Source organism: Candidatus Omnitrophota bacterium, assembly GCA_028707125.1.
In the GTDB taxonomy this organism is placed as follows: Bacteria; Omnitrophota; Gorgyraeia; order Gygaellales; family JAQTUX01; genus JAQTUX01.
Genome location: JAQTUX010000001.1, coordinates 368,807 through 426,477 on the forward strand (window position 1 = coordinate 368,807; position 57,671 = coordinate 426,477).

42 protein-coding genes (1 of these 42 cut by a window edge) are annotated in these 57,671 nt (G+C 48.5%); all 42 read left to right on the plus strand.

Features of this window, described 5'->3' with window-relative positions:
* Positions 1 to 5,296: glycosyltransferase (locus tag PHR44_01745; protein ID MDD4909393.1), on the plus strand; the 5,296-nt coding region annotated here is incomplete at its 5' end.
* A complete protein-coding gene (locus PHR44_01750) occupies positions 5,293 to 8,016 on the plus strand; it encodes a radical SAM protein (protein ID MDD4909394.1) in 2,724 nt (907 codons plus the stop codon). The genes PHR44_01745 and PHR44_01750, both read left to right, overlap by 4 nt.
* Positions 8,013 to 9,587, plus strand: coding sequence for a radical SAM protein (locus PHR44_01755; protein ID MDD4909395.1), 1,575 nt, complete (start codon positions 8,013 to 8,015; stop codon positions 9,585 to 9,587). Before PHR44_01750 ends, PHR44_01755 begins: the two co-directional genes overlap by 4 nt.
* On the plus strand, positions 9,568 to 10,401 hold the full coding sequence (locus PHR44_01760) for a hypothetical protein (GenBank protein MDD4909396.1): 834 nt from the start codon (positions 9,568 to 9,570) through the stop codon (positions 10,399 to 10,401). The genes PHR44_01755 and PHR44_01760 overlap by 20 nt, the downstream gene beginning before the upstream one ends.
* Before the next feature lie 2 nt (positions 10,402 to 10,403).
* The gene (locus tag PHR44_01765; GenBank protein ID MDD4909397.1) at positions 10,404 to 12,335 is read left to right on the plus strand and encodes a radical SAM protein; all 1,932 of its coding nucleotides are present in this window, start codon (positions 10,404 to 10,406) and stop codon (positions 12,333 to 12,335) included.
* Positions 12,335 to 13,144 carry a radical SAM protein gene (locus PHR44_01770; protein MDD4909398.1) on the plus strand — a complete coding sequence of 270 codons (810 nt, stop codon included), beginning with the start codon at positions 12,335 to 12,337 and terminating at the stop codon, positions 13,142 to 13,144. Before PHR44_01765 ends, PHR44_01770 begins: the two co-directional genes overlap by 1 nt.
* Entirely contained in the window at positions 13,138 to 14,913 is a 1,776-nt protein-coding gene (locus tag PHR44_01775) for a radical SAM protein (GenBank protein ID MDD4909399.1), read from the plus strand. The genes PHR44_01770 and PHR44_01775 overlap by 7 nt, the downstream gene beginning before the upstream one ends.
* Positions 14,913 to 15,755 carry a radical SAM protein gene (locus PHR44_01780; protein MDD4909400.1) on the plus strand — a complete coding sequence of 281 codons (843 nt, stop codon included), beginning with the start codon at positions 14,913 to 14,915 and terminating at the stop codon, positions 15,753 to 15,755. The genes PHR44_01775 and PHR44_01780 overlap by 1 nt, the downstream gene beginning before the upstream one ends.
* A 2-nt stretch (positions 15,756 to 15,757) precedes the next feature.
* Positions 15,758 to 17,122: a radical SAM protein gene (locus tag PHR44_01785; protein ID MDD4909401.1), complete on the plus strand. Its 1,365-nt coding sequence runs from the start codon at positions 15,758 to 15,760 to the stop codon at positions 17,120 to 17,122.
* The gene (locus PHR44_01790) at positions 17,106 to 17,957 is read left to right on the plus strand and encodes a radical SAM protein (protein MDD4909402.1); all 852 of its coding nucleotides are present in this window, start codon (positions 17,106 to 17,108) and stop codon (positions 17,955 to 17,957) included. Before PHR44_01785 ends, PHR44_01790 begins: the two co-directional genes overlap by 17 nt.
* Before the next feature lie 2 nt (positions 17,958 to 17,959).
* Entirely contained in the window at positions 17,960 to 19,669 is a 1,710-nt protein-coding gene (locus tag PHR44_01795) for a hypothetical protein (GenBank protein MDD4909403.1), read from the plus strand.
* Positions 19,666 to 21,141: a radical SAM protein gene (locus tag PHR44_01800; GenBank protein MDD4909404.1), complete on the plus strand. Its 1,476-nt coding sequence runs from the start codon at positions 19,666 to 19,668 to the stop codon at positions 21,139 to 21,141. The genes PHR44_01795 and PHR44_01800 overlap by 4 nt, the downstream gene beginning before the upstream one ends.
* Complete coding sequence (locus tag PHR44_01805) at positions 21,138 to 22,010, plus strand: radical SAM protein (protein ID MDD4909405.1); 873 nt, start codon at positions 21,138 to 21,140, stop codon at positions 22,008 to 22,010. Before PHR44_01800 ends, PHR44_01805 begins: the two co-directional genes overlap by 4 nt.
* A 7-nt stretch (positions 22,011 to 22,017) precedes the next feature.
* Entirely contained in the window at positions 22,018 to 23,634 is a 1,617-nt protein-coding gene (locus PHR44_01810) for a glycosyltransferase family 39 protein (GenBank protein ID MDD4909406.1), read from the plus strand.
* Between the two features lie 7 nt (positions 23,635 to 23,641).
* Positions 23,642 to 25,270 (plus strand): glycosyltransferase family 39 protein, encoded by a 1,629-nt coding sequence (locus PHR44_01815; protein ID MDD4909407.1) that lies wholly within the window; start codon positions 23,642 to 23,644, stop codon positions 25,268 to 25,270.
* Positions 25,267 to 26,394 carry a hypothetical protein gene (locus PHR44_01820; protein MDD4909408.1) on the plus strand — a complete coding sequence of 376 codons (1,128 nt, stop codon included), beginning with the start codon at positions 25,267 to 25,269 and terminating at the stop codon, positions 26,392 to 26,394. The genes PHR44_01815 and PHR44_01820 overlap by 4 nt, the downstream gene beginning before the upstream one ends.
* Positions 26,384 to 27,418, plus strand: a complete 1,035-nt coding sequence (locus tag PHR44_01825; GenBank protein ID MDD4909409.1) for an SGNH/GDSL hydrolase family protein — start codon at positions 26,384 to 26,386, stop codon at positions 27,416 to 27,418. The genes PHR44_01820 and PHR44_01825 overlap by 11 nt, the downstream gene beginning before the upstream one ends.
* A complete protein-coding gene (locus tag PHR44_01830; GenBank protein ID MDD4909410.1) occupies positions 27,415 to 28,005 on the plus strand; it encodes a hypothetical protein in 591 nt (196 codons plus the stop codon). The genes PHR44_01825 and PHR44_01830 overlap by 4 nt, the downstream gene beginning before the upstream one ends.
* On the plus strand, positions 27,986 to 29,047 hold the full coding sequence (locus PHR44_01835) for a radical SAM protein (protein MDD4909411.1): 1,062 nt from the start codon (positions 27,986 to 27,988) through the stop codon (positions 29,045 to 29,047). The genes PHR44_01830 and PHR44_01835 overlap by 20 nt, the downstream gene beginning before the upstream one ends.
* 23 nt (positions 29,048 to 29,070) lie before the next feature.
* Positions 29,071 to 30,459 (plus strand): glycosyltransferase family 4 protein, encoded by a 1,389-nt coding sequence (locus PHR44_01840; GenBank protein ID MDD4909412.1) that lies wholly within the window; start codon positions 29,071 to 29,073, stop codon positions 30,457 to 30,459.
* Positions 30,449 to 31,558, plus strand: coding sequence for a glycosyltransferase family 9 protein (locus tag PHR44_01845; protein ID MDD4909413.1), 1,110 nt, complete (start codon positions 30,449 to 30,451; stop codon positions 31,556 to 31,558). The genes PHR44_01840 and PHR44_01845 overlap by 11 nt, the downstream gene beginning before the upstream one ends.
* Before the next feature lie 71 nt (positions 31,559 to 31,629).
* The gene (locus tag PHR44_01850; GenBank protein ID MDD4909414.1) at positions 31,630 to 32,238 is read left to right on the plus strand and encodes a tetratricopeptide repeat protein; all 609 of its coding nucleotides are present in this window, start codon (positions 31,630 to 31,632) and stop codon (positions 32,236 to 32,238) included.
* A 7-nt stretch (positions 32,239 to 32,245) separates the two neighbouring features.
* Complete coding sequence (locus tag PHR44_01855) at positions 32,246 to 33,169, plus strand: glycosyltransferase (GenBank protein MDD4909415.1); 924 nt, start codon at positions 32,246 to 32,248, stop codon at positions 33,167 to 33,169.
* Positions 33,170 to 33,190: 21 nt separating this feature from the next.
* The gene (locus tag PHR44_01860) at positions 33,191 to 34,561 is read left to right on the plus strand and encodes a glycosyltransferase (protein MDD4909416.1); all 1,371 of its coding nucleotides are present in this window, start codon (positions 33,191 to 33,193) and stop codon (positions 34,559 to 34,561) included.
* Positions 34,558 to 36,780 (plus strand): ChbG/HpnK family deacetylase, encoded by a 2,223-nt coding sequence (locus PHR44_01865; GenBank protein MDD4909417.1) that lies wholly within the window; start codon positions 34,558 to 34,560, stop codon positions 36,778 to 36,780. Before PHR44_01860 ends, PHR44_01865 begins: the two co-directional genes overlap by 4 nt.
* Positions 36,770 to 38,407 carry a glycosyltransferase family 39 protein gene (locus tag PHR44_01870; GenBank protein ID MDD4909418.1) on the plus strand — a complete coding sequence of 546 codons (1,638 nt, stop codon included), beginning with the start codon at positions 36,770 to 36,772 and terminating at the stop codon, positions 38,405 to 38,407. Before PHR44_01865 ends, PHR44_01870 begins: the two co-directional genes overlap by 11 nt.
* A gap of 29 nt (positions 38,408 to 38,436) precedes the next feature.
* Complete coding sequence (locus tag PHR44_01875; GenBank protein MDD4909419.1) at positions 38,437 to 39,450, plus strand: hypothetical protein; 1,014 nt, start codon at positions 38,437 to 38,439, stop codon at positions 39,448 to 39,450.
* Entirely contained in the window at positions 39,419 to 41,059 is a 1,641-nt protein-coding gene (locus PHR44_01880; GenBank protein MDD4909420.1) for a glycosyltransferase family 39 protein, read from the plus strand. The genes PHR44_01875 and PHR44_01880 overlap by 32 nt, the downstream gene beginning before the upstream one ends.
* 16 nt (positions 41,060 to 41,075) lie before the next feature.
* Positions 41,076 to 42,287, plus strand: coding sequence for a hypothetical protein (locus PHR44_01885; GenBank protein ID MDD4909421.1), 1,212 nt, complete (start codon positions 41,076 to 41,078; stop codon positions 42,285 to 42,287).
* A gap of 17 nt (positions 42,288 to 42,304) precedes the next feature.
* Entirely contained in the window at positions 42,305 to 44,029 is a 1,725-nt protein-coding gene (locus PHR44_01890) for a glycosyltransferase family 39 protein (GenBank protein MDD4909422.1), read from the plus strand.
* On the plus strand, positions 44,026 to 44,988 hold the full coding sequence (locus PHR44_01895) for a glycosyltransferase family 2 protein (GenBank protein ID MDD4909423.1): 963 nt from the start codon (positions 44,026 to 44,028) through the stop codon (positions 44,986 to 44,988). The genes PHR44_01890 and PHR44_01895 overlap by 4 nt, the downstream gene beginning before the upstream one ends.
* A 3-nt stretch (positions 44,989 to 44,991) precedes the next feature.
* Complete coding sequence (locus tag PHR44_01900) at positions 44,992 to 46,038, plus strand: GDSL-type esterase/lipase family protein (GenBank protein ID MDD4909424.1); 1,047 nt, start codon at positions 44,992 to 44,994, stop codon at positions 46,036 to 46,038.
* Positions 46,039 to 46,053: 15 nt separating this feature from the next.
* Positions 46,054 to 47,616, plus strand: coding sequence for a tetratricopeptide repeat protein (locus PHR44_01905; protein ID MDD4909425.1), 1,563 nt, complete (start codon positions 46,054 to 46,056; stop codon positions 47,614 to 47,616).
* A 61-nt stretch (positions 47,617 to 47,677) separates the two neighbouring features.
* Positions 47,678 to 49,012 carry a DUF2142 domain-containing protein gene (locus PHR44_01910; GenBank protein ID MDD4909426.1) on the plus strand — a complete coding sequence of 445 codons (1,335 nt, stop codon included), beginning with the start codon at positions 47,678 to 47,680 and terminating at the stop codon, positions 49,010 to 49,012.
* A 33-nt stretch (positions 49,013 to 49,045) separates the two neighbouring features.
* Positions 49,046 to 51,109 (plus strand): alkaline phosphatase family protein, encoded by a 2,064-nt coding sequence (locus PHR44_01915; GenBank protein ID MDD4909427.1) that lies wholly within the window; start codon positions 49,046 to 49,048, stop codon positions 51,107 to 51,109.
* 5 nt (positions 51,110 to 51,114) lie between these two features.
* The gene (locus PHR44_01920; protein MDD4909428.1) at positions 51,115 to 51,915 is read left to right on the plus strand and encodes a sulfate adenylyltransferase subunit 2; all 801 of its coding nucleotides are present in this window, start codon (positions 51,115 to 51,117) and stop codon (positions 51,913 to 51,915) included.
* Positions 51,916 to 51,922: 7 nt separating this feature from the next.
* Positions 51,923 to 52,762, plus strand: coding sequence for a sulfite exporter TauE/SafE family protein (locus PHR44_01925; GenBank protein ID MDD4909429.1), 840 nt, complete (start codon positions 51,923 to 51,925; stop codon positions 52,760 to 52,762).
* A complete protein-coding gene (locus PHR44_01930; GenBank protein MDD4909430.1) occupies positions 52,743 to 53,993 on the plus strand; it encodes a GTP-binding protein in 1,251 nt (416 codons plus the stop codon). Before PHR44_01925 ends, PHR44_01930 begins: the two co-directional genes overlap by 20 nt.
* Before the next feature lie 33 nt (positions 53,994 to 54,026).
* Complete coding sequence (locus tag PHR44_01935) at positions 54,027 to 55,055, plus strand: type II secretion system F family protein (protein MDD4909431.1); 1,029 nt, start codon at positions 54,027 to 54,029, stop codon at positions 55,053 to 55,055.
* Between the two features lie 40 nt (positions 55,056 to 55,095).
* On the plus strand, positions 55,096 to 56,589 hold the full coding sequence (locus PHR44_01940) for a tetratricopeptide repeat protein (GenBank protein MDD4909432.1): 1,494 nt from the start codon (positions 55,096 to 55,098) through the stop codon (positions 56,587 to 56,589).
* A 52-nt stretch (positions 56,590 to 56,641) separates the two neighbouring features.
* Positions 56,642 to 57,010 (plus strand): prepilin-type N-terminal cleavage/methylation domain-containing protein, encoded by a 369-nt coding sequence (locus PHR44_01945; protein ID MDD4909433.1) that lies wholly within the window; start codon positions 56,642 to 56,644, stop codon positions 57,008 to 57,010.
* A gap of 4 nt (positions 57,011 to 57,014) precedes the next feature.
* A protein-coding gene (locus PHR44_01950; protein ID MDD4909434.1) for a type II secretion system protein GspK crosses the window boundary here: on the plus strand, positions 57,015 to 57,671 show its 5' portion. It continues 2,388 nt past the right edge of the window; only the first 657 of its 3,045 coding nucleotides appear in the window; it begins with the start codon at positions 57,015 to 57,017; the stop codon falls past the right edge of the window.

A 57,671-nucleotide genomic window follows, 5' to 3' on the forward strand; every position in this document is an offset into this window, starting at 1 on the left:
AAAGGCGCAGCTTGATAAATTCCAGGAAGAGGTCAACCGCCTGGACTCCCAGCTTAAGGAGCGCATGGATGAGCTCAGGCGCGCCTACGAGGACAGGGACTCGCAGCTTGCCGAGCGAGACGCGCAGATGGACGGCCTTCGGCGAGAACTTGAGGAGCTATCTAGCCAGATGCAGGTAAATCTGAAGGAGCTTTCTGCCAGGGAAGAGAACATTCTTATTATCAGGCAGCAGTCAGAAGAGCTGCAGAATAAACTCAATGAGTTCGCGGATGAGCTCAGGCGCGCCTACGAGGACAGGGACTCAAAGCTTGCCGAGCGAGACGCGCAGATGGACGGCCTTCGGCAACACATAGAGGATTCGGAGCTCAAGCCGTTAAAGAACGAGATCGAGAGGCTGACCGCTGAACTTGCCGGGCGGATGGACGAGGTGCTTATTAAGGACGGTCAGCTCATAGAGAAGGAGGTTATCATTGATTCGCTCAAGAAGGACGCGGGCGATATTGATGATAATAATAAAAGTTTATCGGGAGAGAACGTGATCTTGCGTTCTCAGTTAGACAAGGTCCGAGAAGAGATCGCGGAAAAAGACAACCGGCTATCACGGGACAAGCAGGAGATCGATTCTTTGCGCGGCCAGCTGGACGCGCGTCCACCGCAACGCCGGGAGCATATGGCTGTCACCGATCTTATCTGGCTGGCCGTTGTCCTTGTTATGATGCCGTTATATTTTATAGCGAGCGCAGCTATTCTGCTGGAAGGGCTTGTTTCCTTCCTGGCGGCGCCGGTTTCAGGGCTGTTCAGGATAAAGAGGAGGATCGTCTCTTTTGAGGACCTGAAGACCAGCATGGTCATCCCTAATTACAATGGCGTTGAGTTCCTGAAGGAATGCCTGCCTTCCGTGTTTGCCGCAGAAGGGTTCAGAAACGGTGAAAATGAAGTTATTGTGGTGGATGACGGCTCAAAAGACGGAAGCGCCGCCTATATAAAGTCCAATTTCCCCCAGGTGCGCCTTATCCGTAACCGCAGAAACAGGGGTTTTGGCTTTACCTGCAACAGAGGCGTAAGATACGCGAAGAACGAGTTAATCGTGCTGATCAATAATGATATTATTGTGACGGAGAATTTTCTCGGGTCGTTAAGGGAGCATTTCCGGGATAAAGATGTGTTTGCCGTAACGCCTAAAATGTACGGCTGGGATAAACAGAGCTTTACCTGGGGCATGCATATGGGGCATTTTGAGGACGGCTACATACGGCTGTGGAATGAGTCGGAGACAAAAAACCCCGTGCATATAAGCGAGCCAGGCCCTTCGCTGTTTGCCATCGGCGGCGCCATGGTATTCAGGAAAAACGACTGGGACTGGCTGGGCGGCTTTGACAGGATCTACCGCCCCAATTGCTGGGAGGACATAGACATAGGATACCGCGCCTGGAAAAGGGGCCTGAAGATAATATATGAGCCGTCGAGCGTGCTTTATCATAAGGGCAGGGCGACCCTGAGCTACGAAAGGCATAAGGAGATAAAGAACGAACTGGCATTCACCTGGAAAAACATCACCGACTGGGAGATCGTAAAAGAGCATTTGAGGCTGCTGCCGAAAAATCTATATAAATACAGGATGCCGTTTTTAAGGGGTTCGCTCTGGGCGTTGCGCTACCTGCCTTTAATCATGCTTCATAAATTCCAGGACAGGAAATACCTGCGCGTGCCGGATAAGAAGATATTCAACGGCTGCATGCTGTATTACAGGAATTTTATGCGCAGGGGCTTCAAACACAGGGATGCCTCCGGGCGCGGGACCATTCTTCTGGTCACGCCGTTTATGCCTTATCCGTTGACCGTCGGCGGCAAGATCAGGATGCATACTCTGGCGCGGGTCTGCGCGGAAAAATACGATATTATCCTGCTTACCATGATAGACAATAAGGATGAAGCCCGCTTCATACCGGAGCTCAAACAGGTATTTAAGGAGGTCTATACGGTCTTCCCCAAGACGGAAATGAAGAGCCTTTTTTACCCCCAAAGGTATAAATATGTGCATAGCCACGACCTGATCGACAAGCTCCGGGAAATACAGCGCAGCCATCCCATAGACATAGTGCAGATAGAGTCAAATGAGCTGCTATATCTGGCTAGATATATCAAATTCATCCCCATTGTCTATACGGAGCACGACGCCAGCATTATCTCCTTCGGCAAATCGCTTTATCAGAAGAAAGATAGTTCATTCTTCTACAATTATTTTGATTACCTGAAAAAGGTGCGTTATCACCATTATATCTATCGTTTTCTTGACAGGGTTATAACCTTATCCAGGCAGGACAGCCGCAAAATGAAGGCGTTCTTCCCGCGGGCCAGGATCTCTTATATACCCAGCGGGGTTGAAGTAGGGCATTTTACTTTCAAGGAGCGCCGAGACAATAGTTACGACCTGGTCTTTATCGGCCACTACCCCCACTATCCCAATGAGCACACGGTAGTTTACTTTGCCGAACAGATACTGCCTCTTATCAGGGAGATAAATCCAAAGGCGAGGATCTTAATAGTCGGCTCTCACCCCACGGAGCGCGTCAGGCAGCTTGCCTGGCAGGCGGGAGTGGAGCTTATCGGTGATGTCGCCGATGTGCGGCCATATCTTGAGAAGGCGTCCATATTTGTCAATGCCGTAAAGATCGGGGCCGGGATCAAGGGCAAGGTGCTTGAGGCGATGGCTATGGGCAGGCCTGTAGTGGCCACGAGATTGGGCAGTTACGGCATAGAGGCGAGGCCGGGAGAGGATATCTTAATAGCGGGCACGCCTAAACAGTTCGCGTCTCTGGTCTTGCGGCTGATGAATGATGATGAGCTGTATTCAAGGGTTGCCCGCAACGCCAGAAGATTGGTGGAAGAAAAGTATGACTGGTATAAGATCAGGAATAAGCTGGACCGGCTGTATGAAGAAGTAATATCGGAATACGAGCTTATAAGCGGCGCGGCTGCGCAAGACCAGCCATACTTCGTTTCCAATCCCGTCAGTGCCCCGGCTGCCGCCGGCCTGCCGCCGGCAGCAAAAAATGACCCCCTGATCGGCATTATAGATAAAACCAGGGCTGTGGTGGAGCGCGCCATTGAGAATAGCCGCGGAGGGAATAAATGCGGTGAGCCGGAAGAGCTGCATATTGAATTGACGCATAACTGCAATAGTAAATGTATCATGTGCGATTTATGGGATTTTAGAAAGAGGTCTCCCAGGGCGCCCCAGGACCTGTCTTTAGATGAGATCAGGCATTCTGTGGAAGGGTCACAGCTTCTTAAGGGCATAAAAACCGTAGTCCTTTCCGGGGGAGAGCCGTTTTTAAGGAAGGATATAGCCGACATCGTCTCTTTCTTTAACAGTTATTATCCCCGCGCGTCGATCGGCATACTGACCAACGCGAAAGACAGCGATCTGGTCATGAAGAATGTCGATAAGATCGTAAGCGGCGGCAAGGCGCCCGGCCTCTGGCTGGGTTCTTCCCTGGACGGTATCGGCGGCTGGCATGATAAGATACGCGGCGTTCCGGGCGCCTTTGACGGATTGCTTAAGACGGCGCGGGCTTTAAAGCGCGATTTTCCGCAGATAGATTTCTCGGTAACTATGACTCTGACGCCCCATAATGCCGGCCAGCTCCTGCCGGCCAAGGAGTTCGCGGACAGGGAGGGGCTGAATTTCTTCGCGCAGTTTGTTGTGCCTAAGGCGGCCCGGGAGAAGTTCCGCTGGGACGCTCAGACCCTCGGCCTCATCGGTTCCCAGGTGCGCAGGATAATAGAGGATATCATCGGCAGCCGCGATTACACGGAGCTGTCGGGATCAATAGAGAATATCCCCGATGTCGACCTGCTTACAAAGATTTATTATTGGGGGCATTTAGTTGAGCATCAAGTCAACCCCCGGAGGTTCTTTAAGGAATGCGTTGCCGGCTACAAGTTCGCCATGCTTAACCCTTATGGAGACCTGTTCTTCTGCCCCGTGTTCAAGGAGAAGACAGCCGGAAACATAAGAATGGGTAAGTTTGATGAGCTCTGGCTGTCTGAAGAAGCCGAAGATATCAGGCGGTTTGTTTCCTGCCGCGCGTGTTCCTGCTGGCTGGTATGCATAGTGTTTCCCATTGTCAGCAACGCGCTGGCTACGATGAAGTCCGATACCGGCAGTTCCCTTTCCGCGCCCTCCCCGCAGGGCAGAGGATCAGCGTCTTGCCGCGGCAGCTTAAGCAGAGAAGAGAATATCAATCTTAACGATGAGGAGTTTCGCAGCGGCAAGATCATTCTGGAGTCGCATCCCAGGGGCATCGGCATAGGCGCGCATTTCAAATGCAATTCTCAATGTTCCTTCTGCCGTACGGATGAGCACGCGGTATTCTCTCTTGATATCTACCGCAATTTTTTTGAGAAGAAGATAGGCGATATCCTTCCCAGGGCCGATTATCTGAATTTATGCGGTTTTGGGGAATTATTGCTTATGCCGGACGCGGATGTCCTGCTGGATGACCTGAACGTTAAGCTCCCCGAGGTAAATAAGGTGATCACCACCAACGGCTCTACACTGTCAGACGGCATTGTCAGGCGCCTGGTTGAAAGCAGGTACGCCATTCAGGTATCATTGCATGCCGCAAACCCGCAGATCCATAAAATATTGACCAGGACGCTGGATTTCCATCAAATTATCAGCCGGATCAAACACCTTGTTTCTTTGCGCGAAAACAGGGCCAATCCCCACATTACTTTGGTTTCCGTGCTGAACGCGCTTAACATAGAAGACCTGCCGAACCTGGTGCGGCTTGCCGCGGAACTGGGCGTGGACGGCATAAATTGTAATTATATGCTTGCCTTTAACACGGCGCATCTCAAGATGTCATGTTTTTTCAAGCAGGAGGTAACAAATAAGAAATTAGACGAGGCGGAAAAGGCCGCGCAGCATTATGGAATGCCGATCTCCCTGCCGCCGCGTTTCGGCGCCGCAGGCGCCATTCAGCCGTCAAACGGGGGGATCGTATGCAGCGACCCCTGGCAATACATATATATAGAAACAGAGGGTTCGGTCCTGCCCTGCTGCGTTGCCGGCGGCCATATAGGGTATTTAAATAAGCAGGATTTTTCCGCCATCTGGAATGGCCCGGGATATCAAAGATTAAGAAGATCCCTGATCGAGAGGCGCGACCTGGGCGAATGGTGCAAACACTGCTATAAATGCAGCGGACAGAATGTAAATGACCTTCGGACTCATATAACGCTTATACCGGAACTGCATAATAAGATCTTAAATGAGATAAAGATATGAAGATAGCGCTCATACAGTGCCCTGCCTGGGGCCGCGACTGCCCTCCTTACACGATGGCCCTGCTTTCGGCTCTCTATAAGAATGCCGGCCATGAGGTATTCTGTTTTGACCTGAACAACGCCCTTTATATAAGCGGGTCAGAAGATTACAGAAAATGGTGGGATGACAAGGACTTCTATTCATTCTGGAATAACCCGGACCTGGTTGACAAATTCCTGCGGGATAATTCCCGGATGGTGGACTTTACGGTTGATAAGATACTGGCCAGCGACGCGAAACTCATCGGCTTTACAACGCATTTCAGTTCATATCTGGCGAGCATTGCCGTCGCGGAGATGATAAAGCAGCGCGATAGAAGCCGTTTCATTGTTTTCGGCGGGCCTGAGGCGGCCAGGGAGTTCAGGGGCCGGGAATTGATCGCTAAGGCCGCGGTGGACGCGGTAGCGATAGGCGAGGGCGACGAGACGGCCCTGGAACTGGCAGGCGCTTTAGACAGGAAGGGCTATGTTGACTCCTGCAAAGGGACCCTGCTTAAATATGAGAACGGCAGGGTTGTGGACTGCGGCGACAGAGAAGTTGTCGAGGATCTGGACTCCCTGCCGTTTCCGGATTATTCATATTTCAGCGATGAGATCCATTCGCGCCTTTACAGAGAACCTGACCGGCTGGACATATTTGACAGCAGGGGATGCATTACACAGTGCCACTTTTGCAGCGAATGGCAGTTTTGGAAAAGGTTCCGTTCCATGAGCGGGGAACGTATGTTCGCGGAGATCACGCATCAGATGTCATATTTTAAAGGGATAAATTATTTCTATTTCATCGGCTCTCTCTTGAACGGCAGCCCCAAGGAGCTCGGGAAATTATGCGATCTCATAATACAGAATAAATTGGGGGTAAGGTGGGCCGGCCAGGCAGTGGTTTCTCCCGCCATGACCGGAGATATGCTTAATAAGATGCGCAGGGCAGGGTGCCAATGGTTGGGGATAGGCGTTGAGAGCGGCTCCCCCAAGGTCGTGCATGGCGTCAACAAGAAATACTCGCATGAGAATGCCGAGCAGATGCTGCGTGACGCGCGCGAGGCAGGGATCAGCACCCAGATCAATATCATGTTCGGCATACCGGGCGAGACAGAAAGCGATTTTCAGATGACGCTTGAGTTCTTAAAAAGGGTCAGGCCGTACGTGGATTCGGTATTGGCCAGCCAGTCATTCTGCGTAATAGACAAAGGCACCTATCTGCACACGCATCCGGAAGAATTCGGCATCCGGGACCAGGACCATCATTTATACTGGGAGGCGGAGGGGGGCAATACCTACCCCCGCAGACAGGCAAGATACGAAGAATTCTGCGGGCTGGCATTGTCACTTGGCCTGCCCGAGACATCCGGCGTATTGAGCGTTAAGCCGGACAAGTGGCTTTTGTTGGGAGATTACCATCACTTTAAGAGCGATTACAGGCAGGCATTGGATTGTTATCTTAGGTCTCAGCAGTCAGAATCAAGCAATGATTACGTCGCCGATAAGATCAGGGCCTGCCGCGATAAATGCGGCGAGGGAGGGAATTCCCTGCTGGCCACTTCACTTTCGCTTAAGGTTGACTTTGAGGCCGGCCTGGAGCAGATATTTCACGACCAGAATTTCAACGAGAAGCAAAGAAATATAGCAAACGCCCTGTACGCGCACAAGCTGTGGGATAAGCTGTATAATTTTATTCTGATAGAGAATGAGAAGGCCCGGAGAAAAGAGGTCGTGAGCGGCTATCCCTACTGGCTGGTCATCGACCCCAGCAATATTTGTAATCTAAAATGCCCGTTCTGCCCGACAGGGCAGGGCAGGGGCTCAAGGGAGAAAGGGGTCTTTCCTATTGAGCGGTTTGAGGGAATAATAGATAAGTTAGGCAAGTATCTTATACACATAGATTTTGTCAACTGGGGCGAACCGCTTTTGAATAAACAAGTTTTTGAAATGATAAAGACCGCCAAAAAGTATCGCGTTGATACCAAAATGGATTCAAATTTTACTTTCTTTAACGAAGAGACGGCAGGACGGATGATCGAGTCCGGGCTGGACAAGGTCATAGTTTCCCTGGATGGCTTAAGCCAGGAGACATATTCCAAATACAGGGTGGGCGGAGATTTTGAGGCGGTAATGGCGGGGCTCAAGGCGCTCTTGAGAAAGAAAAAAGAGATGAACAGCCATACACCCTACGTTTCCTGGCAGTTCCTGGTCTTCCGGCATAATGAGCATGAGATCGAACGGGCGCGGGCGCTTGCCGAAGAGCTGGGCGTGGACCACATAGGCATTTCCAAGGCGTTCATCGGAGATAAAGATTGGTTCCCCACCCGTAAAGAATACAGTAATTACATTGTTGATCCCGAAGACGGCGTATCGGGAAGCGGGAAAACGCAGGAGTATTTTGTAAGCCCTCAGGACAAGCTTTGCAACTGGCCGTGGGAGACATTTGTCGTAAATGTTAACGGCTCTGTGTCGCCGTGCTGTTCGGTAGAGGATGAGAAGGATGATTTCGGCAATATATTCCTGCAGCCGTTTGAAGAGATATGGAATAACGAGCATTACCGTTTAAGCCGGGCCTTTATAAGGGACAAAGTAAATACAAACGGTGCCAATATCTGTGTGGGGTGCAGGCATCTGGGCCTGATAAACCTGGACATCATGTCCTGCCACTCGTTTTTTGGCAACGGGAATAAAAAAACATGAGAGTTGTATTGATACAAAGCCCTGTCTGGGGGACTTATGATCCGCCCCTGGCGCTTGCCCAATTGGCCGCCTGCCTGAGGGATGCGGGGCACAGCGTATTTGTCCTGGATATCAATATAAAATTATATAAAAATAGAAAACCCGAATACAGGGATATGTGGGCGTGGGAGCATTGCGAGTTCTGGCATAAGAAAGAGTATGTGGACAGGTTCTTTGAGGACAACAGGGAGGCGGTGGAGAGGTTTATCAATATGATCCGCCTGTTCAATGCCGACGCCGTGTGTTTTTCGGTGGCATCATCTTCCAGGTTAGCCAGCATAAGGATAGCATCCCTTATTAAAGAGAGGATGAATAAGGCCAGCGTGATATTCGGAGGCCCGCTGTTTTATGAACCGGATAGATCCATGGATATATTAGATAATGATTTCCTGGATTTTGTCGTATACGGCGAAGGAGAGAAGACCATAATACATCTTCTTGATATATTGAGCGGCAGCGGCGACCCTTCTCTCTGCAGGGGGCTTTTGTTCAAGAAGGGCGCCGAGATAATCAACACCGGCGCCCGCGAGTTGATCAAGGACCTGGATGAACTCCCGTTCCTTGACTTTACAGGCATGCCGCTTGGCGATTACGACGACGCGGCCCACATAATCCTTATGGCCTCGCGCGGCTGCGTGTTCCGCTGCGCATTCTGCAGTTCGCGCTCATTCTGGCCGGGATATCGCGCGATGAGCGGCGAGAGGATATATAATGAGATCGCCTATCGCCTGTGCAGGATCCACACGGCAAGCCATTTTAATTTCATGGATTTATTGATCAACGGCAATATGAAGACGCTTTTTGATTTCTGCGACTGCGTATCCAGAAGGCCGTTCTCCAGGGAGATTTACTGGACCGCCAACGCCATCATCCGCCCGGAGATGACACTGGAATTAATGAAAGGATTGAGAAGGACCGGCTGCGTGCATCTTATATTCGGCATAGAGTCCGGCTCTCAAAGAGTGCTCAACCTGATGCGGAAAAACTATAATGTGGAGGCGGCGCACAGGGTCTTAAAGGCGGCCCATGACGCCGGCATAATGACTACAGGGAATTTTATGTTCGGCTTTCCCGGAGAAACAGAGGAGGATTTTGAGCTTACGCTGGGATTCCTGAAGAAGAACGCGCCGTATCTTGACCGGGCATACCCCAGCAGGACATATTGCGCCATAGAGGAAAACAGCTATTTTCATTCGCATCCGGAAGAGTTCGGAGTGGAGGTCCCATATCCCAATCATTTGTATTGGCGGCTGAAGGACGGCACTAATACCTACCCTGAACGGCTGATGCGCTGCGAAAGGTTTTCTCTGCTTGCCGCCTCGTTAGGCATTGAGGTGGGCTGCGGCGTTCAGACATCTGTAGAGCTGGAAAGGTGGTTCAGCCTGGCCTGCTATTATGATTATATTAAAGACCGCGATAAGGCGTTGGACTGCCTTCTTAAATACAAAAAGATAAATCCCGATAATGAAATGGTTGCGTCAATGCTGGACTCCTACGACAGGGATATGGCTGGTGATAGTGGTAAACGATAAGTATAATTTGAGGATTTTCTGGAAACTGACGTCTGAGTGCCGTTTTATGTGCCCTTACTGTCCTGATGCCCACAAGCGGCAGACCAGCAGAGAGGTTACTACCCGGCTTTCCTGCGATGAGTGGATGGTGTATTGGAGAGAGTTCCACGCCAGATACGGCAGGTGCGAGATAATCATTAATGAAGAGCCGTTGTCCTACCCCGGTATAGGGAATATCGTGAGCGCCTTGCAGGAGATCTATTATCCCATACATATCGCTACCGCGTTATCCTGCGAGGTGGATTTTATGATTGGACAGCTTGATCCGGCCAAGATAATTATCAACAGCCAGTTTCACCCTTTATTCATTAAGACGGATGACTTTTTGAAGAGGTTGTTTCTGCTGAAAAAGTCCGATTTTACCGTACATGCAAATATGGTAGCGTATCCCGCTTATGTGGATAATGTGCCGTTATATATTGAGGATTTTCGCAGGGCGCCTTTAGACATACCTCTAAAAATTAATCCGTATATAGGGGATTACAGGGGGGATAGATACCCCGATGCCTACAGCGATGAATTTAAAAGGATGCTTAATATATCGGACGCGCCTGAGGCAGATGCGGGAGGCGCGCAGCCCGCGACAGGCGGCTCAGCCCAGGATTGCAGATGGGGAGTTAAGGATATTTATATATCTGAAACAGGGAGGATCTGGCGCTGCCCGCTATTAGGGCCGCAGGAACTTATAGGTAATTTCTTTGACATAGATTTCACCCCCGCGCGGCAGCCCTGCAGCAGGGCTGTGTGTTGCGCTGAAAAAAAGACGGAATACTGATAATGGATTATGCTGATACCGTAAGGTTTACCTGGAACATCCACTATAAATGCAATTTCCGCTGCCCTTATTGTTTTTTTGAGGGCAAATGGGAGGAGTATGGGAAGAGAAGCGTGTATTTACCGGTTGACGGCTGGATGCGGCATTGGAACAGAATACACAAGCTTTACGGCCCGCCGGTGATCATCATTACCGGGGGAGAGCCGTTTCTCTATCCTGATTTCATAGAGTTGATCAAGCGGCTCTCTGAAATCAGCGCTCACATAAACATCTCCACCAATGCCTCCGGAGACCTGGAAGGATTTATCAGGCATATTGACCCCGGCAAGGTATCGCTTTCCTTAAGTTTTCAGCCGGAATTTGAACACCTTGATCATTTTCTGAAGAAGGTCTTGTTTGTGCGCGGCAGCGGCTTTGACGGCTGCATAAATTTTGTCGCCTATCCGCCCTATATAAAGGACATACCGGCCCATATAGAAAGGTTCAATTCCATAGGGCAGCAGTTAAAAATAATCCCGTTCTGGGGGGTATATGAGGGCAGAGAATACCCTCATTCATATTCCGAAGATGAAAAAAGGATAGTCGGAGCTGATGAGCAGTGGCTCCAGAAGGTGCGCAGGAAGGGCAGTATTTGCCCGGCAGGCAGGAAGGCCGCCCTTATTTTTCCCGACGGCAAGGTCGCCAGATGCGGCCAGATAGGCGAGAGAGACCTTATAGGCAGCTTTTTTGACGATGATTTTACGCTTCATGACAGGCCCCTGCCTTGCGATGCCGAATATTGCCCATGCGACGAAGGGGCGGTCATGCCGGAGGAAGAGGAACGCAAAATAGAGATAAAAAGTGGAGGGGCTTCTGAGATGAGCGCTGAACAGAATACAAGGTTAAACGACGAGGAATACAACGGAAGGAAGACGCGCCTGCAGTCATCGCCTACGGCAATATTTGTGCAGGCGGCAAATACCTGTAACTCAAGCTGCGTCTTCTGCTCCCGCGGCCACGGCTATGACATGTTTGACCTGGAGGCGCATAAGGCGAGGTTCAATCATTCATTTTATCCCTTCCTCAGGCGGGCCCAGCGTATTATTATGACCGGCTCCGGAGAGTTCCTGCAGCTGCCCAACTCCCTGGATATACTTGATTATTTTGATAACGCCTTCCCGGACTGCGAAAAGATGTTCTCCACCAACGGCTCTTCGCTGGTCCAGCCGGTGTGCGATAAGATCATTGCCAGTAAGAGCCCTTATACGATCCACGTCTCTTTGCACAGTTCTAATAAGAAGCTGCATTCCGCGCTTACCCGGATGGATAATTTTTACAGGATAGTGAGCCAGGTAAATTATATCCTTAGACAGCGGCAGGAAAGGCATAAGGATAACCTGAGGGTTAAGCTTATTTTTGTCGCCACCACCTTGAACATTGAGGACCTGCCGGATTTTGTCCGGCTGGCAAAGCAGGTCGGGGCGGACGAGGTGGTCTGTTATTACAACTATATATATGTCCACGCCCAGAAGTATCTTTCCTGTTTTTTCAAACAAGAGTTTACCAACAGGATGCTGGATGAGGCAGGGGCGTTGGCAGCCAAGTTAGGGGTAGCGATCTCTCTGCCGCCTAAATTCAACCAGAGCTCATACCCTGATACAGGGGTCTGCCGTGAACCTTGGAGCCAGCTTATGCTGGACGCGGCCGGGCACGTGCTTCCTTGCGATGCCTCTGAGGATTGCGGTCTGGTATTGGAAGAAGGCAGGTCTTTTATGGATGACATATGGAACAGCCCCTATTACATCGGATTAAGAGAGAAATTGATAGACGGCCGGGCAAGCTGCGCCAAACATTGTTTTCGGGCAAACCCCGCGGCGGTAAACGATTTTAAATCCCATGTTATACACCGCGGCGTGAAGGAGAATATAGATATATGCTGGGGGGATAATTTTTAATGGTTAAATTCACCTGGGATATACATTACAGCTGCAACTATCGTTGCCCATATTGTTGGTACTATAAAAGATGGGCGGATGCCGCGAGGCAGAATGTTTACCTTAAGCCGCGGGAATGGAGGGCCCATTGGCAGAGGATATATGATAAGTACGGGGAAGCGAAGATTGAGATAGTCGGCGGCGAGCCGTTCACCTATCCCGACTTTATTGAGCTTGTCAAGGAGCTGTCGCAGGTCCATCTGATCAAGATCACGACTAATCTTTCCGGTAATGTTGAGCAGTTCGTCAGAGAGATCACTCCGGAGAGGGTAAGTTTAGACCTGAATTATCACGCCCTGTTTATCGGCCTGGACACGGTATTTAAAAAGGCGCACATATTGAACAACGCCGGGTTTGATTGCGGCGTATGTTACCTTGCCTATCCCCCCCAGATGAAACAGATACCATATTTGAGCGGGCGTTTTAAAGAGGAGGGGGTAAGGTTCGCGCTTGCCGCTTTCTGGGGTGAATACGGCGGAGTTCAATATCCTCGGGGGTATACGGAAGAAGATAAGGAGCTCATGAGGCCGTTCATAGGCGATATCGACAGGATGACTTATCATATGGAAGGCAAGAGCCCGAAGGGCAGGCCCTGCAATGCCGGATATAAATACGCGGTCATACATGCCAACGGAGACGTTGTGAGGTGCGGTCAGTTGTTCGACCGGACCGTAGGCAACATACTGAATGACGGCTTTTCGCTGCTTGAGGGGCCGCTGCCCTGCGAGGCAGATGTCTGCCCTTGTAATGAATACGATAATATATGTTAGATAACCGATATCATATAATATGGCATCTGGGCTACAGATGCGGCTATTATTGTCCGTATTGCCGTCTTGGCGAGCTCAGGCTGATGGATGGCGCCATTAAGTCGCGGGCCGATATCGCAAGATGGCTGGATGCCTGGCAGGGCTTACACAGGCGCCATGGAGAATTGGATATAAGGATTGACGGCGGAGAGCCGTTTTTAGAGCCGTTTTTTATTGAGCTGGCCGCGTCATTATCCGGTAACCATAGATTGACGATAAAGACCAACCTTTTTTTGTCTAAGGACGCCCTTGCCGCGTTCATCGCCGCTTGCGATAAGGACCGCGTTAAGCTGGAGCCGTTTTTCCATCCCGCCTTTAGCGAGCTAAACGGTTTTATTTATAAGGCCAGGATGCTGCGATCGGCCGGCTTCGGGGTTAACGTGCGCTATGTCGCTTACCCGGCGCAACTGGAGCAGATGAGCAGTGTCAGGAAAAGATGCCTCTCAGAAGGATTGGTATTCACGCCGGCGGCCTACGCGGGTAAGTACGGCAAAGAGGAATATCCCCGCTCTTATACTTATGAAGAGATGCGCGCTCTCGGTATCGCGGATACCGCGGTCAGCGGCCCGCGGCAGGAGATGAAGGATATGCCCGCGCAGAAATGCGCGCTGTGCGATGCCGGATACTGCCGCGCCCTGGTAAAGCCGGACGGAGAAGTGGTGAGGTGCGGCTTTGAATATGACGCAGCCGCCCTGGGCAATATACTTGAAGGGGATTTCGCGTTTTCGGATAAGACGGAAACTCCTACGGAACAGGCGTCCGGAGCAGGAGTGAAAGAACAGAGGGATATAATATCTCCGTTATTCCCGCGCGACTACCCGCCATACCGCATAAATTGGAATTGGGAGATAACATTCAATTGTAATTACAGGTGTTCGTATTGCCCGGTGCCTAAAATAGAGGATGAGCCGGCATTTACGCTTAAACAGTTAGAAGGTATCTGGGAACGGCTGTTCCGCCTCTACGGCGTCAGCCACGTGCGTTTGTCGGGCGGAGAGCCGTCGGTGTATCGTGATTTTTACGGCCTGGTGGACCTGCTGTCGCAGACAAACGTGGTGGATATTACCACCAACCTCAGTTTTGACGTCAAGGCATTCGCCAGGAGATTCAAGAATGAAAGCATATCCATATCAGCCAGTTTTCATCCCGAGTATAACGAGATAGAGGACTTTGTGCAGCGCCTCAGGATCCTCAGGGATCATGGATTGTGCGTTACGTTTACCTTTGTGACCTATCCGGCATTTATGGGCGAGGTGGACAGATTCCGCGAGGCCGTGGAGGGTAACGGGATCTATTTTAAGTGCATTCCTTTTCACGGCGATTACGAGGGCAGGAGATACCCCGTAGAATATCGATCTGAGGAATTGGAGCAGATGCGGGAGGTAGCCGAAAGATCAAATGTGCCTGATCTCAATAAGCTTTGGTATGACTGGCGCACCAAAAGCCGGGAAGAGCAGTCAAGAGGGGCTGTCTTATGCAGGATGGGCCAGATGTACGCCAAGGTATTCGTTAACGGCGATGTCAGGAGGTGCTGCGCTGACGGCAGCCAGAAGCTGGGCAATATCGGGGACAGGTATTTCCGCCTTTTGGAATATCCGCAGCCATGCGATGTGAAGCAGTGCCCCTGCTTTAAGGCGATGGCGGTAGGCAGGGACGAAGAGAAGTGGCTGCCTCAGTGGACTACAATTGAGCACAGGATGGATAAGAGGTCAACCGTTGTTTTGAGGTAATGAGCGAGATAAATTCTTTTACCAACGTGCGTTTTATATGGGATATTCATTACAGGTGCAATTTCCGTTGCGCTTACTGCTGGTTCTATAATACATGGGTAAAGCTGTCCGGTATAAATTTCTATCCTTCCGTGGATGAATGGGCGCGCGCCTGGAGCAGGATCTATGGGCTATACGGCAGCGCCTATATAGAGATTACAGGCGGCGAGCCGTTGATCTACCCTTCTTTTATAGAGTTGATAAAAGAGCTGTCTCTGAAACATACCATCAGGATCACCACTAACTTATCCGCGTCTTTGCCGTTCATCGAGCGTTTTGCCGCAGAGACGGATAATCAGGCGGTAGGCCTTGAGGCGAGTTTTCATCCTTCCTTTATCGGCCTGGCAGAGTTTACCCGTAAGGCGGTCTTACTGAGATCCAAAGGATTTGCTCTCAGGGTGCAGTATGTGGCATATCCGGCGCAGCTCAATCTATTAAAATATTTTGAAAAGGAGTTCAACGGCAACGGGTTGAAGTTTTCGGTTACGGCATTCTGGGGTGAATACAAAGGCGTGGATTACCCGTCGGGATATAATGAGCAGGAAAGGGAGATATTGAGGTCTTATTTGAATGATTCCCGGAGGATCGAGCTTAATCTGGACCACGCCAGCCCCAGAGGAAGGCTCTGCCGGGCAGGCAACAGGTTCGCGCTTATCCGCGGCGACGGACATGTGGTCAGGTGCGGCCAGCAGCAGGAGAACAACGAATTAGGCTGTTTTTTAGACGAGGGATTCCGCCTCTGGGAAGACCCGTTACCATGTATGTCCGACTCTTGCCCTTGCAACGACCTTAGGGAGGCATAAATATGCAGGTATGCCTGGTCATCCCCCCTGCCATGTTCAGCAACTGGCCTCTTATCGGCATAGGGTATTTAGCGTCTTCTTTGCGTAAGGCGGGGGCCGATGTACTGATCTCTGATCTCAATATCGGCCTGGATATGCGCAAGGGATACCGCGAAAGCGATTGGTTTGATCCTTGCTTCACGTCTAATTTCATACAAGGCCATAGAGATACTTTTGAGCCCTGGTTGGAATGGGTCGCCGCTTCCCCGTTTGAGGTAGTGGGTTTTACTATGTGGTCCACCACAAGGGATGTAGGGATGTTCCTGGCCGCCGAAGTCAGAAAAAGGGCGCCGGATAAATTCATTATTTTTGGAGGGCCGGATTGCAGTTTCAGGGCAGAGCAGTTCATCTCTCAGGATTTTGTTGACGCCGTTGTGCAGGGAGAGGGAGAGGCGGCATTCACGGAGATAGTGGATATGCTGGCGGGAAAGGCCGGCCTGGAGGATGTGGCCGGGGCCTGGTTAAAGGGGGCGAAAGGCATTATCCCGGCAGCGGCGCGCGAGGAAATAGGCGATCTAAACAGCATCCCGTTCCCTGATTTCTCCGGATTTGATGTAGGCAGATATCGCAGCGGTATTTCCCTGCCCATTCTGTTCAACAGGGGGTGCCTGAGGAGGTGTGTTTTCTGCAATTGCGCGGTCACCTGGAAGAGATACCGCTCCCGTTCGGCGGATAATATATTCTCCGAAATGAAGGCGCAGATCGCCAAACACCCTCAAGTTCAGAAGTTTGAGGTGGTTGATACCGCCATTAACCTTAATATAAACGCTCTTTCCGGGCTGTGCGACCTTATAATCCAGGATGGCTTGTCTATAAGATGGGGCGGAGCGGCAATGCTGCATTCCAATACTACCTATGAGCTGTTGTCAAGAATGAGGCGCGCCGGATGCGAGAATATAGGCTACGGGCTTGAAAGCGGCTCGCAGAAAATAATAGACAGGATGAACAAGGGTTTCAGGATAGAGGACGCCCAGCGCCTGATCCGCGATACCCATAACGCGGGCATTGAGGTGACGGTCGGGATCATCGTGGGGTTTCCCGGCGAGACGGAAGAAGACCTTAAGTTAACCATGGATTTTATCGCGAGAAATAAGGACTATATAGATATAGTGCACTATCCCAGCGAGTGTTATATCGGAGATAATACCTATCTTTGCAGGCATCATGAGGAATTCGGCGTATCCATGGAAGGGGGGAGCTGGTCTACCAAAGACGGGCTTAATACCCAGGAAGAGCGTTCAAGGCGCGCCGCTGAATTTAACAGGTTCATAGAGTCGCTGGGGCTTTCCATGCACAATTACGCCACGGTCTATGATAAAGACAGATAAGGGGAAGGGCCCCGTAGAATTCTCCTGGGAGATCTGCTATAGCTGCAATTACCGTTGTCCTTATTGCTGCCGCTGGGAGGATGCCTCAAGCCAGGACCTGCGTCTCAGTGCCTTGGAATGGGAGCGCATATGGAAAAGGATATATGAACAATACGGCCCTTGTAACATAACTATTTCCGGCGCGGAACCCACGACATACCCGGATTTCTTTGATATAGCGCGGAGGATCTCGGCGATGCATTCCGTTATTATATGCACTAATTTCTCATGGCCCGCCGAGGATTTCTTGAACAGGGATCTTGACCCGAAGAGGGTATTGGTGACGCCGACATATCACAGCCTTTTCGCGGACTTTGAGGCCTTTCTTGCGAAGGCCGTCATTCTAAAGCAGTGGATAAGATACAAATTGGTGTTCTTCGTGGCTTATCCCCCGCAAATGGCAAAGGTGGATCATTATAAGAAGAAAATAAACGAGAACGGGTTGGATTTTTGTATTGTGCCGTTACGGGGGAACAAGGACGGCGCACTGGGGGTGATCGCCCGCGATGACGATAAAGAGAAGCTTGGCGCGATAACGGATATGGCTGAAGAAGAATATGTGTATCTGGCGCAAAAGATCTCGCCCAAAGGCAGGCTCTGCAATGCGGGCTGCCGTTATGCCTGCATTAAGGCAACGGGCAAGGTCTTTCCTTGCAGCCAGAGCGGTTTGTGTTTAGGGGATATACAGCACAGTGATTTTAATTTGCTAAAGGACTTTATGGTTTGTCCTTTGGACTTCTGCCCCTACGAATCATACAATTTATTGGAGAGGCGCGCCGAGGTGAAAGAAAATTGAAAATGATCTATAAAAAGCCGGTACTTTATTGGATAAGGTATTTTATATATCTTCTTGCGACGGTATTCTTCTTTGATTATATCTTTTATCTTCATTATAGACAGAAAGTGATCCCCGATAATTTAGAGAGCCGGCAGCTTACGGAATTAGAAAAAAAGGCCGGGCGCATTGTGCCCTATCTGGGCAGCGGCAAAAAGAGCGGATTTGATAATTTTAGAGAAGAGAAGGATAGCGGCGTGATCCGCATCGGCTGTTTCGGTGATTCTCTTACTTACGGCGACGAAGTGGACAAGGCGCACGATTATCCTTCTCTTTTACAAGATATTTTCAGAGACAATGGTTTCAAGAATGTTGAGGTCATTAATTTCGGCATACCCGGAGGGGGTTTCCACCAGGCGTTCATTTTATGGCAGTATCTGGGCATAAAATACGGCCTTGACCTGGTTGTTCTTGGCCCCGAGTGTTTTCAGCATGACAGGGATAATACATTTTTCCCTTTTTGGGAGACCTATCTAAAAGGCGATACCCACTTTTTTCATTCAAGATATATTTTAAAAGATAGCGATGTTGAACTCATAGATACAAGAGGCAGCACTTATAAGGAGATCGTTCTTGACTATTGGAGATTCATCCCTTGTAAGAGATATCTCAGGTATGATCTGGAGGCCCCCGCGTTTATACGGGCGCCGCTTGCCTGTTTAGCTCCCGGCAGGAAGATAAGGAACCCGTTCTATTATAAGGCCGATCCAGCCGGAGAGATGCGAATTATTTATAAGATACTTTTGAGAAAGATGGCGGACAAGGCGCCACAGGTTATTTTCGCGAATTACAATGATAAATTAGTCAGCCTGGCCGAAGAGATAGATAAAGACAATATCCTTTCCAGATTATTGTACAGGCCGATACATTTTCCTTACACGGCTTTTGGCTGCCACAATTCTTCTTGGGGGAATTTTATTCTCGCCCAACAAATATTTGGCTATGCGACGAACAGGCCGGAAAGCGCCTTGAACCTGATCCAGACAAGAGATATCAAGGTTAGCCGGCCCGGCCGCAGCCAGGCAGACGAAAAGTTAGCATTATCCCGATTACAGGAAGTGGCATTTGAGATGAATAACGCCAAAATAGGGCGTTTTATAGATGCCGTGTCGGGAGGGCCTTATTTTGACCTGCGAAATAAAGGTTTCTTGTCGCTTCTTGCCGTTAAGCGTAGCGGCGTCAGCATTCTTGACGCCCAATTTATCCCGTTAAATTTTGAGCTTAAAGATAATATGCCTTTAAAGATCAGGTTCCAGGGCAACGGAAAAACGGAAGAGCGCGACTTGGGTAATGTAAAACTATTGACTCATGGGTTGAATATCGGCGTGGTTACCCTGGATTGCGTTAATTATAATATCGGGGCGGAGGTCGAATTGGCGGAAAACCATTCTATGATCCAGGACCTGCGCCTATCCGGGAAAAGGCCGGTTGCTGTTTTACTGGGGAATACGCCGATCTTGTATCCGCAAAAGGGAGATAGCATGAAATTGATTCCTGTGTTTGGCAATTTGTTATTAATACGCGCGGATGGTAATGTGGCGCTGGATTCAGGGGATATCGCCGATGAAGGGACGGTTTTCTTATCGTTTTATGCGGAGCAGGGAGGGCCGATAAGGATCCCATTCGCGAATTGGTTTAAAATGAGCGAGAAAACAGGTATTGATAAAATATGAAGGTAGCATTGGTCCTCTGTCCCGCCTGGTCTATAGATATGCCGCATCTGGCGTTGGGCCTGCTTTCTTCCAACCTGAGAAAGGAAGGCAGGGAAGTCGCCGTCTTTGACCTCAACGTCAAACTTTATCACCAGTGCAAAGAGCATTACAAGGTATTATGGCGCAAAGAGAATGATTCGAGATGGGGCATGCCCGGCAGGGACGGTGAGGATACCGTTCCTATGTTTATACAGGAGCACGAAGAGATAGTGGATTATTACGTTGGCAGGATATTGAATACAGGGGCCTCAATAATAGGGCTGTCTGTTTATTATACGACAGAACGCATGAGTTTAGAGATAGCCAGAAGGATAAAGGCAAGGGACGGGAGCCGTGTGATAGTCTTCGGCGGGCCCCAGTGCTTTATGTCCTATAGAAAAATGATAGCGTATGAGTTTGTTGACGCGGTAGCGATAGGCGAGGGCGACTTGACTATATGCGCCCTGGTTTCGGCTATAGAGAAAGGAGAAGACATCTCAGGCTGCGCCGGAGTAATTACAAAGAAAAATGTCCGCAGTGACGTTAGCAGGGATCCCTGTGTGGTAGATGATCTTGATGCCCTGCCGCCGGCTGATTTCAGCGATTTTGTGCCCGCGGAATACTTATTCCCCAATTCGCTTCCCGTGCTGTTCAGCAGGGGGTGTATTAAAAGATGCGTTTTTTGTACCGGCCACGGATTCTGGGGCAGGTATCGTTGCGGCTCCGGAAGCAAGCTCTTTAACGACATCTCCTATCATATGGGGCAATACCCGGATGTTCGTTCTTTCCAGTTTTACGACCTCCTGGTAAACGGCGACCTCCGGGCACTGGAGGATTTTTGTGATCTGGCGATAGGCGCTTTGGGCAAAGGTTATCTGCGCCGGTTTAACTGGTCTGCTCAGGCCGTTGTCAGGCCGGACATGGGAGCAGAATTGTGGAAAAAATTGAGACAGGCAGGATGCACGCACATGGCCCTTGGTATTGAAAGCGGTTCGCAAAAGGTGGTAAACGATATGGGCAAGAGGTTCAGGATAGAGGATGCCGATAAGAATCTGCGTTATGCCCGTGAAGCTGGAATACGTATCAGCACGAACTTTATGTTTGGTTTTCCCACGGAGTCCAGGGATGATTTCAGCGATACTCTGGAGTTCTTACGGAGGAACAAAGATTTTATAGATGAGGTTTTGCCCAGCGAATCATTTTGCTCTATAGATAAAGGCACGTATCTTTATGGGCATGCCGAAGAATTCGGCATCTTGTCAGGCAGCGATTCGATATTCTGGGAGGCAGGGGAAGGGGCAAACAACCTTCCGGAGAGGATACGCAGATTTGAGGAGTTTTGCCTGGCCGCAAAATCTCTGGGGATTGATGTCCCCGCTTCTGTAGAGGAGAAGGTCGGCAGCAACAAAGAGTTATGGTTGCGCGCATATCAAATGCAAAAGGAACAGCGATGACCGGAAAACAGGTTTCTTTCAGCTGGGACATTATTTATAAATGCAACTACCGCTGTTCTTATTGCTGGTGGCATCGCAAGTGGGGAGACCTTAGTTTAAATAACAGATATCTTCCCGTAAGCGAATTAATAGGTGCCTGGGCCAGGATCTATGATATGTACGGGCAGGCGTCAATAGATATATTAGGCGGGGAGCCGTTCCTCTATCCCGATTTCACAGAGATCATCAGAGAGTTGTCAGCCATGCACAGGATCAATATCAATACTAACCTGTCCTGTTCCGTTGAAGATCTTCTAAGTAAATGTGATCCTTCGCGCATAAAGATAAATCCTACATTCCATCCCATGTTTGCCCGTTTTGAGGAATTCCTGGGCAAGGCAAAGGCGTTGAAGGAGGCGGGGTTTACACAGGGTATTACCTATCTGGCTTACCCTCCTCAACTCAGGCAGCTTGATCCCTACAGGATGGCCTTTAAGAAGGAAGGGATCGGTTTTGCCGTGCTTTCTTTCTGGGGAGAATATAAAGGCCAGGATTATCCCGCGGCCTACACGGAAGAAGAGAAGCAGATCATCAGCCCCCAGTTGGCCCAGCGCGGCGGAGAGAATTTTCAGACCAGGCCCATATCATCCCCCCGCGGCAAGCTTTGTTATGCCGGGTGCCTCTACGCCTGTATACATCCCGACGGCGCGGTTACCAGGTGCGGCGGATGCTGCAGCCGTGAAGCGCTTGGCAACTTCTTTCAGAGTGATTTTAAGCTGCTTGACGGCCCTCTGCCATGTCAATCCGATTCCTGCCCTTGTAATGAATGGGCCTCTTTCTTAGAAGAGAACATAATAAAAAGGGAAGGGCTGGAGAATTGCGGGGTTTAGTCCATATATGAGAAGATATAGCCGGAATAAGCTCTTTGACATTGCCGCGCTGGCCATTTTTTTATCTATTTTTTCGTTCTGGTTTTTTGACGGCCTTAAATACCAGGGATTGAACGGCGATGTCGCCCTGGTCGGGAACGCGGCATTAGGCGCGTTAATAAATCCGGATTATAGCCTGGAGTATCATATGGGTATATTCGGCGGACGGCTCCCCCTGATGGTCAATGAATATAATGCGGCCACCGACATATACGCCGCCTTGCCATGGGTATATTTGATGGGCAATACAGCCATGGCGCTGCATATTACCGGTTTTATCTGGGCGGCGCTATCCATTATTTTATTGTACGCGGTATGTATGGAGTTGTCGGATAATAACAGACTGTATTCTTCTTTTGCCTGCCTGCTTCTGGTTACTTCCCCTTCCTTTATCATGGCATCAAGACTGGGATTATTCACTGGGAACCTCACCATATTTTTCGCGCTTCTATCCGCGTTATTGTTGTTACGCTGGAAAAAGACGGCATCGGCATGGCGGTTGTTACTTTTGGGCTTATCAATGGGTATGGGTTTGGCAGGAAAGATCCAGTTCTTATGGTTTATAGCCGCCCTGATGATTTATATGGTTTTGAAAGGGCTGTTGGGCAGGGGCGCGGCCTTCTGGAGGAACGGTTTAATAATTGCCGCAGGGATTTTTAGCGGCGCTTTTTTTCTTGTGCTGGCAAATATAAGATGGGGTTTCTTCACTGTGAAATTCCTTGCCCGGTATCTTTTGGTTTCCAGGTCAGGAGTGCCGAATACAAACTATTTGTCCAACTTGTTCGAGAGGGTCAAGGAGTCGCTTGCCCTGGTGGACGGCAGCGCAGTGAGCAGTTCGGATAGCTATAACAGATTGGCGATATGCTTGCCGGTGCTTCTGGGCGTATCGGCAATTTATTTTTTTATTTCCGGCTATATAATAAGGCGTAAGCTAAAGTATGATGCCTGGGCGTTGCCGCTATTTCTATGTATTCTTATTATTCTTCAGTCACCTTTTACTCCTACCATATTGCACTCTCACCATATAGTAATGATATTGCCGTTTATATATATGGCGGTATGCGCGCCGTTATCCCTGCCGGTTAAAGATAAAGGCCTTATCAGGCGGGGCAGCTGGTTATGTATTATTTCAGCCCTCATCGCGGGCGGTTACGCGTTCAACAATTACCTTATGCTTAGGAATAGCCGCGTCCACATAAGAGTGCAGGGAGGCAACGAGATAACCTGGAATGTATTGTCGGATGTCAATGATTACCTGGCGGCAGAGGGCATAAACAGGATAGGCCTGGGCGACGCCTATATCAAAGACGCGCTTTTATTCTTAAGCAAATTTAAATTGGAGTTATATGAGGTGTATCCTCTTGACTATATGGGAAATACCGATGCGCATATGAATGGCTTGGCTGCGAGATTGAAAGCGCAAAGGCAAGGGTATTATCTGTTCCGGACGCAGAACAACGCCATCGTGAATTTTTTTGACAGTTTCAGTGCCGCAGCCTCGCGGTGCGATAAAAAAGTGGAGTTATTACGGGAATTCTCTTCTCCGGAGGGAGATACTATATTCATGTTGTATAGGGTTCCTTGACGCTGATATGAAATCAGTCCGCGGTTACAGGATCATATTTGATATTTTCTTTATGGCGGCCCTGGCGGTATTCTATCTTTATTTTGCGCTTGACCGGCTGCAAGAACAGGGGGTTTATTGTGACGTCGCGCTGCTGGGCAATAAGGCGATGGGCATCTATAAAAATATACATTTTGAAGGCCCGGATTTTATCAATCTATTCGGGAGGTCATTTCCCTTGATGCTCCTGGATTATCATGGGCCGGCTGAGATTTACCTGTCCCTGCCGGCGCTTTATATATTCGGCAATACCGCATTTGCCTTGAATATAGTACCGGTAGCGTTCGCCGTTTTGTCTATACCGGTTTTCTATATGCTGGCATTGTTATTGTATGAAAGCCGGATGCCGGCGGTATCATCGTGCATTTTGCTGTTTACCCTGCCGTCTTTTATCGCGGCAAGCAGGGTGGGCTTGTACACGGGGACACTGGTTTTATTTTTTGGGTTATCCGCGGTATTGTGCCTTCTGTTGTGGGGAAAAAGCGGAAGATTCTCATTCCTCTGCCTGTCCTGCCTATTTATAGGTATGGGCATGGGGAGCCGGTGTTTCTTTTTGTGGTTTATCGTCGCCCTGGCCGCCTTCCTGTTTTTTATTCACAGACAGATGTTGAGAGCGATGCTGGCGTTAAAATTCAGGAATAAATTGGTATGTGTTGTTTTATCCAGCATAGGGATTCTGCCTGTGGTGGTTTTTAACTTGAGGAGCAATCTGCGTACAGCGAGATTTTTATTCAGCCATCTTATTATTTCTAATGATGGGATCTCCAATCTTAAATACGCCGATAATCTTAAGGAGAGGATGTCCGAGCTGTTTGCATTGTTAAGGGGAAGCGCCTATAGCATGGGGGATAATCTTATTAATCTTTATATTGTATCTTTCGGCCTCGCGGTTATCGTTATTTTGTTATTTAAAAGACGGTTCCATTGTACTGCGGCAGAAAAGCGGTTTTTATTGCCGGTCGCCCTCTCGGCCGCGGTTATGCTGCAGTCGTCCATAACCCCTTCCGGTTTGCAGCCGCTTCATATCCTTTATGTGTTGCCGTTTGTTCTTATGTCCGGAGCAACGGCGGTATCAATGGCCAGGGGACGCACACTAAGAGCAGGCTTAGGCGCATTGCTTTTGTTCGCCACAACAGCGTCACTGACGGTCAGCTTTCTGTCTTTGCGCTTTAAAAGCGCGCATTTACAACTGCACGGCGGCGAAGAGGCGAGGTGGAATACGGCGCGGGACGTTCTCGCCTGGCTGGACGCTAAGGGTATCAGGCGGATAGGCCTGGGCGATACGGGGATAAAGGATGTGCTGTTATATTTAAGCGGCTGGCGGTTGGACGTTGATGAGGTGTTTTACGCGCAGCATTTTAACATGCCAAGACATGAAAAGGAGCTGATCCTGAGGAAGCGGCTTGGCAGCGAGAAGGAGGGGTATTATCTGTTCAGGGCTGCCGGCACGCATTGGATAGATTATCTCGGCAGGTTTAAGGCAATAGTTAAAGAAGAGGGGCTGCGAATGGAAGTAGCCGCGGAATTTACCGCGCCTGTCCCGGACAGGAGGGGCGTATTTACTATATATAAAGTAAGGGGAAGGAAAACGACGTGATTATAGTGAAGACCGCCAGATGGCTGCTGGCAGTTATCATCGGCATAGCCGCGGCATTGTTTATCGCAGAACGGCTCCTGTGCCTGAAGCATCGCCCAGGGTATACCCCTCATTCGGAGCCGGTGGCGGTTAATGCCTTCAGCGATGGATCAGGCAGGCATATCGCCGGTTCTCTGGGATACCAGAATTCATGGGATGACAAAGGGTATGTCAAGGTAGAGATAAACTCCCTGGGCTTAAGGGGGCCGGAATACGCGGACCCTAAATCACCGGACCGGCTGAGGATATTTTTTGTAGGCGATTCGATCGTTTTCGGCACGGGGTTGGAGTTTAAGGATACTATAACGCAGCAGCTTGAGGGCTTATTGAACAGAGGCCGGACTTCTCCTTACTGCGAAGTGATAAACGGAGGCGTGGGGGACAGCAATCTGGAAGCCGAGTCGCTTCTGATCCAGGAGAAGATGGATATTCTGAAGCCGGATATTATTTTGCTGGGGGTTTATTTAAACGATCTTTCTCCTCCCGCCGGTTATCTGAAGGGCATGGATATATACCGCAATCATCTGTTGTATAAGTGCCATCAGGTAAAATGGATCAGAGAGAGCAATATCTGGAATTACGCGCTGAAGGGATTGGAGCGCAGGATAAACAGCGCCATGCTTTTTGCTTATATCTCCGGTAATATACGGCACCTTTGGGTGATAGATTACAACGGGCGCGAATGGTTAGAAGACCCCGCGGAATTTAAGAATTTGGTATATAAGGCGCGCTATGATTGGGGCATGGCCTGGGACGAAGGCCTGTGGGGCAGAGGGTTCGGCCTCATTAAGCAAATACAGGGCATCTGCAGCTCCAGGAACATCAAATTCGCGGTGGTCATACTGCCTGTTGAACCCCAGGTATTATTTAAAGGCGATCTTCCCGTAATAAGGAAACCGCAGGATATGCTCGCTGCTTTTCTGGGGGATATGCGCATACCTTGTCTGGATATGTTGAGCGTACTGCGCGTTCATAAAGACGAGCGTATCTTTTATGACCATTGCCATTTTACTCCGTTTGGCGCATCGTTGGTCGCCGGGGAGATCAGCGCTTTTCTTGAAGGGATAGACGGATATGCCGGCTGAATTAAGGAAAGGTATCCATAATTCCGTGCTCGCGGTATTTGTTTTATTGATTTCCGCGCTGATACTATACCTTGGCCTGGAGGTATTCTTTACCCTGAAGGGTGAATACGGCCTCGAGCAATTTATTGTCGGCGACTCTCGCTGGAATGCCGATGTAAAGAACGGCGTGCATATGGCCTTTTCGCTTTCCTCAAATCCCGGCCTGGGCTGGGAATTAAAGCCGGCGGAACTGATAAATAAATATGACAGGTTTGAGGAGAAGGCGAGGGAGAAGGCTCCGGGCGTGTTCAGGATAATCGCCATCGGAGATTCTATCGCGCAACAGGGGTATTTTGAGAGGTTCCTGGAGGACAGGTTAAATGAGGACGCGCTGGGCATGCGTTTTGAGGTCTGGAACTGCGGGGTATCCGGATACAATATAACCAATTATTATTACTATTTCAGGGACATAATACCTAGATTCAAACCGGATTTCATCATACTGGCTTTATGTCTGAATGATTTTAGCGGGATCAATTTAACCATCCATGATGGGAAGCGGTTCGTGGAGTTCTTCAACCCTTTTATTGCCCTAGATTTTCCTTTCAGCAGCCGTCTTTTCCTGCATTCCAGGGTCTACCGGTTTATCGTATTCGGCCTGGAGCGCTATATACTTGAAAGGGCGAGTATGGAAGAGATCCTTGTCGGGAAATTCGACAAGATGCTTCAACTGGCCAATGAGAGGAACCTGAAGATCGTGGCCCTGATCTGGCCGCATATGAAGAATCAATATGACAGCGCACAGCAGGATGAACACATCCGGATCAGGCATATTCTGGAAAGCGGGGGCGTTCCCTACGCTGACATGCACAAAAGCTTTACAGACAGGGACGCCCCCGGCTTGAAAGAATACCCCGGGGATTATGTCCACCCTTCAGAAAAGGCATTTATGATGATGTCTGAAGATATATACGATTTCGTATCCGGCTATTTGGAAGATAATTTTAATTTTTCATTCCACCAGAAAGGAAGGCGTGCGTCATGAGCATACAGGAAAGGGTCAAGAAGATCGGCAGGAACCTTGTGAAATTAAATCAGACGGGGCAGCCGCAGGTGCCCGCCGGCAGGGTATTGATCGTTGATAACGGCTATGCCTCATACAGGCATCTTGAGCTGGCGATAGAGCGCACATTGCAATACGCGGACAGAGGCAGCGTATCCATAATAACGTTTGAACACAGGAAGGGTTTTATATCCGGCAGGTTCGGCCAGATAGATATCATTACCCCTGCTGTGCCCAGTGCAGGGCGTTACGAGATAGCGTCTCTTATGCTGCGGTACAGGCGTATGGGTTTCAGGCAGATAATCATACTTTCGCTGGACGTAACGCCCATACTCGCGTCTTTGCTGTTTACAAAAAGCAGCCTGTTCCTTTATAACCGCTGGGAGCAATGGTGGGAACTGAAGCGGCTGGGCGTAAATGACGGTATCGCGTTTATGGCGAGGTCGGTTATCAACCTGTTTATATTCGCGTATCTTATTCTAGTGTTCTTGCTCATCCGCGCGAAGATGGCATTTAATATAATACGTTTCAAAGGCAAGGGCGGGATAGATGACGGCGTATTCGCGTAATAACGAGATCAACCTGAAAGAAGAATTAAGGAAGGATATAGTCCTTGAGTCAATGCCGCGCAGGGTCCAGGTCATTCTGACGACAAAATGCAATTTAAGATGCATTATGTGCGGCAGGTTCAGCTGCGACCCTTCTTTGACCATGCCGCTTGATCGGGTTAAAAAGATCTACAGCTTGTTCCCTTATTTGCAGATAGTGGACTGGCAGGGCGGAGAGGTGTTTATCCTGGATTATTTCAAGGGGCTTTTTCTTGACGTGTCGGGGAATTTCCCGCATATTATGCATAATATAACCACCAACGCCCTGCTGATAGACAATGAGTGGGCGGATGTGCTGGCGGGGTCAAACGTGTGCCTGCAGTGTTCCATAGACTCCGTGACCGAGCCCGTTTATGAGTCTATAAGGGTGGGCGGAAGCTTCAAGGCGTTATCGCGCAATCTTGACCTTATAAATGAAGCGAAGGCGGCGCGTGCCGGCAACGTAAATCTTGACCTGGTGGCGATAGTAATGAAGCGCAACCTCAAGGAGATGGTGCTGTTCCCTGATTTTTGCAGAAAATATAATTTCAGGAGTTTGAGGTTTAGCGCCCTGTGGCCGGATAAGGCGCCCGAAGAGGATATCTTAAGCAGGCCAGAAAGAGACACCTTTCAGTATTTAAACGACGCGCTTGTTCAGATCAAGGATAAATGCCGGCAGTATAACATTAATTTTCACTGCACATTTGATTCATTGGTGAGGGCGCATCTGGAGGGCGGTGATAAGGGCGGCGGTCAGTGCGGCGTTCCTGCGGAAGAAGGCGCGAAGGTGAGGGTCATAGAGTGCCGTATGCCCTGGACCAATCTGTTTATAAACGCCAATGGCGATGTCTATCCGGAGTGCAAGTGCCAGCGCCCCGCGGGGAACATAGAGAGGGATTCTCTGGAGGAGATATGGAACAACAGCACTATGCAGATCTACCGCAGTTTAATAAGATGGGGCGGTGCGGACAAGATCTGCTCTGAGCAATGTAAATTCCGCGGTTCTTTATATGAAAAGTTGTAATAACGAGATATAATGATTTTGTTATGAAAATATTGCAGATAGTACACAGCTTGCCTCCTTATAATTCCGGCGGTACGGAGGTCTACACTTCAGGCCTCTCGCGGGAGCTGTCCAGGCGCCACGACGTCTTTATCGTCCATCGCGTAAACGATCCTTCCAGAGAGGAATATGACGTAAGGTTCCGGCGGCAGGGGAGGGTCAATATATTTGAGATTAACAACACGTTCAGGGAATGCGGTTCTTTCCGGATGCTGTATCAAAACTCTCATATACTGGAAAGGTTTTCCGGAATACTTAAAGATATAAGGCCGGATATCGCCCACATTCAGCATCTTTTATTCCTTTCCACGGATATTATAAAGCACCTTAAGTCCGAAGGGGTGCCGGTTGTCTTCACCCTGCACGATTACTGGATGTTCTGCCAGCAGGGGCAGTTGTTTAACAGGCGTAACGAGGTGTGCCCCGGGCCGTCCGCTGAGCGCTGCTATGAGTGCCTGAAGTACCTGCTTGGCATAAGGGGAAATGTTATGAGATCATACATTTTCCTCAAGAAATACCTATCCGCTCATTTGCTGGGGTTATCAAAAGAACTGTATTTCGCCTTTGCCCGGGCCGGCTTCTTGAAAAAAGCAACCGCCATGGATTACATAGAGCGGCGCGCCGGACACATAAGAGAGATGCTGGATATGGCCGATGCCCTTATTTCGCCCTCGCATTTTTTAAGACAAAGATTTACGGAGTTTGGGGCCAGGCCGGAGAAGATACGGGTTTTGCCCTACGGTTTAGATTACAGCCGTTTTAATAATATAAGTAAAGAGCGGGGTGGCAGGACAACGAGCGTCGCTTTCATAGGCACATTGCTGCCTGCTAAAGGCGCGGATGTGCTGATCAAGGCCTTCAACAGGCTGGGGGAGGCTGATGTTGAGCTCAATATTTACGGCCGGCTTTATCCCTATAAGGGATACGAATATTATACCGGTCTGCTCCGGGGCCTGGCGAGGAATAAGAGAGTGAGATTTATGGGCGAATTTCATAATGATGACATAGGAAGCATACTCGGCAGGGCGGATGTCCTGGTCGTTCCTTCGGTCTGGCCGGAGAATTCCCCGCTTGTTATACAAGAAGCGCAGCTGGCAGGGGTACCTGTAATAGCGTCCAGGACAGGAGGCATCCCGGAACTGATAACTCATGGAGAGAACGGGCTGTTGTTTGAGCCGGCATGCGACCAGGATTTATACAGGCAGCTGAATTTGTTTATTCATGACCGGCCGCTGGCAAGGCGCCTTAGGGCTGGCGCGGTAATGCCTATGTCTATCGAAGAGAATGCCTGCAGGGTCTCTGATGTTTATTATGAAGCAGGGGCGGCATGCCAGCCGGCTCTATCGTTGGGGGCTTCGTACAGTGGAATATAAGAGGGATTGCCGTTATTTCAGGGGCAGTGTCCCCTGCCTGTTCAAAAGATTGTGCAGGGGATGCAGGAAATATCAGAAAATAACCAAGAAGATACTCGTTATAAAGTTGGCTTCGGCAGGCGATGTATTAAGGACTACGCCGTTGTTACGTGCCTTAAAAAAGATACACCCCGGCGCCTACATGGTCTGGCTTACATCAAAAGAGGCCGCAGCCGTCCTTGAAGGCAATCCCTTCATTGATGAGGTGCTTTCTTCAGGTTTCGCTTCTTCAGCGAGGCTGATCATGGAGCGTTATGATTGGGTGATATCGCTGGATAAGGCGGCGGAGGCGGCGGCAATAGCGTCTATGGTCAAGGCGCAGAGGAGGTCGGGATATGGCTTGGGTCCTGACGGGAGGATTTTTCCTTTTGACAAGGATGCCGAATACGGGTTTATCCTCGGGCTTTCCGATGACCTTAAATTCAGGCGAAATAAGAAGTCATATCAGGAAATAGTATTTGAGACCTGCGGCCTGCATTTTAGAGGGGAAAAATATGTCCTGCCTTTCAGCGAGAAACAACGCGAGTTTAAACATAGGTTTATGAAGGCAAAGAGGCTGCATAATGATCGGTTAAAGATAGGGCTTAACACAGGATGCGGTCCGGTTTTTCCCTATAAAAGATGGACGGAGGATGGCTTTGCGGGGCTGGCAGAGCGGTTGATCAGGGCGGGGGACGCGAAAGTCCTGCTTCTGGGCGGAGCGGAAGAAGAAGAACGCAATAGCAGGATATCGCGAAGATTGGGCCGCGCCGTAATTGACTCCGGGTGCGGGAATTCGTTAGCGGAATTCGCGGCAATTATTGACTGTTGCGATGTGGTAGTTTCTTCAGATACCCTGGCTATGCATATCGCCATTGGCCTGGGGAAAAAGACCGTCTGCTTGTTCGGCCCTACCTGTCCCCAGGAAGTAGAATTGTATTCAAACGGTTTAAAGATATCATCATCTTTGGGCTGCGCTCCATGCTATAAGGATCATTGCGCTCAAGACGGCAAATGTATGAAGGGGATATCCGTGAGCCAGGTGTATTCGGCGGTAAGAAAAATGATGGCTGAAAAATAATCCCCGATATTTGTCAGCGGGGAAGAAATATAGACGTTAAAATGGGGGTTGATTTCCAAAGGAGGTGCGCAATGAAGAGATTGTTGGCGGCTGTGTTGTTTCTTACCTTATTCGTAATAGCGGCCGTATTTTTTAAGCCGGCGATGCTGGTGGACATGTTCAAGGGCGGTAAGCAAAAGCAGGCGCCGCAGCAGGCCAAGATGGTAGTTGCTGATGCGCCAAAACTGCCGGAGCAGATCAGCGCCTATTACCGTAAGGCAAACTGGGATGAAGCGATCAGGCTGGCAAAGATGCATCTGCAAGTCAGCCCCAACGACAGTACCATCCGCATTATCATGGCCGAGAGCTATATCAATAAACGCGATTATTCTTCGGCCGAGCGCGAGATCAAGGAAGTATTAGAGCGTGAGCCGAGCAATGTATGGGCATTGAGGGTGCTTGCCTGGGCCTATCTATCAGAAAAAAAGAACTCAGAGGCGCAAGACGTTATTGATAAGGCGCTGCTGGTCAATCCCAAAGACGACGGGGTTAATTTTACCGCCGCGCAAGTTTATTCGGCATTAGGCAGGCTTCGCGAAGCATTGAAATACATAGAGAGCGCCCTGGTATCGCAGCCCGATAATAATCAGTTTGTTGCGGTAAAGAAAAGAATAGAAAAGAAGATCAGCCAGGCAAAATAGATACCCGGTGGATAATCCAGACATATCGGTAATAATACTTACTAAAGACGGCGGCGGCACACTGGACAGGTGCCTGAGCGCGCTGTTCAGCCAGGATATAGATATGCCCTTTGAGGTGATCTGTATTGATTCCGGTTCCCGCGATGACACCCTTGACATATGCAGGTCACACAGGGTTAGATTGTTCCGTATTGAAGAGCGCGAGTTTAACCATGGGCTGACACGCAATCTTGCCGCAGGCAAGGCAAAGGGAGATTATATAATATTCTTAAGCCAGGACGCGGTTCCTGTCGGCAATGATTGGATGAGGCGCTTGATCGACAACTTGATCAATGATGATGAAGCGGCAGCTGCCTACAGCAGGCAGCTGCCCCATCAGGACGCGGATCTATTGACGAAGATGGAGGTCCACGGGCAATCTGCGGCGGGATGCGGCAGGCAGATACGGCAGATGAAAGACCGGGATGTGTTTGAAAATATGCCCCCCCTGGAGAAGCTGCGGTTCTGCAGTTTTGATAACGTGTCTTCCTGCATAAGAAAAAGCGTATGGCGTGAGATCCCGTTTTCCGAGACCGATTTCGCAGAGGACCTTGCCTGGGCCAGGCAGGTATTGGGCGCAGGCAAAAAGATAGTGTTTGAACCGCTATCCGTTGTGGAACATTCGCACAAGAGGGGAGTATTTTACGAATTCCGCAGGGCCTATATCCATCATTTCAAAACCCGTGAATTGTTCGGTTATGTCCCGGTGCCCGGGCCCGTAGAGGCGCTTCTTTCTTCATTAGCGTTGTCTTTCAAGCAGATAAAGCGGCTTATCAGCGCGGGGTACCCTGTTTCCAGTACTTTTTATGCCGTTGCCAGGACGCCGCTTATTTGTTTTTCCCGCGCCCTGGGGCAATACAAGGGAGCGCGAGACGCGATAAATCACGCGTAGTTTTCGCTGGATTACGGAGACATGCATAATAGATCTGCGCGATCAATTTCTTTAGTATTTCCTATGTACAATGAGAAGGACTACCTTCCTGTCGCCGTAGAGAAGGCCAGGAAGGTATTAGGCGAACTGACTGATAATTACGAGGTAATAATAGTAGATGACGCCTCAACGGACGGCTCCGGTGAAATGGCGCGGGAACTGGCAAGGAATGATGAAAAGATAAGGGTATTAAGGCACAAAAAGAACAGCCGGCTGGGATGCGCGCTTAAGACCGGTTTTAATAACGCCAGGGGCGGCATAGTGGTTTATTCCGATATGGATCTGCCGTTTGACCTGGAGAACATTAAGCGGTTCATCCCGCTTTTAGACGAGGCGGATATAGTCGTGGGCCGGCGGATCGGAAGCAGGGATTCCCTGTTAAGGTCGTTGTATTCTAAGGCGTATAACGGCCTGATAAGGGCGGTGTTCGGCATAAAGGTAAGCGATGTCAACTTCGCCATGAAAATATTTAAAAGAGATATCCTGGACCTGTTAGAGTTAAAGTCCGACGGCTCATTTATAGATGCGGAGCTCCTGATCAGGGCCGTGCGTTTGGGCTACATAGTGAAGGAAGTAGAGGTCGCCTATCGCGCCAGGCAATACGGCGTATCGCACCTGTGTTCCCTGCCGGTAATATTCAAGATCATCGCGGAAATGGTTAAATTGCTTCCTGAGTTAAAGGGATTATCAAGAGAGAGGATGCTGTATATCAAGGCGAAGCGCCTGTATAAAGGCCGCGGGTTTAAGGTCTTAATGCACAATGCCGTCAGATATCATACCTGTCCTTTTGGCAGGATAATAAGATTGCTTCCCGAAGAGGGTAAATTCCTGGATCTGGGGTGCGGCAACGGATTCTTTACAAACATTATCGCCATCGGAGGCAAAAGACGCAATGTGGCCGGCATTGACATTGATAAACGTAAGATAGATCTCGCCCTGGCTTTAAGAGGCAATAGCCGTAGCGCGGAGTTCCTGCGGGGGGATCTGGCCTCGCCGGATTTCATGCTGCCTGATGAGGCCTATGACTGCATTACATTGGTAGACGCGTTGTATTTATTGCCCTATCCTCAGCAGGAGGGCCTGCTCAGGGATTGTTTTGATAGCCTGTCTCCGGGAGGTATTCTAATAATAAAAGAGATGGCTAAGAGGCCGATGTTCAAGTTTTTATTTAATCTTATTCAGGAGACCATAAGCGTAAAGATAGTAAAGAGCACAATGGGCGGTAGATTCTATTTCAGGAAAGAACAATCTTATTTAGGCCTGCTTAAAGAGATAGGTTTTAATACGCAAAGTATTCATTCAGGCAGCGGATATCTTCATCCCCATCTTATATTCTTATCCAGGAAGCCGTGAAGAAAACAATAGTCCTTATTCATCCCCCCGTTGATTTGGGCCAGCGATATGGGTGGCTGGCATTTGCCGGAGGAATAGAGCCGCCGTTAGGGCTGTGTTTCCTGGCTGCCGCCTTGAGAGAAAGGGGGTTCAGGGCAGCGATCGTTGACGCGCAGTCGCTGGGATTGGATATAGAGGATACGTTGAATCTCGCCTCGCGATACGATCCGGATTACATCGGGATAACTTCGGTTACCTCCACGATCTCATCCGCTATGAAGCTGGCGGAGGGCGTTAAGAAGATGCTTCCGCGCGCAAAGGTCATATTGGGAGGATGCCATGTCAGCGCGCTTGCGGAGCAGGCCATGCGGCAATGCGCTTGTTTTGATATTGGGGTCCTGGGGGAGGGGGAGGCGACCTTGAGCGAATTACTGGAGGCGTTGGAGGGCGGCAAAGAGTTGTTTTCAGTGGACGGCATCGTTTTCCGGCAAGGCGGTCAGTTGTTTAAAACCGCCCCGAGAAGGCGGATCGATGATATAGATACGCTTCCCTTCCCGGCGTTTGACCTGCTTCCCGGGATAAACAGCCATTACCGTGTTCCGCTCCAAAGCAGGGCAGGCGGCCATTCCTTTTCACTTATAGCTTCGCGCGGCTGCAGGGGAAGATGCGTTTTTTGCGATAGAGGCGTTTTCGGCAATCATCTCCGGCTTAACAGCGCAGAGTATATAGTGGATATGGTAAGATACATATATAAAAGAGGCGTCCGTTGCCTTATTTTCGAAGACGATGATTTCCTGGTTTCCAGTAGCAGATTGGCAAGGTTCAGAGACCTGATCAGAAGGGAGGGCATTGATATATCCTGGTCCTGTTGCACCCGCATGGATACGTTTGACAAAGACACCCTGCGGATCGCTAAAGACGCCGGGTGCTGGCAGATAATGGCAGGCATAGAAAGCGCGGAACAGGCCATCCTCGATTTCAGCAATAAAGAGTTGAACTCAGAGATCGTGAGGGGCAAAATAAATCTTGCGAAAGAATCCGGAATTCAGATAAAGGCCTTCTTGATGTTCGGCAACCCCGGAGAGACCGCAGAGAGCTTAGCGAAGACCACGGATTTCGTCCTCGGGCTGCCTTTAAGCGATATAAGCATTACATTTTTTACTCCGTTTCCCGGGGCCGATATCTGGAAAAACATCGGTGACTACGGCAGTATAATTCAAAGTTTTGACCGGTTTAATTGTTTTGAGCCGGTGTTCCTGCCCAAAGGTATCAGTAAGGATGTTTTGATGAAGTATTATGCTTCAGCCCTGTGCAGATTTTATTTGCGCCCTCAGATCATAAGGAATTACCTGCGCAGGATAATGCCGTCCGGTACGGCAGCCAGGCCCGGCCATAAAGAAAAACGCCTTATTGTCAGCGCGCATGATTTTGGCCTGAGCAAGGGCGTAAACGACGGCATTATAGATTCGTTTAAAAAAGGCATAGTTACTAACGCGTCTGTTATTTCCTGCGGGAAATATTCCTCCGAAGCAATAAATTTCCTTAAAGCCAATCCTGATTTGAAGGCGGGAGTGCATTTATGTTTAACCGAGGAAAGGCCGATCCTGCCCGGCAGCGAAATACCCAGTCTTATTATGAATGACGGGAGGTTCAGGAGATCAAAGTGGCGGTTGCTTGCCGCCTGTATTTCAGGCAGGATCAAGGCCGGCGATATTGAAAGGGAATTTCAGGCGCAGATAGCCAGGGTTAAGAGGGAAGGGGTAGAGATCAGCTATCTGGACGGGCATTGTTATGCGCATATGTTACCCGGGATAACGGATATCGTAGCGCGCCTCGCGCAGAAATATAATATCTCCGGAATACGCCTGCCCCATCAGTCCTTTTGGCTTATTGTTAAAGAAGCCGAAAGCAATAATCTTTCCAGAGTCATTTTCCAAATATTGTTGAATTTACGATGTATAATATTAAGGAAACGGTGGAGGCGGTTGGGTTTTTATGATACGGATGATTTTATGGGTTTTGTCAGCAGCGGTCATTTAACGGAGAATAGACTGTTGAAATTGTTGAGGTCGTTAAAAGGCGGGGTCACGGAGGTGATCTCGCACCCTGCGGACGCCGATGATGAGATGCAGAAGGGATATCGGGGATGGAGATATGACTGGGAAGCGAACAAGCAGGCGCTGGTATCCAGCCGCGTAAAGGACGCGATCTCAAAAGGGGGGATAGGGCTTGGAGCTTGATAGAAAAGATTATTTATCGCTGTCATTATTCCTTTGTGTCTTTTTTCTGCTTGAGGCGTATCAGATACATTTGCCGGGGCTATACGCGGATGAAGCGTTCCCTGCCACCGGCGCTGTTCAGGTGTTGAAACACGTCGGGCCTTTTCTGATCTCAAAAGAGTTGTTCGGCATGTCCTTGCCCATAGCGTTTGTCCCATATATGACCTGCCTGGAGAGCTATATACTTATGCCATTCTTCTATCTTTTTGGGATCAATGTCTTTGTCTTAAGGTCTGTCCCCATACTACTGGGAGGGCTCGTGCTTGTTTTTACTTATATATTTATCAGGCGGATTTTTAACAGGACGGCAGCCGTTATCGCTGTCTTGCTCCTGATGGTCAATCCGGAATTCCTCATAGGCACTAAACTCGGTAATGACAGCGGCTCCATGCTGCAGTTTATGAATATGGCGGCCATCCTGTGTTTTTATAATTGGTACCGTTTGAAAAAAGACAGGCATTTTTTTGCCGCGGTGTTTTTCTGGGGGGCGGGTCTTAGCATAAGGCCATGGTTCTCCTGGCCTATAAACAGTATTATTATTATTTCAATTGTGTTCTACAGGTATATAGGCAAGGCGGTAATCGCAAAACTCAGGAGCGCTAAATTTATCGCTGGATCATTATTCGGGTTTGCTTCCGGGGCATTTTTAATGCTTTTTTATAATTTTTCTTCCGGTTTCCCCATTATCGGATACATGACTAAGTATATATATGCTACGCGCTGCGGGGTCAACAACCTCGCGTATCTGAACAATCTTATGTCAAGGGTCGCCGTATTTAAGAATTATCTTCGCGGGACATTCTCACTGGGAAATATGGGCGGATGGAATCACAGGACGCCCGTTGAGCATATATCGGCGGATAATTTATACCCCGCGCTTTTTCTTATATCCGCCGCCTGGCTGTTGTTGTCGTCAGCGGCAAATAAAGGACGCTTCAGCAGGAAGGGTAAGCTGTTTGTGCTGCTTTTCCCTTTATTTATCCTGCTTCAGAGCCCGTTTACCCTTTCCAGCCTGGGCGGGCCGCATCTTTTTATAATCTACCCTTTCATACAGGTCATCATTGCCGTGGCGTTTATAGAGATGCTGCTGATAATGAAAAATAAGGTTAAAATAGCGGCGTGTTTCGCGGTTTGCGTTTTCCTGGTCCCGGTATTCTCAGAAATAAAGACCGCCTACAGGAACAATTACGCCTATATCGCCGGCACGGGCGGCACAGGAAATTATTCCGATGCCATTTACGATCTGAACAGATGGCTGCTGGAAGAAGGCGCCTTAGATCCGGTAGTGCTTGATTGGGGTATTTATCACGATCTTATATTTCTTTCCGGCGGCAGGATCTCCCCGGTTACCTTTAATTTTGTTGAGAGCGGCGACAGTAAGGATGTAATGATGGAGCGGCTAAGCAATATTATCGGCGGCAAACAGGATAAGGTATACATATTCCACAGCCCCAAGTTTACCAATAGATATGTTTATGATGATTTCAATGGTCTGGTAAGGCACAGGGGGAAGAGAGCGATAATGCTTAAAGAATTTTCTCAACGGGACGGGGAGAAGGTATTCATAGTATATGCCGCCGGGCGTTAGGTTGGCCTGCGCGGCCCATAATAGCTGTTATGAAGAGACTGACGGTTAGGCTGGCGCTGGTCCTGTTCGGGATAGCAGCCGGCATATTTATCTGCGAGTCATTCCTGCGCGTCAATCCGGCATATAGATCCAAATATGGCCTGTTTAGTTTTAAGACCTCCGAGAAATTGTCGGATATATATAGAGACATAAAATACAGGCCTTCCCCAATATACGGCTATGAATTTATTCCCAACAGCGCTGTCAACGTCAACTCTTATGGATTATGCGGCCCCGAATATATCCTTAAAAAAGGCAGGGACGTATTCCGGATCCTGTTAATAGGCGATTCCATCGCGGCTCAAGACGGCACAGCCAGATTCTTGGAGAGCCGTCTTAACACACGGCCCATTCATCCCGGATATAAATATCAATTATGGAATACAGGAGTGCCTTCCTATGATCTGCGCAGGTACGCCCTCGTTTTGAAGCATAAGGGTTTGGCCTATAAGCCGGATATGGTAATGGTATTTTTCTGCTACGGAGACCTTGATATAGACAGTTCGTTTTACTGCAGGGGCAAAGAGGGCGCTGTGTATAGATACAATATCTCTCTGCCGGAGCTGACCAAGCAGCGCATACCGAATTATCTCTTATTGAAACATTCTTATCTCTATAGATTTCTAATTTTTCAGGCAGAGTCATATCTGTCCGGCAAGAAATCCTCCATCGGCAATTCCGGCAGAGAGGATGCAGCTCTGACATACCTGTCTGCCATAAAAGCCCTCTGCGTTAAGAACGACCTGTATTTATTGGGGGTGGTGTTCCCGTCTCTTAAGCCCGCGGCGGAATATTCGGCGTTAGAGAGGGAGCATTTTGTCATCTTGCGCGACACAATGGATGTTCTGGGTATCGATTATATAGATTTATGCGGGCTTATACCCGAAGAAAAGAGGGCGGCGATCAGGGAGAGAAGGGATGATGTCTTCCATCCCTCTTCCGAAGGGCAGGGCCTTATCGCCGATATTATCTATGAATATATCAAGGTCCATTTCAAAGGATAGGGCGCGGGGTAATTTAATAATCCCGATAGTATTAGTAATAGCGTACTTTTTACTGCAATTATCCCTGATCAGCCTGCCGGGGATCTTCTGCGATGAGGCCATAGACGCGAATCTGGCTATCAGGACCATAAAGGGGCAGGGTACACCCCTCGGCATTGATCTTTTTGGCCGGCGCCTGCCTCTGATGATGAGCGATAACCACAGCGCCTTGACCGCCTACCTCCTTATTCCTTTCCTGCAGGTTTTCGGCGCGCGCGCATATTCCCTAAGATTATTGACCATATTTGTTGGCTCATTGACATTGCTGGCCGTCTATTTATTCACTAAGGAATTATTTGACCGCAAGTCCGCGATATTGTCCATGTTTCTATTGGTGATCAATTTTGCGTTTCTTGTTGATACGAAGATGGGGATAGTGCACGGTTCAATGATGCAGGCGGCAATGATGTTCGCCTTATTATGCCTGTTGAGATGGTACCGGTCGGGAAGGCTACCGTATTTTTTTACGGCGATGTTTTTATTGGGCATCGGCATCAGTATAAAGCTATGGTTCATCTGGTTCGTTCTTTCCCTGTTTATTTGCGCCCTGATCTTCAGGCATGCGCTGCTGGCCATGATCGGGGGCGATAAAAGGCGTTATATCAGCATGTTGTTTGGGCCGTTATTCTTCGGCTGCGGAGCGCTCTTAATATTACTGTATAACATCGGCACCGGTTGCTCCACGTTAAGGTATATTTTCAATAACGCTCATTTCACCATAGATGGCGCAGATAATTTTGCCTATTTTGGCAATCTCGCCTTGCGATCCACGCATTTACTTGATTACATAAAGGGGGTCACGCCATGGGGTTCTTCATACAGCGGTTATTCACCAATATTCTTCCTGTTGTCGGTCGCCTGGCTTCTGTATCTCCTGGCAGCCAGGAGATCCGGGCTCTTCCCCAAAAACAGGGTTTTATTCCTTCTTATTTTGACCTTATCTATTTTCTTACAGAGCCCTTTCACGATGACGACCTTGAAGGCCACGCATATATTTTTGCTGTTTCCTCTCCTGCAGATAATATCAGGCGTAGCGTTTATTGAAGCCGTCTTTTATTTTAGAAAAAACGCGAAGCTCGTTTTTATCTGCGTTATAATCTTATTTGTGTCCGTATTCGTTGAGGCAAAGAAAACAATTAACGGTTACCTCTATTTTCAACGGACAGGCGGAGAAGGGCTTTTATCCGATTCCATCAACAGCCTGTCAGGATGGCTTATGGAGAGGAAGGGGGGCAATATAATCATCCTGGACTGGGGGATCAGTGATAGCTTGTATTTTCTCACAAGGGGAGAGATGGAAAACAGGGTTTATGATCTCGCCGCCTATTGCAGCGGTATTCCAACGGACGCAGGCAATGGAAGGCAGGAGGAGTTTATGGGGATGCTTAGCAGCCGCCTTAGGGAGAGAGATAGCCTGTATGTGTGCTTTTACCCTAATTATGAACAGGGAAACCGCTGCTGGGATATTTTCAGACAGCTTATAAAGGAAAGTGATCTGTCGTTATCGGAAGAGAAGAGATTCTATCAGAGGGACGGCAGGGTTGCCTATGCCGTGTTTTCTCTGAAATAGCCGTCTTATGAGAGATATGCTGACAGGGTTTGCGAGAAATATCTTCATGGTATCCTGCGCCGTCGTCTTGTTTCTCGCGCGCTTAAAGGACTTATTGATAGGCAGCCACTTTGATCTGAGCCCTGATTCTAAAAGCTACATAAGCGCCGCAGGCCATCTTTTGAGCGGAGAGGGATTTTATATAACAAGCTACTTCGGCCAGGAAGTGGCAAAGAGGGCCTATCTGGACTGGCCTCCATTATATCCTGTTTTGATCGCCGCATTGGGCCTTTTCGGGCTTGACCTCGTTGACGCGGCAAGGCTGATCAGCACGGCGTCTTTGGTAGCCATGATCGTTCCCCTTTATATGATCTTGAATAAGATAACAAAAAGCGCGGTTTTCTCAGCGATAGGCGGGATCCTTATAATGGTTTCCTGGCCATTTCTGGAGATCTCCCGGCACGCCTGGACAGAAACGCCTTTTATGTTCTTATCCTATGTGGCCCTGTTTTTTATGATGGATTTCAATAAGGAAGGCAAGCTATTAAACAGAGAATTTATACTGGGAACGCTTTTTGTCCTTTTGTCCTGCCTGATAAGATGGACGGGCCTGCTGCTGGTTTTTTATGGGGCCGCGCTTATTTTATTCCAGAGGGGAATTAAGCGGGATCATAAAACATATCGATTGCTCTTTTTCCTGTTCGTCACATGCCTGCCGCTTCTTTTATGGTGCTTCCGATCGGTGCATATCACGGGAGACCTGGGGTATATATTCGGAGACAAGGAATTTCATGCTTCTCAATATCGGCATTTTGTCAGGAATATATCCCTTACCTTACGCACTATTTATCTGGACCTGTTCAGGATAGATACGCCGTTTCTTGCTTATTGCGGGTTATTCCTGTCTTTATTTCTCTCTCTGAAAAATAATTTTTTATACAGGTGCAAGGTGTTTATCGGGTATGTCATATTATATTTTATATTTATCAGCGGAATTGTCTCGTTAGTGGCCTTAGATGAGATGGGAACAAGATATACCGTGTCGATGTACCATTCCATAATGATCCTGATCTTTGTCATATTTTATGATAGCGTAAGAAGCTTCTTCGCGTCAAACTTAAGAATGAAATCAGCGATATTTATCTTTTGGTTGTTTTTCGCGTGTTTAGTTTATGCTCAATCTCTGGAAATGTCGCGGTTGGTTGTTTCCCTGTTCTTTTCCCAAATGGCAATACATACAGGGCGCTGATAACTAAGAGGTATATTTTGAGAGATGTCACCGGCGCGCTTAAGGGTGTTTTCAAGCCGGATTTATTGATAATTATCCTGATCGCGCTCATATATTTATCCCTTTCATTGCCGGGATTGAATCTGATCGGATTTGTGGAAGATGAGGTTATACCCGGTATGTTCGGTGTCAACCTTCTTGAAGGCCGGCGCCTCTGGGACGGAAGCGATGTCGGCATTCGTCTCGGAGGGATGAGCCTGCCGGTTAATCTTATTACCCCGTATTATTTTGCTCTGTCTTCTTACCTGTTGATCCCTTTCTTTATTTTGTTTGGTATCAGCATATTTTCTTTAAGATTGCTGGGCGTTTCGCTGGCGCTGTTATCATTAACGTCGTTATACTATATATGCCGAACGATATTCGGCAGAAAGATCGCCGTGCCGACTGTATTCTTGCTTGCCTGCAGTTCAGCATTTGTATGGTCTACCAAGGTTGAGCTCTCCATAACAGAGAATCTGTTGAATTTTTTCTTCTGGTCGGCCGTTGCGCTTTTTCTGCTGCGTTTCAGCGGTAAGAGAAGCATTGTTTATTTTTATCTGGGGTGTTTCTTATTAGGCGCGGGGTTAAGCGTTAAATTTTCTTTCCTGGCAAGAATATTTGGATTCGGCCTGGCATTTATCGTTGTTTTTTATGGTAAAATAGCTGATTTTATCAGGTCAAACTTGAAGATAAAGCAGGCGATAGTTTCCGCTGTTTGTTTCTGCGCGGGCGCATCCTTGTTTATTTATTACAATGTGGCCACCAGCGGCTCTACTTTTAAGCTGGTGAAATATTTGTATACTTGCACTGATGGAGACAATATTAATAATCTGGATTTTAAGGCTAACCTGGAGAGGAGGATCGGCCAATTCAATACTATCATACAGGAGTATCCGATAGCTGAGCAGGATTGCCTGCCGGCAGATTCTATGGAAGGCCAGGCGGAGCCCTTTATATATAACGCAAGGAAAATGACGCTGGCGATATTCTGGCCGGCTTTCTTAGCCAATTGCCTGTTTTCTCTCATGCGGGGGAAGGCGGGGCAGAGGAAATACCTGCTTATATATACGGCTTACTTTGTTATATTCTTGACAACTTTGTTCACCCCAGCTTCTTCAAGGACGTTCCATATGTTCGCGCTTGAGCCGATCCCGGCGTTTACCGTGTCGCTTTTTTGCTGCAATATATGGGACGGTATCACAAAAAGATACGCGGCGGGCAGGCCGCTGCCTGCGCTAATCGCGCTTTCAGCAGTTATTTTAATTGCCGGGCCCTTTTTAATGGTTGATTTCAGAAATCACGCCGCATACAACCTGTTATTGCGTAAGACAGGCGGGACATATTTAGGCGCCGTTAGATATGAAATTGTGGATTATATCCTTGAGAATGGTATTGCCGAGAACGCCTTATTTATTACCGTAGGCGGGAGAAACGGAAAAGAGCCCATGCTTTTCCTGGCTAAGGGTAAGATTGACTTTGACGATAAGATCAACGGCATGACGGTAGAGGGGCCTGACGAAATATGCGCAGCGGCAGCGGATACAATGTTGAAGACCGGTAAAAAATTGTTCTTTATTTTTACCGCCTTGCCGCAACGGATTTATTTAGAAAAATATAATATGCTCTATGGATGTTTGAATAAAGCCGGAAGCAGGATGTCTCTGCGGCGCGTATTCTACAACCGGCTTAATGAACCGCAGTATTACTTATATCAGGCGCGATGAAAGAGACGGTATCCATAATTATAGTTAACCATAATAGAAAGGAGTATTTAAAAAGGTGCCTGGACTCCGCGCTCTGCCAGAGCTATCCGGATATTGAAGTGATAGCCGTGGATAACGCGTCCACAGATGGTTCGGTGGAACTGTTAAAAAATATGTTCTCCTCCGTCACATTGATCCTCAATAAGGATAATGAGATGTACGCGCGGGCTCAGAACTCCGGCATATCTCAATCCAGAGGGCAATATGTATTATGTTTGAATAACGATGCCGTGCTGGATAATAATTATGTTGCCGAATGCGTAAAGATAATGTCGGAGAAGAAGGATGTCGGCATGGTTACGGGCAAGGTCCTGCTTATGGACGGCAAGACCATAGATTCTACCGGGCAGTTCCTGTCAAGGTCAAGGAGGCCGTACGACAGAGGTTATCGCAAAAAAGATAAGGGGCAGTATGCGACAGGGGGTTATGTTTTCGGCCCAGGCGGCGCGGCGCCTCTGTTCCGGCGGTCCATGTTGGAAGAATTAAGTCTACCCGCTGTTAACGGCGGCTATGCCTATTTTGATGAGGATTACGGGATGTTTTACGAGGATCTGGACCTGGCCTGGAGGGCGAACAGGCGCGGCTGGAGGGCTTATTATAACCCAAAGGCAGCCGCTTATCATGTAAGGGGGGGCAGCTGTCAGGAGAAAAAAACCTTATTTTTGTTCAGACGCGATTTCGTTTGCCTACCGAGGCATCTTCAGTCGCGCCTTATAAAGAACAGGTACGCGACCATAATAAAAAACGAGTCCATAGCAGGGTTTCTTTCTAACGGTTTATTTATTCTGGGATATGATCTGAAATTATTTTTGTATATGTTCCTGCTGCGGCCGGCGTTGTTTATAGACCTGTTCAGGGATCCGGGATTCTTAAAATATGCCTGTCACAAAAGGAAGTATCTGGCGGACACGGCTGCATAGCTCATGATTATAAGGATTAAAGAACTGCTTAAGAATATATCGCTGGCTGCCGCATCTTCTTTTATTGTTTTGTTTATAATTAATTATTTTGTGGGTATATTCTTTGATAAAGAGATCTCCAGGGTGCAATGGGCGCAGGACCATACGGTAAGATTAAGGATGTCGGATAACCCCGAGATAATGTTTGAGGCCACCCCTAATATAGGGGAGGCAAACAGCCAGGGGCTGAGGGATTTTGAGTATAGTTTTAAGAAGCCCAATGGCACACGCAGGATCGCGGTAATCGGTGATTCCATATCCTATGGTATAGGAGTTGAAGTAGAGGAGTCATGGCCTAAGCAGCTGGAAAAGAAATTGAATGAAGATAACGCCGGCGCCAGATTTGAGGTCATAAATTTTTCCGTTCCCGCTTATTCAACCGTGCAGGAAGCGGAGGTCCTGAGGACCAAGGCGGTAAAATATGACCCGGACCTTGTCATCATAGCGGCCTTTGAGAATGATAACGCCATTTACAGTTCGGAGATGAATAAAATATTTTCCAGTGAAGCGTCTCCGGATTATTTTGACAGCGTGCATGTTTTGTTCGACCCCGGGCTATCCGGCTTTCAAAGGTCTATCTACAGCAGCAGCCTCGGAAAGTTTATCAGGTACAGGCTTGCCCTGCTGAAGGATTCTGGTTTAAATAGATCAGGTATCCTGAGATATCCCAGCCCCGGCAGACATATAAGATATATCAGCGAATATTACAACGACGTTGATGTTATCGGTTCGGGCTTTAAGAAGATAAGTTCAGTACTCAGAAAGCACAGGCTGCCTTGCCTGGTAGTATTTTTCAGTCATACGGAAAACACGGTTGTCCGCGATAAGATCAGCGGGATATGCCGGGAAAACAGCATCGCCTTTATGGATACAATGCACCTTTTTCCATACAAAGAAGAGGACATCAAGGGAAGTTATTATATAGATAACTGCCATCTGACGCCGTATGCCCATGCGCTTTATGCCGATGAGGTTTATCTGAGATTGAGATCAATGGGGGTCGCGGGATAGGGACTGACCGCTATTATGGACCGGTTTGTATTCAGACAGAAGATAGTGTATGTTTTAGCCGGCATAATGCTGGCCTTAGCCGCCCTTGAGCTGGGTATGCGCATAACAGGCAAGGTCCTAAGTTATAGACAAAACAGGCGCAACACAATGGCATTACAGCGCAGTGGCGCATACCGCATTTTATGCCTGGGCGAGTCCACCACCGCGGGGCAGTGGCCGCTTTTCCTGGAAGAGATGCTTAATGAGAAGAAAACAGGGCTGAAATTTACGGTGATAGATAAGGGCGTCCCGGGGACCAACACCGGTTTCATAGTATCTATGCTGGAAGAGAATATTGACCGGTATAAACCCGATATGGTGATCACCATGATGGGGGCTAATGACGTTTGGACCAATATAGTATACAGGGGCACCCTGGCTGTGAGGACGGAGATATTTCTTAAAAATTTCAGGATATATAAGCTATTCAGAATATTAGCGGTGAATATTGCCGGGAAGATCCAGATAAGGCATGACGTAAAAGAGGCGGCCACTGCCCCGGTCCCCGAACATGATTACCTGAAATTGGCCGGTTCCTATGAGGCGCAAGGGCAATATGGCGAAGCGATCGCCATGTACCGCAAGGCCATCGAGGCCGATCCGGATAATAGCCGCATATATCAGACGTTAGGCATGCATTATCGTGAACAGGAAAAATACGAAGAGGCCGAACGCGTCCTGCAACGAGCCATTGAAATCGACCCGCGTAATGATTATGCGTATGTAGAGCTGGGGCGTTGTTATCTGGAGAGAAAGATGTGGGATAAGGGGATACCGGTATTGGAAAAGGCCATAGATATTAATCCTCGTGAAACATACGCTTATTTATTCCTGGGCATGGCCCTTAATGAGCTGCAGCAATGCGATAAGGCGATAGGGATATTAAAAGGCGCGCTGAACAGCGATCCGGATAATGTGTTTGCGCTGGAGGCGCTTGCGATATGCTCTGAGGGCCCGGGGTTATTCAAGGAACGGGAATACGCGTTTAAGAGATTGATAGCCCGTAATCACAGGGCCGCCTGGGCTTATGTTGAGCTGGGGCGCAGTTATGGCAAGCAGGGCAGGTTTGCCGAAGAGAGGGCTTTATATGAGAGTGGTATCGAGTCGTATCAGCGAAAAGACTTCCTCTACCGCCTGATCGCGTTATCTTTTGAGAAGGAAGGAAGACATAATATGGCAAGAAGGTATTTTAATATGGCCGCGGAGATGTCGATGAAACAGTATGATCATATAATGGCGCAGAATTATCGGCTCCTGAAAGATATCGTTAAAAGCAGGGGATTGCAGCTGGTATGCGTGCAATATCCAATGCGCAGCGCAGAGCCGTTAAAGGCGATGTTTGAGGTTACCGAGGGGGTTATTTTCGCAGATAATGAGAAAATATTTAAAGACGCTGTAGCGGCAGGCGGATATGGGGAATATTTTGTAGATAATTTCGGCGGCGACTTCGGCCATTGCACCGATAAAGGCAACCGCCTGTTAGCCGGGAATATAGCCGATACCATAGAAAGGGAATATTTCAGTGGAATGCCGCGATAGGGCTGTTTATTTACCAGGGTTTTTTCATAAGCCGGAGAACATATTTGCTATTATAGGGTTAATGTGGGGAATCCTGTTTGTATTTATAACCCCTCCTTTTCAGGCCCCTGATGAGGACCTTCATTTTTACCGCGCCTTTCATGTTTCCGAAGGCAATATAAAAGCTTCATTGCGCTCGGGCACGGCCGGGGGCCATCTGCCGCGCAGCCTCGAAGACACGGTCAAGGTCTTTTCCGGCGTGTCTTTTTTCCATAAGCATAAACAGAAAATAGGGGATATTATTTCTGCTGCCGGCCGTCCGCTTGACAGTGAAGACAGGGTATTTATTAATTTAAGGGCTATGGCGCGGCTCTCCCCGGTTGCCTATATCCCGCAGGCCCTGGGCATTATGCTGGGCAGGCTATTCGATCTCCCCGTGTTAATACTGATGTATCTGGGCCGTATATTTAACCTGTTATTCTGGATATTGGTCATGCGCCGCGCCATCAAAAACATCCCGTTACTTAAATGGGGCGTTTTGCTGTTAGCCCTTATGCCCATGTCGTTGTTTCTGGCCTCTTCCCTGAGCGCTGACGCGATGACAAACGCCCTGTCATTTCTTTTGATCGCGGTATTCCTGCGATGCGCGTTTGATAAGGGCGTATCCGTTATAAGCAGGAGAGAATTGGCCGTATTATTTTTATACTCTGGCCTGGCCGCCCTAAGCAAGCCGTACCTGTTTCTTGCATTATTGTTTCTTTTGATCCCGCGGGAGAAGTTTTGTTGCCTGAGAAGTTACCTTAAGGTATTTTTCTCATTGTTGTTTACCGGCATAGTTGTTCAGGGCATATGGTGCTTTACGATCAGGGAGCTGTTTGTGAGTATCAGGGCGGGAGTGGAAGCGTTGCCGCACATTTCTCTCGTTGTATTCGACCCCCTTAAGTACCTCGCGGTTTTGATCGGGACGCTGTATGCGAACGGGTTTTTTTACGCCGATTCGTTCATAGGCAGGCTTGGCTGGCTGGATACTCCCTTGCCGTTATTTCTGGTTATCTCGTATTACGCTGTCTTGATCCTCGTCCCTGTTCTTGAGCGCCCCTCCGGGATAACGATCCATTACAGGCAGAGAGTTGTGGCGCTTATAACAGCATTGGCGGGGTTTATTTTCGTGTTTACATCTCAGTATCTGTCTTATACGCCTTTATGGGGCGATATTATTGAAGGGGTGCAGGGCAGGTATTTCATTCCTTTCGCGCCGGTGTTATTCTTGATCCTCTATAACGGTAATATGCCGTTTAATATCAGGCGCTACGCTGCCATAGTAACAGGTTATGCCGTATTCGCGTTAAGTTACACATTGGTAGTTCTGGCGTGCCGGTATTATCTCCCGGTTGAATTTTATAACGCCCTCAGGTAAATGACGGCGTTTTAAAATGACGGCTAATATACCATGATCGTCATGAAACCGATATTGTATTATATCGACCCGGGTTCGGGGCTGCCTTTCTCGGGCTCGGGCCCGTTAATATCGGGCTTGCTGGCCGGGGTCATCGGATTTCTTTTGTTCGGCCTTAAGTGTCTTTTCAGGTTATTCAGAAGGCGCATTCCGCAGTTAATCTTAGTTGTTATCATAGCATTGATCATAATGATTGTGAGGTCAGATATGTTTAAAGGGCTATTTATGCAGGATTCAAAGAAAGTAATCATTTTAGGAATGGATGGTCTGGAGCCGGGTATCGTAGAGAAATTGATGAGGGAGGGGAGATTGCCGAATTTTTCCCGCCTGAAAGATATAGGCGCTTATAGCAAGCTGCATACATCTATTCCCTCTGAATCAGCGGTCGCCTGGACCAGCTTTTATACGGGGACAAATCCCGGCAAACACGGAATATACGATTTTATCATGCCGCGGTTTGAGAATTATCTGCCATATTTGAGCCTGACCAATACGCGCGCGGGAAGAGGCATCGCCAGGTACCAGCAGGGCGATGCGTTCTGGGATATTGCCTCAAGACATAGAATACCCAGCACTATATTATTCTGCCCTAATACCTTTCCGCCGGATAAGATCTACGGAAAGATGCTTTCCGGAATGGGGGTTACGGATTTGCGGGGGACGATGGGCACCTTTTCCTTTTATACAACCGCGCAGCCCTCCGGTAAAAAGGATACCGGCGGCCAGGTTTATTATGTAAAGGCCGAAGGCAACAGGATAAATACTTCTTTATTGGGGCCCAGGGATTCCTCGGGAAGCAAAAAGAAGGATTTCGCTATTCCTATGAAGATCGTTTTGCATCCCGAAAAGGGGATGGCCTCTATTGAGTTGGATAATAAGAGATTTGAATTGCGTGAATCCGAATGGTCCGCGTGGACAAGGATCAGGTTTAAGATCGGCGCGATAAAAAAAGTAAGCGGTACATGCAAATTTTACCTGAAGCGGATAGGCCCTGTTTTTGAACTTTATGTAAGCGCGATAAATATCGACCCCAGGCATCCGGCTTTTGCCGTCTCCTATCCTGAGGATTACGCGGCCAAGATCGCCGAAGAGACAGGGATGTATTCTACCTTAGGCATGCCTCATGATACCTGGGCGTTGAATGAAAACAGGATCGCCTACGGGACATATCTTCAGCAGTCAGACAGTATCTTTTCTGAAAGAGAGGCGATATTTAGAAATGAGTTGAAGAAATTCAGCAGGGGCATATTTTTCTTTTATTTCGGCACGTCCGATTCCCTTCAGCATATGTTCTGGCGTTTCAGCGGCCCCGGACACCCTGATTCCGGCAGAGGCCTGCCCGGACCTTACGGCGATGTGATCGAGACGCATTACCAGCGCCTGGACGGGATCCTGGGAGAGGTGTTGGATGGCTGCGTGGATAACAATACGTTGGTGATTGTGCTTTCTGACCATGGGTTCACGGCTTTCCGCAGGGCAGTGCATATAAACAGGTGGTTGATAGAAAATGGCTTTATGCGTCTTAAAGGCGGCGAAAAGGCAGGCGAGGAGTTTTTTGCTAATGTGGACTGGGCAAGGACCCGGGCCTATAGCCTGGGATTTGGCGGCATTTACATAAACCGGATCAATCGCGAGAGGGAGGGCATTGTATATCCGGGTAATGATAGCGAGGATGTAAAAGGCGCCATAAAGAAGAAACTGCTTGGTTTAAAAGACCCCAGGACGGGCCAGAAGGTGGTTAATAATGTCTATATCGGGAAAGAAATATTCCAGGGTCCCAATACAGATAAGGCGCCGGACCTATTTATAGGATTTGATCACGGATTCAGGGCGTCATGGCAGACAGCCCTGGGCGCCGCGCCCGAGGCGCTTATTGAAGACAATATGAAAAACTGGGGAGGAGACCACCTGGTTGATCCCGCTCTGGTGCCGGGCATATTATTGGTCAACAGGAAAATAGAGCGTAATGATCCCAACATAGTTGATATAGTCCCTACGATTCTAAGATTTTATGGCATTGAACCCCCGGATGATCTTGACGGCCGGCCCTTATTTTAGAGACCATGCATTATCTTGATGAGTTAGAAAATACAAGTATTTTTATAATCCGGGAAGCCCATTACAAATTTGCAAATATCGCCGCCCTGTGGTCTATAGGCAAGGATTCCACTACGCTTCTATGGCTTTGCCGCAAGGCGTTTTTCGGTAAGATCCCTTTTCCCATAATCCACATAGATACCGGATACAAGTTCCCCCAGATGTATAAATTCAGGGATATTTATGCTGAGAAATGGGGATTGGACCTTATTGTCGGCAGGAATGAAAAGGCCATAGAAAAGGGTTCTTCGCCCGAGAAAGGCAGGTTAGAGTGCTGTGATCTGCTTAAAACCGAGGCCTTAAAACAGACAATAGCCGGGCATGATCTCAAGGCCCTGCTCTTAGGCATAAGACGGGATGAGCACGGCATCAGGGCCAAAGAGCGGTATTTTTCTCCGCGCGACGACAAATTCCGATGGGATTATCAAAACCAGCCTGCTGAGCTCTGGGAGCATTATAAATCCAGCTTAGAAAAAGAAGGACATTTCAGGGTCCACCCGTTGCTCCATTGGACAGAACTGAATATCTGGCAATATATAAAGAGAGAAAAGATCCCTGTAACAGGGCTCTATTTTGCCAGGGGCGGCAAGCGTTATCGCAGCATCGGCTGCGTTCCTTGCTGCCGGCCCGTTGATTCAAAAGCAGATACCATAGATAAGATCATAGATGAACTTAAGACGACCCGGATCGCCGAACGCTCAGGAAGGGCGCAGGATAAAGAGAATGCCTATGCGATGCAGAAGTTAAGGTCGTTAGGGTATATGTAGAAAGCCGATGGAATTGACATTAATCTTTATTGTAATAATGATTATGACCGCATTTATATGTGAGTATGTGGATTCAACATTGGGCATGGGATACGGTACGGCGCTTACCCCCATCCTTTTACTCTTGGGGTTCAGCCCTTTACAGATCGTGCCTACGATATTGTTATCCGAATTGATCACCGGAATATCGGCGGGGCTCCTGCATCATAAGCAGGGCAATGTAGAATTCAAATTAAAGACGAATAATCTTGCTTTGATCTTTCGGAAAGTAAGTTCCCTGGGGTTTAGAGAAAGTTTCATAAGGGGTGTTTCCAAACATCTGAAGATCGGTCTGTTGCTGGCCGTCTGCAGCGTAATAGGGACTGTTGCCGCGGTCTTTGTCGCGGTTAACATTCCTAAATTCTGGCTTAACCTCTATATCGGATGTCTGGTGTTTTCAATGGGGATAATTATCATTGTCTGCTTTAATAGAAGTTTCCCCTTTTCCTGGAGAAAGATTACCTTTTTGGGCATAATTGCTTCTTTTAATAAAGGGATGAGCGGAGGCGGATATGGGCCGTTGGTAACCAGCGGCCAGATTTTATCCGGGGTTGATGGTAAGAGCGCCGTAGGCATTACCTCTTTGGCCGAAGGTTTGACCTGTGCGGTGGGGGTAATCACCTATCTATTCGTTGCCAAAAATCCCATTGATTGGAAATTGGCCCCCTATATTATTACCGGCGCTGTGTTGTCCGTGCCTTTTTCAGTAATAAGCGTAAAAAAGATAACAGGGGAGAGATTAAAAATAGCCATCGCCTTGTTTACCATAATACTTGGCGCGGCGACTATTGTACGAACCTTACGTTGAGATGAATGATGACACGCTTAAATTAGTTATAGTCGGCCATGTGGACCACGGCAAATCTACGTTAATAGGCAGGCTGCTGTTTGATACCGGCTCGTTGTCTAAAGATAGGATCGAGGAAATAGAAAAGACCTCAAAGGAATTAGGCAAAGAGTTTGAACTCGCCTTCCTGACGGATCATCTTAGGGAAGAAAGGGAAGGGGCCAGGACTATAGATACTACACAGGTTTTCTTTTCCGCCGGCAAGAGGCATTACGCCATAATTGACGCGCCCGGGCACGTTGAGTTTATAAAAAATATGATCACAGGCACAACGCATGCGGACGTCGCGATCTTAGTGGTGAGCGTAAAGGAAGGGGTAGAAGAGCAAACCAGGAGGCATGCCTATTTACTGAAAATGTTAGGCATAAGGAATCTGATCGTTGCCGTGAACAAAATGGATATGGTTGATTATAGCCGGTCCGAGTTTCTGGCGGTTAAGAGGAAGACGGAGGAATTACTGTCCTTGATCGGTATTGCTGCCCTGGATATCATCCCCATATCTGCCAGGGAAGGAGATAATATTATCAGTGATTCAAGGCGAATGCTTTGGCACAGAGGCCGTTCTTTGCTGGAGGTGTTAGATGGGGCAGGTTTAGACGCGTTTACCGGCAGCGGGATCCTACGCCTTCCGGTACAGGATATGTATAGCATGGGAGATAAAAAGCTCTATGTCGGCAGGGTGGAATCCGGAGAACTCAATGAGAAGCAATCGGTATTGGTTCTTCCTTGCAATAAGATGGTAACTGTGGAATCAATTCATAAATTTAAGAAGAGAATACGCAGGGCGGGCATAGGCGAATGCGTTGGTTTTATTCTTAAAGAACCGGTAATTATCAGCCGCGGCGAGGTTATTTGCGGGGAAAAAGATGCCCCCGCGATTACCCGGCGTTTTAAGGCTGTCATATTTTGTATGTCCAACGGGCCTCTTAAAGTTGATGAAGAACTGGTCTTTAAGTGCGTTACTCAGGAGGTTTTATGCCGGGTTGAAAAGATAGAAAGAAGGATTGATCCCTCTTCGTTGAGGTCATCAGGAAATGACGCGAAGTGCCTGGAATACGCATTGGCGGGAGAGGTCAGCATAAAGACAGAGCAGCCCGTAGTTATTGATGATTTTCGCAGAGTCAGCCGATTAGGAAGATTCATCTTGGAAAAAGAACACGATGTAGTGGCCGGAGGAATAGTAACTTATTGACTTAGGGTATTTCTCTGTGTTATTATAAATCCGATGTCTAAACTGATCATCAGTTTTACCCGCCAGTTATCCACCCTTGTCAAGGCAGGCATTCCGCTCCTGCGCGCCCTGCAGATAATCGCCCCCCAGGTCCAGGACAGGCGCTTCAGGAATGCGGTTGAGCAGGTCCTTATTGACGTGGAAGAGGGCAAAAGCCTGTCAGAGGCGCTGTCGCTGCACCGCAGGTATTTCTCTAATTTCTACATAAATATGATAAAGGCCGCGGAGGTCAGCGGCAACTTGGCCGCGGTATTGAAAGAACTCTCCGATTATCTCGTGCAGAACAGGAAACTTTTAAACAGCGTGCGTTCCGCGATGATGTACCCGATCTTCGTTTTGTTTATGTCCGTAAGCATCCTGGCGATCATAATGGTTTTCGTCATACCTACCTTGACAAAGATCTTCGCGGATCTGGGCGGAGACCTGCCTCCGGCAACCAAGCTTCTTATAGGGATGAGTAATTTTATTGTTGAATGGGGATACTTATTCCTTCTGGGGCTTGTTCTTTTCGGCTTTTTTATTTTCTTTATGTCCAGAAAACCCGCCCTAAGCAGGATTCTAAATGCCTGGAAGTGGAAATTCCCTGTATTAGGCGATATATTGAAGATGGTCACCATCGGAAGATTTTGCCGCACCCTCGGCACCCTGCTTTCATCAGGAGTAACTATTTTAAAGGGGCTGGAGGTGTTGAGGGAAACCACTATATCTCCTTTGGTGGAAGATGCCCTGGCTTATATTTATGAAAAGGTGGAAGGGGGCACTAATCTTTCCGATGCCATGGAAGAAACGGGGGTTTTTCCCCTTACCGTAGTAAAGATGGTGGGTATCGGAGAGGAGAGCGGCAAGGTTTCCGGCTTGCTTCTGGAAATAGCCGAGGACTATGAAGACGAGGTCTCTACAGCGTTGACCGGTTTTATATCGCTTCTTGAACCTCTCTTGATAGTGGTGATGGGCGTGATCATCGGATTTATCGTGATATCTTTATTCTTCCCCATATTTACCATGGGAGAGCTGGTAAAATAGCGCGCTCCCTCCTTCATAAGCACGGTTCTTGTCAGAGGATATGCAGAGAACTCCCCCCTCAAAGATAACGCTTCGGCAGAAAATAATGTTGGTGATGTTTGGGCTTGCTCTTTTTATTCTATTGCTTGAACTGAGCTTACGGCTTGGCAGTTGTATTTTGTCATCTTTTCAGGAATACAGAAACAGGGTTACTTTGAGGCAAAAAGGCGCATACCGTATCATGTGTTTAGGAGAGTCAACCACTGTGTTGGGAGGCAGCAACGCCTATCCCTATCAACTCGAGAGAATATTGAACCGGCAGGCAACAGGCATAAGGTTCAGCGTGGTAAATAAGGGATTGGGAGGGGACAATACCGCGGATATACTAAGCGATCTGGAGGAAAAACTTGACAGATACAAGCCGGATATGATCATCGCGATGATGGGCATAAACGATGGCGGGCAGCATATGCGCTATAAAGAAACGCCTGGATCAGGGAGATTATTCTTGAGGTATTTCAGGACGTATAAATTAGCCAGGATCGCCTGGATGCATATCATGGCCATGGTGAAGGGCGCGGCCGGGCCCAGGGCGTTTCTCAGCCCGAAAGAGTGTTATGCCGAAAGCCCCGGCTCTATGTCCGATTATAATAGATATGTGGAGGCGGGAAGATTATATATAAAAAAGGACGATTATGCCGGGGCGGAAGACATGTTTGAGAAGGCGCTTGAACTGGATCCCGCGGATCCGGGTTTATATATGGAATTAGAGATATGTTATAATAAACAGGGCAAGTTTTCCGACGCGGAGAGGATGTTCACAAAGGCAATAGAAATCGACCCCGGAAATTACTCCATATATATAGGATTAGGCGTATTTTACAGGGATCAAGGTAATCTTGAAGAGGCCAAGAATATATTGAACAGGGCGATTGGATTAGAACCGGATTGCCCGGATGCTTATATTGAACTGGCCTGGTGCTATAAGGATAACACGGCGGATGAGCTGCTAAAGAAGGCAATCGAATTGGATACCCTGAATTATGATACCTATATAAGTTCCGGTATGCTGTATAAGTACCATAATAACTATATCAAGGCCGAAAGCATGTTTAAGAAGGCGGTCGCGCTGGACCCGGATAATGAACAGGGGCATATCTGGCTGGCTGTCTTATACAGCCAGACGGGGAAAGATGATCTGGCGGCAAGATATTACAAGGCAGCGCATCAATTGAGGGATGAGTATTATAATTCTATGACTTACCGCAATTACCAGGAGCTTAAGAGCATTGTAGACAGAAGGGGCATTAAGCTGGTATGCGTGCAGTATCCTATGCGCAGCATAGAGCCGCTGAAAAGAATATTTGAATATCAGGACGGCATTATATTTGTAGACAATGAGAAGATATTTAAGGACGCGGTAGGCAGGGACGGCTATGGCGTTTATTTTGGGGATAGTTTTGCCGGTGACTTCGGCCACTGCACGCCCGAAGGCAACAGGCTTCTGGCCGAAAATATAGCATTCGTGCTGTTAAAAGAGTATTTTAATAAGTAAATATTTTATTGTATACTTATTCAACGCGCCATTTCTATTATAAGGTTTGTTTATGATAAGCAGGCATAAGGCTATTTTCGGGTTTACCTTAATAGAGATAATAATCTCCCTGAGCATCCTTGCCCTGGGGCTTGTGTCTCTGTTTAATTTTTTCCCCGTAGGTTTAACCGCGTTAAGGTACGCGCGTAGAGTTAACGATATCGCCCTGTTCGCGCAGAAGCAGCTTGAGCATATCAAGACATTCCCGGATACGACTGAATTATCGGGGGAGGCGGAGAACTTTACCTGGCAGATGGCCAGGGCGCCGTTGGACCTGGAGGAGGGCATAAAGGTTACCGTCGTAGAGTTAAAGATAGATTATGAATTCGGAGGGAGCGCCCTTGAAGAAAGATTTGTCACTTATCTGGACGCGCAGGAATAAGGGAATGAATAACAAAGGGCAGGCGATATTTCTGGTGCTGGGCATACTGACTATCTTATTTATAGTGGGCGTGACAATGTTTTATTTTACGCAGAGAGAGCGCGCCGCGGCAGTAAGGTTTGTTGAGAGCGTGCGTTCTCAATACGCGGCAGAGGCGGGGGTTGTGTATGCCAGGAATATCCTCAGGCAGGATAAGAAGCAGAACGCCGTTGACGGGTTCAACGATAAGCAGTTCACCTTTTTTAAGGGTGAGGATCATGATGTAGATAAGGACGGGATAAACGAAAGCCGCTGGCTTACCTTGCGGGACGCGAATAACGGCGAATTCGCGAGGGTCGCCGTGTTGGTTTCCGACGAGGCGGGCAAGGTCAATATAAATACCGCGGGTACCGGGGTCGCGGCCGGAAACGGGGTCAATCTGTATGAGGTCAACCTGAGCGGTTTACTTTCGGCTATAGGGCTGCCCGCGCAGCTGGCGGGGGAGATAATCTCCTACCGGCTGGGCCCAAACGGCCTTCCCGGAGACGCGGGCGTAGATGACAATGGCAATAATTATCTGTTTGAAAATAACGGCTGGGACGACGACAGCGACGGGGTTGTTGATGAAAAAGGCGAAGGCGTGGATGAAATGCAGGAGTGCGATCCCTTTTACGTATATGGG

Bases quoted from the DNA above. Each gene is read 5' to 3' on its own strand.
- PHR44_01840 (MDD4909412.1), top strand. From the start codon at position 29,071: ATGAAAATATTGCAGATAGTACACAGCTTGCCTCCTTATAATTCCGGC.
- PHR44_01830 (MDD4909410.1), top strand. From the start codon at position 27,415: ATGAGCATACAGGAAAGGGTCAAGAAGATCGGCAGGAACCTTGTGAAA.
- PHR44_01915 (MDD4909427.1), top strand. From the start codon at position 49,046: ATGATCGTCATGAAACCGATATTGTATTATATCGACCCGGGTTCGGGG.
- PHR44_01800 (MDD4909404.1), top strand. From the start codon at position 19,666: ATGAAGGTAGCATTGGTCCTCTGTCCCGCCTGGTCTATAGATATGCCG.
- PHR44_01780 (MDD4909400.1), top strand. From the start codon at position 14,913: ATGAGCGAGATAAATTCTTTTACCAACGTGCGTTTTATATGGGATATT.
- PHR44_01785 (MDD4909401.1), top strand. From the start codon at position 15,758: ATGCAGGTATGCCTGGTCATCCCCCCTGCCATGTTCAGCAACTGGCCT.
- PHR44_01880 (MDD4909420.1), top strand. From the start codon at position 39,419: ATGAATATATCAAGGTCCATTTCAAAGGATAGGGCGCGGGGTAATTTA.
- PHR44_01835 (MDD4909411.1), top strand. From the start codon at position 27,986: ATGACGGCGTATTCGCGTAATAACGAGATCAACCTGAAAGAAGAATTA.
- PHR44_01765 (MDD4909397.1), top strand. From the start codon at position 10,404: ATGGATTATGCTGATACCGTAAGGTTTACCTGGAACATCCACTATAAA.
- PHR44_01750 (MDD4909394.1), top strand. From the start codon at position 5,293: ATGAAGATAGCGCTCATACAGTGCCCTGCCTGGGGCCGCGACTGCCCT.
- PHR44_01850 (MDD4909414.1), top strand. From the start codon at position 31,630: ATGAAGAGATTGTTGGCGGCTGTGTTGTTTCTTACCTTATTCGTAATA.
- PHR44_01905 (MDD4909425.1), top strand. From the start codon at position 46,054: ATGGACCGGTTTGTATTCAGACAGAAGATAGTGTATGTTTTAGCCGGC.
- PHR44_01875 (MDD4909419.1), top strand. From the start codon at position 38,437: ATGAAGAGACTGACGGTTAGGCTGGCGCTGGTCCTGTTCGGGATAGCA.
- PHR44_01945 (MDD4909433.1), top strand. From the start codon at position 56,642: ATGATAAGCAGGCATAAGGCTATTTTCGGGTTTACCTTAATAGAGATA.
- PHR44_01900 (MDD4909424.1), top strand. From the start codon at position 44,992: ATGATTATAAGGATTAAAGAACTGCTTAAGAATATATCGCTGGCTGCC.
- PHR44_01775 (MDD4909399.1), top strand. From the start codon at position 13,138: ATGTTAGATAACCGATATCATATAATATGGCATCTGGGCTACAGATGC.
- PHR44_01935 (MDD4909431.1), top strand. From the start codon at position 54,027: ATGTCTAAACTGATCATCAGTTTTACCCGCCAGTTATCCACCCTTGTC.
- PHR44_01770 (MDD4909398.1), top strand. From the start codon at position 12,335: ATGGTTAAATTCACCTGGGATATACATTACAGCTGCAACTATCGTTGC.
- PHR44_01895 (MDD4909423.1), top strand. From the start codon at position 44,026: ATGAAAGAGACGGTATCCATAATTATAGTTAACCATAATAGAAAGGAG.
- PHR44_01885 (MDD4909421.1), top strand. From the start codon at position 41,076: ATGCTGACAGGGTTTGCGAGAAATATCTTCATGGTATCCTGCGCCGTC.
- PHR44_01810 (MDD4909406.1), top strand. From the start codon at position 22,018: ATGAGAAGATATAGCCGGAATAAGCTCTTTGACATTGCCGCGCTGGCC.
- PHR44_01920 (MDD4909428.1), top strand. From the start codon at position 51,115: ATGCATTATCTTGATGAGTTAGAAAATACAAGTATTTTTATAATCCGG.
- PHR44_01755 (MDD4909395.1), top strand. From the start codon at position 8,013: ATGAGAGTTGTATTGATACAAAGCCCTGTCTGGGGGACTTATGATCCG.
- PHR44_01925 (MDD4909429.1), top strand. From the start codon at position 51,923: ATGGAATTGACATTAATCTTTATTGTAATAATGATTATGACCGCATTT.
- PHR44_01825 (MDD4909409.1), top strand. From the start codon at position 26,384: ATGCCGGCTGAATTAAGGAAAGGTATCCATAATTCCGTGCTCGCGGTA.
- PHR44_01910 (MDD4909426.1), top strand. From the start codon at position 47,678: ATGTGGGGAATCCTGTTTGTATTTATAACCCCTCCTTTTCAGGCCCCT.
- PHR44_01790 (MDD4909402.1), top strand. From the start codon at position 17,106: ATGATAAAGACAGATAAGGGGAAGGGCCCCGTAGAATTCTCCTGGGAG.
- PHR44_01805 (MDD4909405.1), top strand. From the start codon at position 21,138: ATGACCGGAAAACAGGTTTCTTTCAGCTGGGACATTATTTATAAATGC.
- PHR44_01940 (MDD4909432.1), top strand. From the start codon at position 55,096: ATGCAGAGAACTCCCCCCTCAAAGATAACGCTTCGGCAGAAAATAATG.
- PHR44_01815 (MDD4909407.1), top strand. From the start codon at position 23,642: ATGAAATCAGTCCGCGGTTACAGGATCATATTTGATATTTTCTTTATG.
- PHR44_01860 (MDD4909416.1), top strand. From the start codon at position 33,191: ATGCATAATAGATCTGCGCGATCAATTTCTTTAGTATTTCCTATGTAC.
- PHR44_01795 (MDD4909403.1), top strand. From the start codon at position 17,960: ATGATCTATAAAAAGCCGGTACTTTATTGGATAAGGTATTTTATATAT.